General features: G+C 52.9%; 62 protein-coding genes, 1 pseudogene and 1 riboswitch (2 of these 64 only partly in view). Of the genes and pseudogenes, 55 read left to right on the top strand and 8 right to left on the bottom strand.

Annotated elements, in window-relative coordinates:
• From M516_RS0117915 to M516_RS23880, 4 genes are all read left to right on the top strand, one after another.
• Positions 1 to 65: the end of a hypothetical protein gene (locus M516_RS0117915; RefSeq protein ID WP_029100330.1), read on the top strand. The gene continues 202 nt to the left of window position 1, outside the view; only the last 65 of its 267 coding nucleotides appear in the window; its start codon lies beyond the left edge, outside the window; the stop codon is at positions 63 to 65.
• A 270-nt stretch (positions 66 to 335) separates the two neighbouring features.
• Complete coding sequence (gene istA, locus M516_RS24955; protein WP_081656422.1) at positions 336 to 1,559, top strand: IS21 family transposase; 1,224 nt, start codon at positions 336 to 338, stop codon at positions 1,557 to 1,559.
• Positions 1,556 to 2,323 carry an IS21-like element helper ATPase IstB gene (gene istB / locus M516_RS0117895; RefSeq protein ID WP_029097781.1) on the top strand — a complete coding sequence of 256 codons (768 nt, stop codon included), beginning with the start codon at positions 1,556 to 1,558 and terminating at the stop codon, positions 2,321 to 2,323. The genes istA and istB overlap by 4 nt, the downstream gene beginning before the upstream one ends.
• 229 nt (positions 2,324 to 2,552) lie before the next feature.
• Positions 2,553 to 2,882: a BC1872 family protein gene (locus M516_RS23880; protein ID WP_035290176.1), complete on the top strand. Its 330-nt coding sequence runs from the start codon at positions 2,553 to 2,555 to the stop codon at positions 2,880 to 2,882.
• Positions 2,883 to 2,898: 16 nt separating this feature from the next.
• Here the strand turns inward: M516_RS23880 and M516_RS0117885 are convergent, their stop codons facing one another.
• Together M516_RS0117885 and M516_RS0117880 are read right to left on the bottom strand one after the other, a co-directional pair.
• Positions 2,899 to 3,348, bottom strand: coding sequence for a DUF2243 domain-containing protein (locus M516_RS0117885; RefSeq protein ID WP_051188289.1), 450 nt, complete (start codon positions 3,346 to 3,348; stop codon positions 2,899 to 2,901).
• 344 nt (positions 3,349 to 3,692) lie between these two features.
• Complete coding sequence (locus M516_RS0117880; RefSeq protein ID WP_029100328.1) at positions 3,693 to 4,049, bottom strand: group I truncated hemoglobin; 357 nt, start codon at positions 4,047 to 4,049, stop codon at positions 3,693 to 3,695.
• Between the two features lie 114 nt (positions 4,050 to 4,163).
• Here M516_RS0117880 and M516_RS25725 point away from each other — a divergent pair, with 114 nt between their 5' ends.
• From M516_RS25725 to M516_RS0117845, 8 genes are all read left to right on the top strand, one after another.
• Positions 4,164 to 4,640, top strand: coding sequence for a hypothetical protein (locus M516_RS25725; protein ID WP_193746993.1), 477 nt, complete (start codon positions 4,164 to 4,166; stop codon positions 4,638 to 4,640).
• Positions 4,641 to 4,679: 39 nt separating this feature from the next.
• The gene (locus M516_RS0117870) at positions 4,680 to 4,880 is read left to right on the top strand and encodes a hypothetical protein (protein WP_029100327.1); all 201 of its coding nucleotides are present in this window, start codon (positions 4,680 to 4,682) and stop codon (positions 4,878 to 4,880) included.
• A 308-nt stretch (positions 4,881 to 5,188) separates the two neighbouring features.
• Positions 5,189 to 5,395 carry an XtrA/YqaO family protein gene (locus M516_RS0117865; protein WP_029100326.1) on the top strand — a complete coding sequence of 69 codons (207 nt, stop codon included), beginning with the start codon at positions 5,189 to 5,191 and terminating at the stop codon, positions 5,393 to 5,395.
• Positions 5,396 to 5,412: 17 nt separating this feature from the next.
• Positions 5,413 to 5,616: a DUF6199 family natural product biosynthesis protein gene (locus M516_RS25270; RefSeq protein WP_152523432.1), complete on the top strand. Its 204-nt coding sequence runs from the start codon at positions 5,413 to 5,415 to the stop codon at positions 5,614 to 5,616.
• A 103-nt stretch (positions 5,617 to 5,719) separates the two neighbouring features.
• On the top strand, positions 5,720 to 5,887 hold the full coding sequence (locus M516_RS25720) for a hypothetical protein (RefSeq protein ID WP_193746992.1): 168 nt from the start codon (positions 5,720 to 5,722) through the stop codon (positions 5,885 to 5,887).
• A gap of 129 nt (positions 5,888 to 6,016) precedes the next feature.
• Positions 6,017 to 6,916 (top strand): DUF6973 domain-containing protein, encoded by a 900-nt coding sequence (locus M516_RS23870; protein ID WP_051188288.1) that lies wholly within the window; start codon positions 6,017 to 6,019, stop codon positions 6,914 to 6,916.
• A 26-nt stretch (positions 6,917 to 6,942) separates the two neighbouring features.
• A complete protein-coding gene (locus M516_RS0117850) occupies positions 6,943 to 7,170 on the top strand; it encodes a hypothetical protein (RefSeq protein ID WP_029100325.1) in 228 nt (75 codons plus the stop codon).
• Between the two features lie 504 nt (positions 7,171 to 7,674).
• On the top strand, positions 7,675 to 7,953 hold the full coding sequence (locus M516_RS0117845) for a hypothetical protein (RefSeq protein WP_029100324.1): 279 nt from the start codon (positions 7,675 to 7,677) through the stop codon (positions 7,951 to 7,953).
• A gap of 111 nt (positions 7,954 to 8,064) precedes the next feature.
• Here the strand turns inward: M516_RS0117845 and M516_RS0117840 are convergent, their stop codons facing one another.
• Complete coding sequence (locus M516_RS0117840; RefSeq protein WP_029100323.1) at positions 8,065 to 8,940, bottom strand: SDR family oxidoreductase; 876 nt, start codon at positions 8,938 to 8,940, stop codon at positions 8,065 to 8,067.
• Between the two features lie 95 nt (positions 8,941 to 9,035).
• Positions 9,036 to 9,476, bottom strand: a complete 441-nt coding sequence (locus tag M516_RS0117835) for an Rrf2 family transcriptional regulator (RefSeq protein WP_370512136.1) — start codon at positions 9,474 to 9,476, stop codon at positions 9,036 to 9,038.
• 805 nt (positions 9,477 to 10,281) lie between these two features.
• Here M516_RS0117835 and M516_RS0117825 point away from each other — a divergent pair.
• The 5 genes and pseudogenes from M516_RS0117825 (at position 10,282) to M516_RS0117805 (ending at position 14,951) form a co-directional block, all read left to right on the top strand.
• Entirely contained in the window at positions 10,282 to 10,539 is a 258-nt protein-coding gene (locus tag M516_RS0117825) for a DUF6366 family protein (protein ID WP_193746991.1), read from the top strand.
• Between the two features lie 146 nt (positions 10,540 to 10,685).
• Positions 10,686 to 12,127: pseudogene (locus tag M516_RS23865) on the top strand (aldehyde dehydrogenase family protein).
• 102 nt (positions 12,128 to 12,229) lie between these two features.
• A complete protein-coding gene (locus tag M516_RS0117815) occupies positions 12,230 to 12,550 on the top strand; it encodes a hypothetical protein (protein WP_029100320.1) in 321 nt (106 codons plus the stop codon).
• 346 nt (positions 12,551 to 12,896) lie between these two features.
• A complete protein-coding gene (locus tag M516_RS0117810) occupies positions 12,897 to 13,733 on the top strand; it encodes a hypothetical protein (RefSeq protein ID WP_029100319.1) in 837 nt (278 codons plus the stop codon).
• Positions 13,734 to 13,736: 3 nt separating this feature from the next.
• A complete protein-coding gene (locus tag M516_RS0117805) occupies positions 13,737 to 14,951 on the top strand; it encodes a glycosyltransferase family 2 protein (RefSeq protein WP_029100318.1) in 1,215 nt (404 codons plus the stop codon).
• 56 nt (positions 14,952 to 15,007) lie between these two features.
• Here the strand turns inward: M516_RS0117805 and M516_RS0117800 are convergent, their stop codons facing one another.
• Together M516_RS0117800 and M516_RS23860 are read right to left on the bottom strand one after the other, a co-directional pair.
• On the bottom strand, positions 15,008 to 15,478 hold the full coding sequence (locus M516_RS0117800) for a hypothetical protein (protein WP_029100317.1): 471 nt from the start codon (positions 15,476 to 15,478) through the stop codon (positions 15,008 to 15,010).
• Positions 15,468 to 15,923: a hypothetical protein gene (locus M516_RS23860; protein WP_051188287.1), complete on the bottom strand. Its 456-nt coding sequence runs from the start codon at positions 15,921 to 15,923 to the stop codon at positions 15,468 to 15,470. The genes M516_RS0117800 and M516_RS23860 overlap by 11 nt, the downstream gene beginning before the upstream one ends.
• A gap of 757 nt (positions 15,924 to 16,680) precedes the next feature.
• On the opposite strand from M516_RS23860, the gene M516_RS0117785 reads away from it, so the two are divergent.
• The 30 genes from M516_RS0117785 to fliT all read left to right on the top strand — a co-directional run bounded on the left by M516_RS0117785 (position 16,681) and on the right by fliT (position 48,698).
• A complete protein-coding gene (locus tag M516_RS0117785; RefSeq protein ID WP_238551007.1) occupies positions 16,681 to 18,474 on the top strand; it encodes a methyl-accepting chemotaxis protein in 1,794 nt (597 codons plus the stop codon).
• Between the two features lie 158 nt (positions 18,475 to 18,632).
• The gene (locus tag M516_RS0117775) at positions 18,633 to 19,586 is read left to right on the top strand and encodes an aldo/keto reductase family protein (RefSeq protein WP_029100315.1); all 954 of its coding nucleotides are present in this window, start codon (positions 18,633 to 18,635) and stop codon (positions 19,584 to 19,586) included.
• 249 nt (positions 19,587 to 19,835) lie between these two features.
• Complete coding sequence (locus M516_RS0117770) at positions 19,836 to 20,981, top strand: copper amine oxidase N-terminal domain-containing protein (RefSeq protein WP_029100314.1); 1,146 nt, start codon at positions 19,836 to 19,838, stop codon at positions 20,979 to 20,981.
• A gap of 344 nt (positions 20,982 to 21,325) precedes the next feature.
• Complete coding sequence (locus M516_RS0117765) at positions 21,326 to 22,276, top strand: accessory Sec system S-layer assembly protein (protein WP_029100313.1); 951 nt, start codon at positions 21,326 to 21,328, stop codon at positions 22,274 to 22,276.
• A 101-nt stretch (positions 22,277 to 22,377) separates the two neighbouring features.
• Entirely contained in the window at positions 22,378 to 23,343 is a 966-nt protein-coding gene (locus tag M516_RS0117760) for an SLAP domain-containing protein (protein WP_029100312.1), read from the top strand.
• A gap of 56 nt (positions 23,344 to 23,399) precedes the next feature.
• Complete coding sequence (locus M516_RS0117755) at positions 23,400 to 24,383, top strand: SLAP domain-containing protein (RefSeq protein ID WP_029100311.1); 984 nt, start codon at positions 23,400 to 23,402, stop codon at positions 24,381 to 24,383.
• 229 nt (positions 24,384 to 24,612) lie between these two features.
• Entirely contained in the window at positions 24,613 to 27,168 is a 2,556-nt protein-coding gene (locus M516_RS0117750) for a S8 family peptidase (protein ID WP_029100310.1), read from the top strand.
• Positions 27,169 to 27,194: 26 nt separating this feature from the next.
• Entirely contained in the window at positions 27,195 to 27,659 is a 465-nt protein-coding gene (locus tag M516_RS0117745) for a hypothetical protein (protein ID WP_029100309.1), read from the top strand.
• A gap of 53 nt (positions 27,660 to 27,712) precedes the next feature.
• Positions 27,713 to 27,813: riboswitch (SAM riboswitch) on the top strand.
• Between the two features lie 129 nt (positions 27,814 to 27,942).
• Positions 27,943 to 29,154: a methionine adenosyltransferase gene (gene metK / locus M516_RS0117740; protein ID WP_029100308.1), complete on the top strand. Its 1,212-nt coding sequence runs from the start codon at positions 27,943 to 27,945 to the stop codon at positions 29,152 to 29,154.
• 126 nt (positions 29,155 to 29,280) lie between these two features.
• Entirely contained in the window at positions 29,281 to 30,300 is a 1,020-nt protein-coding gene (locus M516_RS0117735) for a polysaccharide deacetylase family protein (protein ID WP_035290172.1), read from the top strand.
• A complete protein-coding gene (locus tag M516_RS0117730) occupies positions 30,297 to 31,439 on the top strand; it encodes a sensor histidine kinase (protein ID WP_029100306.1) in 1,143 nt (380 codons plus the stop codon). Before M516_RS0117735 ends, M516_RS0117730 begins: the two co-directional genes overlap by 4 nt.
• Positions 31,440 to 31,468: 29 nt before the next feature.
• Positions 31,469 to 32,176: a response regulator gene (locus M516_RS0117725; RefSeq protein ID WP_029100305.1), complete on the top strand. Its 708-nt coding sequence runs from the start codon at positions 31,469 to 31,471 to the stop codon at positions 32,174 to 32,176.
• A gap of 70 nt (positions 32,177 to 32,246) precedes the next feature.
• Positions 32,247 to 32,618 carry a hypothetical protein gene (locus M516_RS0117720; protein WP_029100304.1) on the top strand — a complete coding sequence of 124 codons (372 nt, stop codon included), beginning with the start codon at positions 32,247 to 32,249 and terminating at the stop codon, positions 32,616 to 32,618.
• Positions 32,619 to 32,741: 123 nt separating this feature from the next.
• The gene (locus M516_RS0117715) at positions 32,742 to 34,694 is read left to right on the top strand and encodes an ATP-dependent helicase ComFA (protein WP_029100303.1); all 1,953 of its coding nucleotides are present in this window, start codon (positions 32,742 to 32,744) and stop codon (positions 34,692 to 34,694) included.
• A complete protein-coding gene (locus M516_RS25715; RefSeq protein WP_029100302.1) occupies positions 34,673 to 35,572 on the top strand; it encodes a ComF family protein in 900 nt (299 codons plus the stop codon). Before M516_RS0117715 ends, M516_RS25715 begins: the two co-directional genes overlap by 22 nt.
• A gap of 127 nt (positions 35,573 to 35,699) precedes the next feature.
• The gene (locus M516_RS0117705) at positions 35,700 to 36,128 is read left to right on the top strand and encodes a TIGR03826 family flagellar region protein (protein ID WP_029100301.1); all 429 of its coding nucleotides are present in this window, start codon (positions 35,700 to 35,702) and stop codon (positions 36,126 to 36,128) included.
• A gap of 148 nt (positions 36,129 to 36,276) precedes the next feature.
• Positions 36,277 to 36,552, top strand: a complete 276-nt coding sequence (gene flgM / locus M516_RS0117700) for a flagellar biosynthesis anti-sigma factor FlgM (protein ID WP_029100300.1) — start codon at positions 36,277 to 36,279, stop codon at positions 36,550 to 36,552.
• Positions 36,553 to 36,596: 44 nt separating this feature from the next.
• Positions 36,597 to 37,097, top strand: a complete 501-nt coding sequence (locus M516_RS0117695; protein ID WP_029100299.1) for a flagellar protein FlgN — start codon at positions 36,597 to 36,599, stop codon at positions 37,095 to 37,097.
• A 12-nt stretch (positions 37,098 to 37,109) separates the two neighbouring features.
• Complete coding sequence (flgK, locus tag M516_RS0117690) at positions 37,110 to 38,588, top strand: flagellar hook-associated protein FlgK (RefSeq protein ID WP_029100298.1); 1,479 nt, start codon at positions 37,110 to 37,112, stop codon at positions 38,586 to 38,588.
• Between the two features lie 34 nt (positions 38,589 to 38,622).
• Complete coding sequence (gene flgL / locus M516_RS0117685) at positions 38,623 to 39,513, top strand: flagellar hook-associated protein FlgL (RefSeq protein ID WP_029100297.1); 891 nt, start codon at positions 38,623 to 38,625, stop codon at positions 39,511 to 39,513.
• A gap of 26 nt (positions 39,514 to 39,539) precedes the next feature.
• Positions 39,540 to 40,118 carry a DUF6470 family protein gene (locus tag M516_RS0117680; RefSeq protein WP_029100296.1) on the top strand — a complete coding sequence of 193 codons (579 nt, stop codon included), beginning with the start codon at positions 39,540 to 39,542 and terminating at the stop codon, positions 40,116 to 40,118.
• A gap of 40 nt (positions 40,119 to 40,158) precedes the next feature.
• Complete coding sequence (gene fliW, locus M516_RS0117675; protein WP_029100295.1) at positions 40,159 to 40,578, top strand: flagellar assembly protein FliW; 420 nt, start codon at positions 40,159 to 40,161, stop codon at positions 40,576 to 40,578.
• 8 nt (positions 40,579 to 40,586) lie between these two features.
• Entirely contained in the window at positions 40,587 to 40,835 is a 249-nt protein-coding gene (gene csrA, locus M516_RS0117670; protein WP_029100294.1) for a carbon storage regulator CsrA, read from the top strand.
• Positions 40,836 to 41,008: 173 nt separating this feature from the next.
• Positions 41,009 to 41,821, top strand: coding sequence for a flagellin N-terminal helical domain-containing protein (locus M516_RS0117665; RefSeq protein WP_029100293.1), 813 nt, complete (start codon positions 41,009 to 41,011; stop codon positions 41,819 to 41,821).
• Between the two features lie 121 nt (positions 41,822 to 41,942).
• A complete protein-coding gene (locus M516_RS0117660) occupies positions 41,943 to 44,831 on the top strand; it encodes an IPT/TIG domain-containing protein (protein WP_029100292.1) in 2,889 nt (962 codons plus the stop codon).
• A gap of 276 nt (positions 44,832 to 45,107) precedes the next feature.
• Positions 45,108 to 45,788: an IS3 family transposase gene (locus M516_RS23855; protein ID WP_051188286.1), complete on the top strand. Its 681-nt coding sequence runs from the start codon at positions 45,108 to 45,110 to the stop codon at positions 45,786 to 45,788.
• A gap of 239 nt (positions 45,789 to 46,027) precedes the next feature.
• Positions 46,028 to 46,393, top strand: coding sequence for a flagellar protein FlaG (gene flaG / locus M516_RS0117645; RefSeq protein WP_029100291.1), 366 nt, complete (start codon positions 46,028 to 46,030; stop codon positions 46,391 to 46,393).
• Positions 46,394 to 46,405: 12 nt separating this feature from the next.
• Positions 46,406 to 47,923: a flagellar hook-associated protein 2 gene (locus tag M516_RS0117640; protein WP_029100290.1), complete on the top strand. Its 1,518-nt coding sequence runs from the start codon at positions 46,406 to 46,408 to the stop codon at positions 47,921 to 47,923.
• Between the two features lie 20 nt (positions 47,924 to 47,943).
• Complete coding sequence (fliS, locus tag M516_RS0117635) at positions 47,944 to 48,324, top strand: flagellar export chaperone FliS (protein ID WP_029100289.1); 381 nt, start codon at positions 47,944 to 47,946, stop codon at positions 48,322 to 48,324.
• Positions 48,325 to 48,335: 11 nt separating this feature from the next.
• Entirely contained in the window at positions 48,336 to 48,698 is a 363-nt protein-coding gene (gene fliT / locus M516_RS0117630) for a flagellar protein FliT (protein ID WP_029100288.1), read from the top strand.
• Between the two features lie 465 nt (positions 48,699 to 49,163).
• Here the strand turns inward: fliT and M516_RS0117625 are convergent, their stop codons facing one another.
• On the bottom strand, positions 49,164 to 49,337 hold the full coding sequence (locus M516_RS0117625; RefSeq protein ID WP_445437256.1) for a putative motility protein: 174 nt from the start codon (positions 49,335 to 49,337) through the stop codon (positions 49,164 to 49,166).
• A gap of 186 nt (positions 49,338 to 49,523) precedes the next feature.
• On the opposite strand from M516_RS0117625, the gene M516_RS24440 reads away from it, so the two are divergent.
• The 6 genes from M516_RS24440 (at position 49,524) to M516_RS0117595 (ending at position 53,847) form a co-directional block, all read left to right on the top strand.
• Positions 49,524 to 49,919 carry a hypothetical protein gene (locus M516_RS24440; RefSeq protein ID WP_051188285.1) on the top strand — a complete coding sequence of 132 codons (396 nt, stop codon included), beginning with the start codon at positions 49,524 to 49,526 and terminating at the stop codon, positions 49,917 to 49,919.
• A gap of 175 nt (positions 49,920 to 50,094) precedes the next feature.
• On the top strand, positions 50,095 to 50,904 hold the full coding sequence (locus tag M516_RS0117615) for a motility protein A (RefSeq protein ID WP_029100286.1): 810 nt from the start codon (positions 50,095 to 50,097) through the stop codon (positions 50,902 to 50,904).
• Positions 50,897 to 51,682, top strand: a complete 786-nt coding sequence (locus M516_RS0117610) for an OmpA/MotB family protein (RefSeq protein WP_029100285.1) — start codon at positions 50,897 to 50,899, stop codon at positions 51,680 to 51,682. The genes M516_RS0117615 and M516_RS0117610 overlap by 8 nt, the downstream gene beginning before the upstream one ends.
• A gap of 299 nt (positions 51,683 to 51,981) precedes the next feature.
• The gene (locus tag M516_RS0117605; protein WP_029100284.1) at positions 51,982 to 52,791 is read left to right on the top strand and encodes a basic amino acid ABC transporter substrate-binding protein; all 810 of its coding nucleotides are present in this window, start codon (positions 51,982 to 51,984) and stop codon (positions 52,789 to 52,791) included.
• Between the two features lie 89 nt (positions 52,792 to 52,880).
• Positions 52,881 to 53,555, top strand: a complete 675-nt coding sequence (locus M516_RS0117600; RefSeq protein WP_029100283.1) for an amino acid ABC transporter permease — start codon at positions 52,881 to 52,883, stop codon at positions 53,553 to 53,555.
• A 94-nt stretch (positions 53,556 to 53,649) separates the two neighbouring features.
• Positions 53,650 to 53,847: a cold shock domain-containing protein gene (locus M516_RS0117595; RefSeq protein WP_029100282.1), complete on the top strand. Its 198-nt coding sequence runs from the start codon at positions 53,650 to 53,652 to the stop codon at positions 53,845 to 53,847.
• Positions 53,848 to 53,924: 77 nt separating this feature from the next.
• Here the strand turns inward: M516_RS0117595 and M516_RS0117590 are convergent, their stop codons facing one another.
• Positions 53,925 to 54,977, bottom strand: a complete 1,053-nt coding sequence (locus M516_RS0117590; RefSeq protein ID WP_029100281.1) for an HD-GYP domain-containing protein — start codon at positions 54,975 to 54,977, stop codon at positions 53,925 to 53,927.
• Positions 54,978 to 55,181: 204 nt separating this feature from the next.
• Between M516_RS0117590 and hpf the strand changes: the two genes are divergently transcribed.
• Both hpf and secA2 read left to right on the top strand, forming a co-directional pair.
• Complete coding sequence (hpf, locus tag M516_RS0117585; RefSeq protein WP_029100280.1) at positions 55,182 to 55,742, top strand: ribosome hibernation-promoting factor, HPF/YfiA family; 561 nt, start codon at positions 55,182 to 55,184, stop codon at positions 55,740 to 55,742.
• 423 nt (positions 55,743 to 56,165) lie between these two features.
• Positions 56,166 to 56,830: the beginning of an accessory Sec system translocase SecA2 gene (secA2, locus tag M516_RS0117580; RefSeq protein ID WP_029100279.1), read on the top strand. It continues 1,858 nt past the right edge of the window; 665 of the gene's 2,523 nt are visible here — the first part of the coding sequence; the start codon lies at positions 56,166 to 56,168; the stop codon falls past the right edge of the window.

Below are 56,830 nucleotides of genomic sequence, written 5' to 3'. Positions count from 1 at the left end.
AGACTTTGGACAAGTTCCACAGAGAGAAGAGCGAAGTGCTTCTGATTGACTCTGGGCTGTTGTAAGGGCGATATAGGGAGCGGCCGTCTGCGGCTGCTCCTGGATCACAAAAGTTCAGGGAGGCAAGACCGATATGAGACTGACCGAAAAACAAAAGGCCGTACTGCTGGCACTGACCAATGGGTGGCAGACGCCGGCGCAGATCGCAAGCAAGATAGGATACTGTCACCGCCGGGATATAATTGACCCAGGTTCGCCGGAATGAAAATGACCCACCCTTAGCGAATATATCCCCTTCGAAAATAGTCCGCCAAGACAACTTCGGAGGGAGACACATGCTAAGGAGTGGGATAGTGATATCGTTACATACCATGAGGGCAGAAGGCAAGAGTATTCGTGAAATTGCCCGTCTAACGGGGAATTCTCGAAATACAGTTCGCCGATATCTCCGGGGTGAATTTATCCCCGAAAAGGGAACCCGTAGATCTCGTGGTTCCAAGCTTGATCCATTCAAACCGTTCCTGCAGGAACGGCTCCAAGAGGGTATCTATAACTGTGAGGTTTTATTCGAGCTTCTACAAGAAAAGGGATACACCGGAGGGCGCACCATCCTGAAAGACTATGTGAAGGACTTCCGTCCTCCCAAACAAGTTCCCGCTGTTCTTCGTTACGAGACGAAACCTGGTGAATACGCCCAGGTTGATTGGGGACTGTGTGATTATGTAGATCTGGACGGTACGGTCCGAAAAGTGCCGGTATTTGTCATGGTATTGGGGTACTCTCGTGCCACCTATATTGAATTTACCAAGCGTTGTGACATCTACAGCTTTCTGCGCTGTTTGATTCATGCATTTGAATACTTTGGGGGTATCCCTAAAGTGATGCTGACCGATCAGATGAAAACAGTCGTACTTGGTATGGGAGACGATCGAAAACCCCGCTGGCATCCGCTTTTTGCCGACTTTGCTGCGGCGATTGGGCTTGTTCCAAAAGTATGTAAAGTCCGCCGCCCTGAAACAAAGGGAAAAGTGGAACGAGGCGTTCATTACGTAAAAAACAACTTTCTTCCTGGCAAGCGCTTCGTTGATTTACAGGATCTCAATCAACAAGCCCTTCACTGGTGCGAACGAATTAACCGCCGTATTCATGGAACAACCGGTGAACGTCCCACCGACAGACTCCGTGAGGAAAATCTGTCGCCCATCCCTTCCGTTGATCGGTGGGAAAAATATCTGCATGAACCCAGACAGGTCAGCCGAGACGGATTTGTTAGCTACGATGGTGTGCGATATGGGGTTCCATGGAGGTACAGTGGACGTGAGGTAACCGTGCGAGAAGTGAATGGGTGGGTGGAAATCTGGGCCGACGGCACATGTATTTCCCGACACCAAAAGGTCTATCGATCCCGTGCAACTGTTTTTTGCGAAAACCAGTATGCAGGTCTTACGATCGCTCAAGGATATGCTTATCCACGTCCGCAAGCCCGACAGATTTCATCGCAGCAAGTGGAAGTGCGTTCGCTGGATGTCTATGAGCAGCTGACAGGGGTGGGAACATGATCGAACTGGAACAGGCACGGCTACGTCTCGAGGAACTTGGACTTCAGCAAGCGGCTCTACTCTTAGATGCCCATTTGGAAGCGGCAAGCCATGGACAGCCCACCTATCTGTCCTTTCTCAACATGCTTCTAGATGCAGAGATAGCGGAACGTCAGAAACGGAATATGGAGGTACGCACCAAACTCGCACACTTGCCTTACCGAAAAACACTGGAGGAGTTCGATTTTACTTTCCAACCCAACATTGACGAACGGATGATTCGAGAGTTGGCCACGATGACTTTCGTAACCCGACACGAGAATGTCTTGTTCTTAGGGCCTCCCGGAGTAGGAAAAAGTCATCTGGCGGTGGCGTTGGCTGTAGAAGCCATCTCGCAAGGGATATCCGTTTACTTTGTCAGTCTCTCGCATCTCATCGAGGATCTGCGAAAAGCTTATGCGGAAAACAGGCTGGATAAACGCCTCCGCATCTATATTCGACCAAAGCTCCTCGTTATTGACGAGATTGGCTACTTACCGTTTGACAGTTTGGCAGCTAACCTCTTTTTCCAGGTAGTAAGTGCAAGATACGAGAGAGGGAGTATTCTGTTGACCAGTAACAAGAGTTTTGGTGAATGGGGGGAACTGATGGGTGATCCGATACTTGCTACAGCTATTCTGGATCGTCTCTTACACCATTCCCACATCGTCAATATTAGAGGTAACAGTTACCGACTACGTGAAAAAATGAGGACTGGAGCCTACGGCTCCCCCTCTTCTACCTAACCAACAAAAATCGCCGGGTGGGTCAATTCAAAACCGGCGATGGTGGGTCAAAGTAAAGTCGGCGTTGACAGATACCACACGGCGTCATACGTCAATCTGCCACTAAAGGTATTGATTCGCGAGGGATTGGCTGAGAAGAAACCCGATACGCGGGGGCAGTACCGGCTGACTCTGAGAGGAGCGTTTATCAAAGACAAGCTTGTAAAAGAAAACAAGGAGGGTCAAGGGTATGACCGAACAGCAGATCATTGAAACGCTGGCAACGAAGGTGATGGGGTGGAAGCAAGTCAATCTTGGGCTATCAATCATTTGGGTGGATGCTGATGGACGGGACGTTTCTGCCCAAGTAGATAGTTGGAACCCACTCCAAAACATTGCCGATGCGTGGATGATTGTGGAACGATTAAACACGGAATTCTACTTCGAGATTTTCCGTATTGCTTTATCTGTTTCTGAAAGTGGGAAGGAGCCGTTTGTCGCATATTTCGGGGCCGAATGCGCCGTCGCTGAAACCGCGCCAAAAGCAATAAGCATGGCGGCGTACCAATTGGTCGCTTAACACATCGGTAATTATGTTAAACAGAGGTTGTTCGGTGCCGTAATAACCATCCTGTGATAAGTAGTAGTAGTGCGAGAACATCATATGAAATGTCGAAAAGGAATTGGTAGGCCCCTGGCTTGACATGGTGAATCTGCAATATGTGGTGATTAACTATACCCTCAAGTAAATTAAATGTGCCGGCACCTATTAAGAAGCTGCCCCAGAAAGTACTTGGTTTGTCTTGAGGGTTACCTTTCCATAACATAATTCCTGAAACAAATATTACTAAGGTCACGAATAAATGAAAAACGCCATCGCTCATAATTTGGTGTACTCGATCGGTGTGCATATTAACACTGTGCCACTGTAGAATTTGATGAAATACGATTCCATCAAGCATCCCAATAATACCTATACCAAACAAAAATGATCCAATAGCTGTTGTTTTCACTTTTTTGCCGACCTCCTTTACCTTCAATAGCATTATTGCCAGTTTAGGATTTTTTTAATGGTTGATAAAAGGTCGGTTACAACGATGATTTAACACAACACACGAAGAGTGAAATGGGGGAGATTCAATGCCAAAACTAATTGGCCTTGTCAAAAGTGGTTCGGGAACAGTCCATGGACAAGAAATCACTAAAAGCGCTGTGCGGCTACAGACATGAAATGCGACACAACTTGTCCTGGTCAGGTAGGTCACATGTAAAATGCGAAAAATGCAAGAAAAAGATTCCGGAAGATGTCATTTAACACAGTTGTTAATGTAATAAAAAAAGCCCCTTCTACAGGGACGAGTAAAATGTCTTTACATGTTCGGACAATCAATTATTTGTACAAGATGTCGTCTCTTAATGACTCCACTTTGCTCAAGGCTTCGTCAATATCACCTTCACTTACACCAAAGTGCGCAAGAGCATCGCGTAGATGCTTAACAATCGCATCAAAATGAACAGGTTGTATATTCATACCTTCGTGAACCTTAGACATAGACCGACCTGTATATTGATTAGGGCCACCTAGCGCATAGCTAATAAACTTAGTTTGATGGCGACGTTGTTTCTCCATGTCAGTGTTCTTAAAAAAGTGGTTAACAGTATCATCAGCTAAAACCAAATCATAAAAGTAATCGACCACTTTAGAAATCGTTTCTTCGCCACCATATTTTTCGTAAATCGATTCCATAAAAACCTCCTTATGATTTTGCTTCACCTTAGATATTCCACAAAGGTTTGTAAATTATGATCGGTATTTCGAAGTTTTTGCACAACATTACGTTTGTATCCAGGAGGGAACGAGATGGCAACTTTTAACCTTTTGCGCGTGGAAGATCGGATATACATCCATTTGGGAGCTGACGAGCAAGACCGGGTGTATCAACTTGCATACGATGGGCTGCCGAATCGCATTGAGATCGGAGAGGCTGAAATAGTCGGCACTGTGGAGTTGACACCTGAACAGTTGGAGAAGATTCGGACCGAGTATGAAAACGGTGGCGAGTGCGATTGGTGCGGCGAAATCGCTACAAAGCTTCGCGATCCTCACCTCTTCGACTTCGCTCCCGGCAAAAGAATGTGCAAGAACTGCTGGAACCATGATCGTGACGTATACCTTGGAAGCTATGGCGAAGACATCGGCCCGTTTGACGAAAACGACGACAGCAAGCAATGCACGGTCTGCAAAAGGTTTTTTGAAGATAAGAAACTGCTACCACTCGACAACGGAGACCATGAATGTGAAGACTGCGCACAGGCCATGAACGACATGGCGCCGTAACTTAACACAATATTTCGGGAGTAAAGGGGAGGATAAAGCATGCACTACAAAACAGAATTCACGCACGGCAAAACGACTTACCACTTGGACTACGCCGTCGGCGACACTGTGGAGTGGCAGAACGGTGCATCCGGTATCACGAAAAGCAAGCAGGGAAAAGTGGTGGCCATCGTCATGCCGGGAGAAGATGCGGTTTTGAAAATGCCGCTTGGAACGGTTCCTAGCCAACTGAAAGGGTAGCGGTTTTCCGGAATTCCGCGCGCGCTTGTAGAAGTGCCGCGGGGAGGTCAATCGGCCAAATGCGACTATTACACGCCGCATGTGAACTGGCCGCGGCTGGCGAGGGATGAACCTTAAAATTATGTAGAACAAGAGAATCGCAAAAACCACACCAAAAAAGAGAACGACGGAAAGTGACTTGTTATCCGCGTCAAGGAGACTATATTCAGGCATATGTTACCTCCATAGAAAAATAGCCCCCTGCCGGGAGCCATGGAAAAGGTGTCCAAAAAATTATACCACGGGTAATCCGCGAGGGGGAATGGAAGATGAGCACACGAGCAAAGGAACTGAAAATCGATATACAGACAATGACGATTACGGTCCCAGTGGGAAAAGAGCCGGCCATGATCCTGGTGGATCCGAAACAAGGGAAAGCCAAGATCGTACCACTGGTGCCACACGGCGAAACCGTGGTAAAATCAAGTCAGGGAAAGATTGCCAAGGTGGATTACCGGGAAAGTGAGTTGTTCTAGACATAGGGGGAAGGCCGGTGGAAATAGTAGCGGTAATTTTTTATGTAATCTGGCTTGCGTTAACCGCTTTTATTGCATTAAAACCACGAGCCTTCTGGAAAACATTTGGTGGTTGGAAGGCAACTAGGAATCCTTCGCCAGTATACTTTTTGTTCATCAGAGTTTTTGGAATCCTGGCCTTTTCAAGTACACTGTTGTATTTTCTCGCTCAAATTAACTGAATCGTTGCCTGATACCGAGATACGGGAGGGCGTCAGAACAATCCCCCAATATATGGGTGTGTTCTGGCGTCCTCTTTTATTTTGCCGGAAAGGAGGACAAGTCGTGGCAAAGGTCAGGGACATTTTGGAGTACAAGCGGAGGAAAGAGAAAGAGTCGATCAGTTTTGCTGAGCACCTGGAGCGTGCAAGGCTGCAGCAACAGCTGCCGCGGGCACGCGGGAAGCCGGCAGATGATCCGGTCACATTGAGATCAAAACGGTGGATGATCTGAAGAAGCTAATAGAACTAGATATCCCACTACAAGATCTAATGGAAAAAACTGTTGAAAGTATATACAAAAAATTATATATATAGGTTATGTGTGGAAAAATTTATTTTAAATAGTATTAGGAGGTATTTTATGTTAAAAAGAAAGGCTTTGTTTTTTTCTTTAGCAATGGTTTTCGCAAGTATGAGCATACTAGCTGGAAATGTTGTTGCAGAAAAAAAGGCAAAAAGTGATTTGAAAACGGAAGTAATTAAAACTTTAAGAAAAGAGAAGAAAGAGGACTCTCCTCTTTATAAAGCCTTGAAAAAAGATCATCAAAAGTATGAGGGAATACACAAAAAGTTTAAAACTGAAAGTTTTAAAAAGAATTTCAAAAAAATTGGTGATGATCTAAATAAGTACCGAAAAGAGCATCCTGATGCCAGTAGTGAAGATTTAAATAACTACCTTATTGAAACTCTTGATAAATATGAAAAAGATTATCATACTAATAAACAACGAGTTGCGAATTCTGATGACGATCTATATGGATATGATGTTGACAGATTGAATGATTTGGAAGAAGCATTGTTGGACGAGGAGCCTGCTAAGGGATATTATGCCATTGCAGCAGGTGTTGAAGCTTGGGATTATACAGTTTACCTCTTTGGAAAAACCAAGTACCCTGGAGGGAAAAATGATGCATTTCGACATGCATATTGGAATATTACAATTGTAATGTTAACTGATGATGATTGGGCTGAAGCATGGACAGATGCACATGAATACGGTCACCCCGCCTACAATAAAAACGATCCAAATGTTAAAATGGATCTCCATAATAATAAGGAAGGGCGATACCGTGCTGCTCAAGACAGATTAGATTTTGAGGACAGTTATTTGGATGCGAGAGAATCAGCTCATACGCTTTATAAAAGTGGAAAACTAAAGTATTTAAAAAATTGGGACAAGTATCCAAGTGATTGGGGGAAACTTATTTTGACATCCTTCACTGGAAGTAATTCTGATTTTATTAATGACCCCGCTTATTAATAGCAAAAGCCAACTGGAGTGAGATAATGAAAAAAGTCACGTATCTTGTTACTACGATATTATTGATATCAGTAGTAATTGTTGGATATCTTTCATTTAATCAAGAAAAGAAATACTACAAGATATCTGATTCTGCCCCTACTGAATTTGTTGATTTGCTGAAAAGGAACAAGCTAGATTTTAAGGTGGAAAAGGATGGTTCTCTTTGGTTAAATGAAAGAGATGAGGCTAAGTATGTGGCTTGTTGTACGTAAGTTGGCTGACTTTCGAACAATAGTAATTAACAATGAATATTAAACTAAAACGAGCCTTAGAGATAATTCTATGGCTCGTTTTACTATTTGCACACTAAAACAAACTCAACTCTAATAGCCGCTGGAGATAGGATGTAATGAGGCATAATCGCCGAAAACGGACGAATTTGGCGGAAATCTAGTTAACATAATGCGTGTTTTCGGCTCCCATTTTTTCTCTTAGTACCAAAAAAGCGAAAAACGTAACGAGGTACGAATTTCGCTTTTGGTTGTCGTGATCGGTTAGTGCTTACGACGACGACGGCAACGAACTAAAACACTCTGACCTTCTCTTAACGTAACGACGATGGGACGGCGTTTTTTGGACATAATTCCACCTCCTCTTTGTTTGATAGTGTATTTTATGAAATACAGCGAAAGGTGCTTGGACGAACCATCACTGTAAACGACCTATTTGCGTATTGATCGGGACACAAAAAAGGGGGGTGAAACAGAATACAGACCATGCTGTTGGAGGAGTTTTACCGGGAAAGGGACTCGAAGCTGCAGGCGGTCTTGGTTGACAACAACGAGGAGCGCCTGACCTTAGACATTGTGGAGGACGGACCGATTGATGGCGAAGTGTTCGAGTATTCCTGCTTTGACGATGACGGCCCGATTTGCATGGACCTCATGGACGCCATCAACAAGGCCGTCACCGGAAAAGGGGACGGCCAGGAGTATTTCAAAAGCCCAAACGTCATGTTTGAAGACTTGGACCTGGACGAGCTTTTTGCTCCATGACCAGGAAGGCAACCTGATCACGGATGCCGCTTTTATTGAGCGAACGAACCCAATAGCGGAATAAATGAAAACCGACCTTTCCATTCTGAAAGATCGGTTTTCCATGTGAGATCAGTTCTGTGTTTGGGAGATTTCATGAACAATGTGACGCAGGGCCTTGTCGATTGGCGTTGTTGGCCGGCCGAGCAGCTTTTCAAAATCGTTGCTCTCGATGTCCAAATGCCCTTCCCGAATGCCGCCCTGGATGGCTACGAGAAGAGGAATGAGGAAGTCTGGCACGCCCGCCCCTTTCATGATGTCGGCATACGTGGCGTCATCGACCTGCTGCACAGGGACTTCCTTGCCTAATACCGTGCCGAGAATCGCGGCCAGTTCTTCTTGTGTCATCGGCTTGCCGGAAAGCTCGTAGATGGTATTCTCGTGTCCGTTCCCTGCCAGCACCGCGGCCGCCGCTTCTGCATAGTCCTGTTGCAGGGCCCATCCCACCTTGCCGGTTCCCGCAGACGTTACCCAAGGCGCTCCCGCCATCACAGCTTGAATGGAAGCAGTCTCATTTTCCAAGTACCAGTTGTTTCGCAAAAAGGAGTAAGGGATTCCGGTTTTCAGGATGGCTTCTTCCGTGGCACGGTGTACGGGAGCAAGGAACAATCGGCTTTCCCGTGCATTTGCCAAGCTGGTATACGCAATGAACTTGACGTTCGCGCGTGCGGCTGCTTCTACCGCATTCGTATGTTGACGAATTCTCGTTTCATTGTCCCCGTCCGTCGAAATGATCAACAGCCGGTCAATCCCTGAAAAGGCCGCATCCAAGGTCTCCGGACGGTCAAAGTCTCCATGACGGACATCGACTCCCCGAACGCGAAGGCCTTCCGCTTTCTCCGGATTGCGGACACTTACAGCGATTTGACTCGCCGGTACCGATTTCAACAGCGTCTCTACCACTTTCGTCCCCAGTTTTCCTGTGGCGCCAGTAACCAACAATTTCATTGCCGATACCTCCATGTGTTTGTTGTAATATATCATGTTATAACACAAATAGTTACAACAAGCGTATAAACAAAAGCTCGACAAGGAGCTTTCATTTATGTGAACCTGCCAATCAGGTCGGCCAACGTCGTTTGTGCCAGCCGTTGTTCCATGGCGGATTGAGCGTCTCTCAATTCGGCCTGGAGGACTTGCTCGATATTCCGCCCAACCGGGCAGCGAATGTTGGGGTTTTCGTGTATGCGAAAGAGTTGGTTCTCCTCTGTCACGTTCACAGCCCGATAAATATCGAGGAGTGTAATCTGGCTGGGATCCTTGAGCAGTGAAGCACCTCCTACCCCCGGACGTACGTCGACCAATCCTGCCTTCTTTAACATACCCATGATTCTCCGGATGACCACGGGATTGGTATTTACGCTTCCCGCGATGAAGTCCCCGGTGCAATCATTCGGACTGACAGCAATCAGAGACAGGGTATGCACAGCAATGGAAAATCGTGTGCTGATTTGTTTCAAGTGAACCACCACCGTTGTAACCATTTTAGTTACTTCTAAGCGTTATGTCAAGATCCGTACCAGAAGGGCTCACTTATCCGTATACGTACAATTGCTTGACGAGGCGGTAAGGTTCCAAGGCCGCAAAGAGAGGATGTTCATCTAAAAGGGGCTTCTGCGTGGACGGAAGCATCGAATAGGCGATGGGATCAGATAACGCGGATTGCATGAAACATGGACTAGCAACCTATAGTATGATCTGGTAAATTATCCCTAACCCTGTTGGTATGTATGTGTGGCAATACACAAAGAGGCCGAGCCCGGGACGAGGTGGCAGACCTTCCTGATGCATATGGGGATCGGGTTGCTGGCCGCTGTCATCTTTTTTGTTATGGGTTCGTTTTTCCTTACGGTATATGATCCGTTCTGATGACCATTCCTTTTCCCGGAATGCAAACGTTCATGTCGTGAAACGTGTTCCTCATGCATGTACAACATGTGTGTGATCGGAACGCCGATTTTTTCTTCTGCCGGACAGCACCAAAAAAGCGAAAAACGTACCAGGTAGCTGAATAGAAATACTTCCGGTACAAATTTCGCTTTTTGGTTGCCGTGATCGGTTAGTGTTTACGACGGCGACGGCAGCGGACTAAGACGCGCTGACCTTCCCGTAACGTAATGACGATAGTGCGGCGTTTTTTGGACATGATTCCACCTCCTCATGGTTTGCTAGTTTATTTTATGAACGACAGCGAAAGATGCTTGGACGAACCATCACTGCCAACTACCTATTTGCGTATGGATCGGGACACAAGAAGGAAATAGAAGGCGACCATGCTGTTGGGGGGTGTTGGCAGCGGAACAAGGAACTGAACGGCTTGAACTGGGTGCCGGGGCCACCCCGATTCGCTGTGCGGAGGAGATGAAAATGGTAGACCGCGATCAGCAGGAAAAAGACGAATACCGGAAACATCCGTTCACAAATCTCAAGGACTCCATTGATCGAACGCAGATGGGAGACTTACACTCTCTCAGCAAACTGGGCTGTTGGCCAACAGTGGTGATCATCGTCGTTGGGATCATCCTTTTCCTGTTATCCAAATACTAGATACGAGGGTTGAAGGACAGATCAGCTTAGGTGAAAAACCAATGTCGGGGTCAGTCAAGATTTTTGCGTGATGCTGCGAACGTCCGGAATACTTCTGTACCCGCCTGCCAAATACTAACATTACCAGTGGTACAGGAGGATCGAGGATGGCAACTTTCAGCGTCTGGAACAAACAGTTTATCGCAGGAGAATGGCGGGAAGGCAGAAGCAAAGATTCCTACGAAGACAAAAACCCTTACAATGACAAAACGCTGGTACACATTCGCTTGGCAAACCTCGACGACATCAACGACGCCTACGAGTCAGCCAAACGGGTCCAAAAAGAGTGGGCACAGGTAAACCCTTACGAGCGGTCCCGCATCATGGAAAGAGCGGCGGAACTGCTCTCCCAACGGCGTCAGGAATTGATTGACATCATCACGACGGAAACAGGAAGCTCCGTGGTGAAAGCCAATGTGGAAATTGATTTTGCCATGGCCATCATCAAAGAGGCAGCCACATTCCCCATACGGATGAGAGGACATATCCTGCCGTCCCTGATTCCGGGAAAAGAGAATCGAATCTATCGAAACCCGGCGGGTGTCGTAGGGGTGATCAGCCCGTTCAACTTTCCGTTTTACCTGTCCATGCGTTCCGTCGCCCCTGCCTTGGCGACAGGGAACGGCGTGGTGCTCAAACCGGATTCCCAAACGATGATTGCCGGCGGTCTCTATATCGGCAAACTGTTTGAAGATGCGGGCATTCCCAAGGGACTGTTAAACGTCGTGGTCTTCAACACCGGTGAAATCGGGGATGCGTTTGTGGAACATCCGATTCCGCGCATTATCTCATTTACCGGTTCTACGCAGGTGGGAAGACATATCGGAGAGCTGTGCGGACGGAATTTAAAACGGGTCGCGCTTGAACTGGGCGGCAACAACGCCATGATTGTCCTGGCGGATGCCGATGTGGAAAAGGCGGCGGGAGCGGCGGCATTTGGCAAGTTTATGCATGCGGGACAGATTTGCATGGCCATCAATCGGGTGATTGTTGATCAAACGATATACGAGCCGTTCCAAAAGCGAAAGCGATCCCGTGCGGCGATCAGTCAAATCCTGAGACGATTATCGGTCCGCTGATCAACGCGAAACAGGTGAGCCGAATCCTCGCCCTGATCGAAAAGAGCAAGAGCGAGGGAGCCAAGGTGGCGCTGGAAGGGAGCGTCAACGGAAACGTCATGAGCCCGTTCGTTCTTCGGGACGTTACCAACGAGATGACGATCGCCCAGGAGGAAATTTTCGGGCCGGTGGCGTCCGTGATCGCCGCGAAAGATGAAGAAGATGCGATCCGCATTGCCAACGACAGCCCTTATGGGTTAAGCGGCGCGGTATACGGGGGACGTCTTGAACATGCCGTTGAAGTGGCCAAACGTATTGAGACAGGCATGATTCACGTCAATGACCAAAGCGTCAACGATGAACCCATTATTGCCTTCGGTGGCGAAAAATCTTCCGGGTTGGGCAGGTACGGAGGCGAGTGGGCGCTTGACGAATTCACCACGGTCAAATGGGTTTCCGTCCAAATCCAGGACCGGACCTATCCCTTCTAGTTCGCTTCCGGGCGTGAAGAGGAGAGCCGCCTGCAGGTGAACGGACACTCGTCAGGTTTATCCTCCGGGAGATAAGGGTATGTGCAGGAGAGAGGTGAGATCATGGAACTGCACATACCCAATCCCAAAACGCTGCAGAAGGAACGCGCCAAGGATTTGATCGAGGAAGTCCTGGCGATGAAAAATTCAGCCGATAGATTGACCGTGAAACAGTTCATTTCCATTCTGAACGAACTGCTGCGAATAAAGGTGGTCGTTTCGCCGGTGTCGGAAGTGATGATTTTCGTTTCACAGAAGAAGCCCGAGCTGTATCACGCGGCAAGACTGGCCATCTCGCATGCAAGCCATCTGAAGCTGCTTTTTGAAATCAGAGGGGATGCCGCATTGGCCGAAAAACGGTTGCTGGCATTTGTTCGGGAATAGGAATCGGACGAGACAGCAGTCACTCGGGGAACCAGTGGCTTTTTCTTTTTCGTCATCGCAACATCCTCGTGTTCCTGATCACTTATCCACATTTTGTGCATAACTCTGTTGGTAAATGTGTGAATACTTTTATTTTATGCGCAATCATTTAGTTGACAAAGAGGTAGAAAGGAACGCCTAACGGGACATGCCTGTTTAAGCGTCCCTGTATGTTTTTTGTGGTGTTCCTGACCGGAAACATATCCGGAATCTTGGTGGCATAAATTGTTGATAGCCCATATAATTGACGTGGTGCCATAATACGAACAGTATGGTTTCGAAGTCATAATATCGGGAAGATCACATCATGAAACGAAGTGTCAGTGTTGCCGTATTAACGCTGATTCAACTCATGCTGGCGGTTTGGCTTGCCATGTTGGTGCCTGTGGGCGTCGCATGGCTTGTTTTGGCCGCCGCTGCCCTGCTGTACGGGCTTTTCCTGTTCTTGTCCCCACTCCGCTCCTTCACCTTGCTGGTCGCCGTCATCCTGCTCCACGCATTTTCAGCCGTGGCACAGGGATGGAAATTCGGGTGGGACGTCGGTACGCAATTTCAGTCCATCGTTCTTCAGCTTGTGGTGTTGGGGCTTGCGGCTGCGTCATGGGCGCAGGCGGCCGAGCTGCGCAGGTGGGCGCGTCAATACGAGGAAGCGCAGCGGCAGATTGCCGCTCTCCGCAAAATGGACGAGGCGGTGTCTGTGCTGAGTGCAAATGAATTCAAAGACCGCTTGAAAGCGATCGTGGTCTCTCTGCGCCGGCGAAACGAACCGGGCGTGATCATTTTTGTGTCCATTCCTTCATACGTTGTCGGGTTTGGAGGCCGGCGCTACACGCCGGAAGCTGTGCTGCAGGTGGTCGGAGAGACGGCGGTGGCGTCCGTGCGCGACCAGTTTGACATCGTGGGACGCATTTCGCCCTCGACCATCGCAATCGTGCTGCAGCGCTGCGACCGGGAAGGGGCCCATCGGGCGCTGCGGCGGTTTCACTGGCTGCTTCACCGGCAGCGAAGGCTTCGCGCAGACGCGGTCATGTCGTGGGTGTGCGTCGAAGACTTGTCCGTGTTCCAGGGCTGGCCTGCGGTGGAGGCCCTGCTGGAAGAATTCGGTGCGGATGACGCCGTATCCGTGCGGCGGAGAGGAGGCTGACCCGTGTCGGTTGTCCTGCTCGTCATTGCGGCCATGTTTTGGCTGCTGCTTCTCTATTATTCGGTGCTGTGTGTCGCCGGTCTCGCGTTCCGATCGAAAGCGGCTCCGTCCCCTTCGCTTGACGAATACCCCAGCGTCGCCATCCTGATCGCGGCCTACAACGAGGAAAAGGTCTTGGCCCAGACGCTGGATGCCATGGCGAGACTGAAGTATGACGGTCCGCTGACGGTGTATGTGCTGAACGACAATTCCTCCGACGCCACCGGGGACATCGCCGACTATTACGCGTCGATGTTTTCCCACATCCGGCATGTCAAAGTCCCCCCGGGAACGCCGAAGGGAAAGGGGCGGGTGCTGAGCTACGGTCTGACGCTGGCGCGGGAGAACTACATCGCCGTGTATGACGCCGACAACCAGCCGGAACCGGACGCCCTGCGCCTGCTGATCGAGGCGGCCGTGCAGACGCCGGGGGCGGTAGGGGCCGTCGGCTACGTGAAGACCCTGAACGCGGAGAAAAACTGGCTGACGCGAATGATCGCCCTGGAGTTTGCCGTCTTCCAACTGCTGATGCAATGTGGGCGCTGGCATTTGTTCGGATTGGGAACGCTGACCGGAACCAATCTGGTGGTGGAGCGCGAGGCGCTTGTCGCCGCTGGCGGCTGGGATTCGTCCGCCCTGGCTGAGGATGCCGACCTGTCGATCTCGCTCGCGGCCCTGGGAGGGAGGCTGCCGATTGTGCCGCAGTCGCGCTCATGGGAGCAGGAGCCCCAAACATTCGCGGTGTGGCTGAGGCAGCGAACGAGATGGATGCAGGGAAATCTGCAGTTGATCGGAAAAATGTTCGAAAAGCCGGCGTGGCGCGAGCGGCACGTTGTTTTGCACGCGGCTCACATTTTGTCCATCTACATCGTGTTTGCGGCGGTCCTGTTCATTTCCGATGTGTGGTTCCTGTTGGGCGTGCTGGGGATTGTCCACACGTCGTACACGGTCCCCCTGCTCCTGCTGTGGTTCGAGACGTGGCTGATCTACGTGATCCAACTGTTGAGCGCGGAAGTGGCGGACGGCATGGCAAGTCCCGTCAATCTGGCCGTCTCCTTTGTCATGTACTTTACCTATTCGCAGTTGTGGATGTTCCTGCTGGTGCGCGCCGCTGTCCTGGAGTACAAGCGTCGGCGCATGAACGTGGAACCGGTGTGGGACAAGACCGTCCGGTTTTAGCGGCAGACCTCGCCGGTCGTCACAAGGAAATCGTGTCTTCGTACATTCGCCCTTTGTCAGTCACCGACGAAGGGCGTTTTTGTTTTCAACCGGGACAACTGTGATCCGGGCACGACAAATTCGAATTCCTGATGAACATGGGAGGAAGTAGAATGTTCTTCCACGTGAACCGCGCACACCCAATGACCCGGATGCAGCGTGGTTCTCGCCTCAAAACGACCGCTGCCGCGGTTTGTCACCTCTACCTGTTGGGGTGTGGCATCTCCTTTTTTCCAGAGTTCGAACCGCACGTTCGTGCTGCTTCCGGCTGCAGGAATGTGAGCGGTCAAGATGACGTCCCCGTCCGCGAGCGTCCGGGTGTCGAATGCCACCTCCATCTTGTGATCGCCGTGATGGTGTGCATGTGTGTCCGATTGCTGTCCGTCATGGGGCGAGGACCCGTTTGGATTCCACGGGAAGAAGAACACGGACAGTGAAACGACAACCAGCAGCGATACAAACATCCATGCCAATCCCTTATTGTTCATGGGAAGAATCCTCATTCTTCGTCTGTTCAAAATGCTCTTCTTCTTCCTGTATCAGAAAAAAGAACAGCAGGACCATGAGACCAAAGATGATGTCCACAAACCAGATCATCGGTGCGGGGACCGTGAGCATGTTGCCAAACATCGCTCCCATCATGCCCCCCATCAATCCGGCGAGCATTCCGTCCATGGCCGCCATCAGGCTTACCGGTTTGCCCGTCAAAAACCCTACCGCGATTCCAACGGCAGCGCCGATAAAAGTCGGCAGGTTCATATCCGGATAAAGCCAAATCCCCAACAGCAACCCAATGGAAAGACTGGATACCATGGCCAACGTCATCGCCATCATCATTCCGGTCATGCAGCGAATCTTGTTCCGACGTCGGTACGCATGGAAGACGCAATACAGTGTCGTAAGCAAAACGAACAACAAATGAACCGTTATCATATGTTCCCTCCCTGCGGCTGGCAACATGGGGCCTGTATTACTGTATGTCCAAAAAATCACCCCCGACTGGACTGATACGGATCGACCAACAAATTGGACGTTCTCCTCGCATGGAAACACGCCCCATCCCGTTGTGCACGATTGTCCACACGATTTCGGAAGAAGCTGAATACCTTGTATCAGAGATTGCGGATAGAGGTGATCACCATGAAGAGAAAACGCCGCTGCGGCTGCTGCAGATGTCGCAAGTGCACGTGCAAGGTTTGCCGATGCTGTCGTTGTCAATGACGTTACACGCTACACGAAGCCGGGATGTCTGAAAAAGCGCGATGGGCTCCTTGCCCTCGCGCTTTACAAATGGAGGGAACTGATTGAGACAAAGATAAAGCCCCCCCAGGGGGAGCCATGTGACGGTTAACGCCGATGCATCATCTTCCGATGGTGATGTGCCCGCATACGGTGAAAATGTTCTCGTTCCGCGAACCGGTGATGCAGGATGCGATTGTGCTGATGAGTCATTTTTAACGCCCGAAAGTGTTCCGCCATCCGCAAGTGATGCCGCCATCTGCTTCGATGGTACGCAGTGTGATCCATAACCCTTCCTCCTTTCCTTGTGCTACTTCATGCTATGGAGACCGTTTCCAACGTTCTTATACATTCGTACATGGGAACCAAAAATGTGCAGCAGAAACAGCCCTTTGCCTGGGAACCCGGATGGAGGAGGAAACGGCTCGCATGCCGGAGGGCATTGACCATCATGCGTTCTCGTGGTAGTTTGATACTATCTAATCCTTGGCATTTTTTCCTATCGAACAAGGTCGTGAACGAACAGTCTGAGACGCAAGTCCCTATCAATCGGAGGAGTACAGACATGAAATGGACGATTGGCAGAAAAGTAACCGCCGGATTTTTATCAGTCGCGCTTCTTTTGGTAATGGTGAGCGGCCTGTCTTTTTACTTTCTCAAGAAAGTGGACAGCTCGTATTCTGATCTCATGAACCGAAGAGCCATCATCCTCTTGAACGCGAAGAACATTCAAGTGCACGCGACCCAATTGAACAGCAGTTTGCGAGACTATTTGTTGACCCAAAATGCAGAAGCGATGGAAAAAGTGGAGGATGCAAGCAAGCAGTTGTCGGCATTGGTCTCCACCTCCATGGGACTGGCCGATACGCAGGAAACCAAGGTTTCCCTGAGCAAGATCGAACAACTGAACAAGCAGTTTCTAAAATCGAAAGATCTGATTGTTTCGGCAGCGAAAGAGCAGGCCCTGGACTTTGCCACGACCTCTTTGTTTCCGATTTCACGGGATATTCGAACGATCGCGGACCAGATCAGTGAACGACAGCAGCAGCTCATGACCCAGGCCACCCAGGAAAACGCCGCGATGGTAAACGGAGTGGTGACAACCGTGTCGATGATCAGCGTGATGGCAGTCATCCTGGCGATTTGCATTGGCTATGTGGTTTCCAGACTGATTGCGCGACCCGTTGTGCAGCTCGCGTCCTCGGCCGAAAAAATTGCGTCAGGCGACCTGACAGAGGACGATCTTCATGTAACAAACAGAGATGAGATCGGGGAACTGGCTCATTCCTTTACGGTCATGAAAAACAATTTGCGCGGCTTGATTCAGCAAGTGCGCATCAACGCTGAACAGGTGGCAGCCTCCGCTGAAGAGCTGACAGCCAGTGCTGAGCAAACAAGTAAAGCCACGGAGCAAATCGCTGCCACCGTGCAGGCAGTCGCCTCAGGCTCCGAGCAGCAGGCCTCCAGCGTAGGCCAAAGTGCCCAGATTGTTCAGGAGATGGCGCAGGGAATCCAACAAATTGCGGCCAACGCCCAGAAGGTATCCGCCTCTTCCGTACAGGCAGCCCAGGTGGCGGAGGAAGGAAATCGGGCGATCCAAACCGCCAGCGATCAGATGGGGTCGATTCACGACAAGGTGAACGACCTGGCAGCGGTCATCAAGGAATTGGGCGAACGTTCCATGGAAATTGGTCACATTGTGCAAGTGATTACCGACATTGCCTCCCAAACGAATCTGTTGGCGCTGAACGCAGCCATTGAAGCGGCAAGAGCGGGTGAGCACGGCCGGGGATTCGCAGTCGTTGCCGATGAAGTGCGGAAACTTGCGGAGCAGTCGGCGGCGTCTGCGAATCAAATCAACGACGTCATTTCGATGATCCGCGGGCAGATGGAGAAAGCGGTCGCTTCCATGGATCAGGTAAAGGACGAAGTGAGCGAAGGAATGGACGTCGTGACCCAGGCGGGAACGTCATTCGCGCACATTCAGCGTTCCGTGGATGACGTTGCCGTTCAGATTCAGGAGGTATCCGCCAGCACGCAGCAGATGTCGGCGTCTGTGGAAGAAATCGTGCAATCTATCACCTTGATCCGGGAAGTGGCAAATGAAACAGCCGCAGGAACGCAGAATGTGTCTGCCGCTGCGGAAGAACAGTTGGCCTCCATGGAAGAAATCTCGTCTTCGGCCCTGGCTCTCTCTCAAATGTCTGAAGACCTGCAGAAACTCATTTCGCGTTTTCGGGTGTAGGGAAACAGGGTGGAAAAGGACCTCATCGCTATGGGTGAGGTCTTTCTGTTGAGTTTGCCTCTTGACATCTTGAAGCGCTCGGACAGCTTCGTGATAAAATAGAGAAGGAGTCGCGGCAGCTACCCGCTTTTCGAATACTTTCTCGGGAGGGAACGAAGATGAATTACCGTCGTCTCGGAAACTCGGGATTGAAAGTGAGCGAAATCAGCCTGGGAAGCTGGCTGACGTACGGAGGCTATGTCGGCAGGGAGGAGGCGATCTCCACCATCGACAAGGCCTATGAACTGGGAATCAACTTCTTCGACACAGCCAACATTTACATGAACGGGGAAGCGGAGAAGGTGGTCGGTGAGGCCCTGCGGAAGTATCCCCGCGAGTCGTACGTGTTGGCGACCAAAGTCTGGGGACCGATGGGCGATCGACCCAACGACCGGGGATTGTCCCGCAAGCACATCATGGAACAGTGCGAAGCGAGCCTGAAGCGGCTCGGTCTCGATTACATCGACGTGTACTACTGCCACGCCTTCGACAACGACACCCCCATGGAAGAGACGCTGCGGGCGATGGACGATCTCGTCCGGCAGGGCAAGGTGCTGTATGTCGGTATCAGCAACTGGACAGCGGCGCAAATCGCCGAAGCGGTATCGATCATGGACAAATACCTGCTGCACCGGATCGTGGCGAATCAACCGCTGTACAACATGTTTGCAAGAGAGATTGAGAAGGAAATCATTCCGCTGTGCGAGAGAAACGGCATCGGACAGGTCGTCTATTCGCCGCTGGCGCAGGGCGTGCTTGCCGGCAAGTACCGAACGGTGAATGATGCGCCTGCGGGCAGCCGGGCGTCCGACAAACACGGCAATCAGACGGTGAAGTCGTGGCTGAAAGAGGAGAACCTGCGCAAAGTGGAGCGATTGCGTCCCATCGCCGAAGAACTGGGGCTTTCCTTGGCTCAGCTTGCGTTGGCCTGGACGCTGCGCCAACCGAACGTCTCCAGCGCGATCATCGGAGCGAGCGTGCCCGAGCAGGTGGAACACAACGTGAAAGCCTCCGGGGTGACGATTCCGGACGAGACGCTGGCCACAATCGACGAGATTCTGGAACAGGCATGATGCCATTACCCGGCGCCGCTGCGGAACGGGTGAAACGGGCGTTTCCGCCCAGAAGAAGCCGGTCGGCACTTGGACAAAAAAGGGACATGTCACACCTGCATAGCGGCAGCCTCACTCAGCAAGCTCCATTTCCGTGGGGCTTGCTGTTTTTATAGCCGGATCCTCTTTTCCCCTATCAAGTTCCCACCGATTTGCCGATATGGTAAACAGAGCACGTATTACTTCTGGTGCAAGCGGGAGGGACATACGATGAAAAAATGGCTGTCTGCAAGTTTGGTGCTCACCCTGCTGGCCTGTACGCCTCTGGCCGCCGTCCATGCGGAAAAACCGGTAAAAGAAGCCCAAAAAGGGAACGGTGGCGGTCAAGGGGACAAAGACGACAAGGGAAAGGGCAAAGACAAGGGAAAACCGGATAAGGACAAAAAGAACGGGAAAGAAAAGGAGAAACCGGACAAGGACAAGCCTACCGGTTCGACCGCGGAAGGCGGTTCCCCACAAGCAAAACCGGGGCGGGAAGCCCCTTCTCAAACGGAATCACCTGCTTCCCAAACGCCTTCCACGGAGTCACGCGCGGATGGAACGGCCCCGTCTTCCAAAAATGAAGCCATCCAGCAAGCTGTCAAGACCAAGAAGGAACTGATCGAACTGCGTCAGCAGTTGAAGCACGTCAAAGAGGCAACGGAAGAACTGAAAGCGAAATACGAAGAGCTGACCAGGATGCTGGAGCAGCAGTCCGAACTGAAGCAGGCGCTGGACGTTCAAAAAGAACTGCTCAACCGCTTCTATAAACCGGGCGATCAGAAACTGTTCGACAAGTTGGGCGAACTGTACGAGAAAACGGGCGACACGTCGCTGAAGACGTTTGTCAATGGAAAAGAAGTCGTGATGGACACCGCCCCGTTCGTGGAAAAGGGACGCGCTCTGGTGCCTGTGCGTGCCATCGGCGCTGCGCTGAAGGCCGAGGTGAAGTGGAACGGGGAGACCCGCACCGTCGAAGTGGTGCGCGGCGACAACAAGATCACGCTGTATCTCGATTCCGGTGAAGCGGAAGTGAACGGGGAGAAGATCAAGCTGGAGACCCCGCCGGTGATCAAAAAGGGCCGCCTCTTTTTGCCGCTCCGTTTTATTGGGGAAACGCTGAAGACAAAAGTCGGTTATCAGCAGAAAGGGGATCTGATCATCATCGAGGATGGCAGCCTGACGGGAACCGACGATATCGACACCACACCGGAGACACCGGCAACAAGCGGAGAAGGGGAAGAAGCAGCGCCCACACCGGCAGCAGACGCGAGCGAAGCGTCAAACACATCGGAATCCGCTGCCTCGGAAACGGCACCAACCGGCGAGGCTTCCGAATCGGCCGGCTCCGACACACAGACGGTGACGACGCCGTAAAGACAACAACCTGAGTCGAAACGAGAGGGCGAACCATACGCAGGTTTTGCCCTCTCTATTTGTTTTAGAAGGCACCATGCCCGAATCCAACGCGCTCCATTTCTTGACGGGACGAAACCGCACAGGTATTCTAACAGGGATTGCCGATCCGCGATGAAGATCGGCACGCGATCTCCGTGACCGCCAGGACGGCGCCTGAAGCCATTCGGCGAAACCGTCAAAAGCCTTGAACGGATACCAAGTTTTCGATGTTGCATTAAGGGCTCACTGTGCTATAGTGGAGTACGAACAGCATCTCTATATTCCTTTACATATAGATGTAGAGAAAAGTTGGGAGAGACGTTATGTTATCCTTTTTGAAAAACATGTTGGGGAAGACGCCGACGCCGGAAGATGTGAAACAGCAGGTGCAGGAGGAGTCGGTATTGCCGGCAGCCGATACCGGCGTGTCCGAGAAGGCACCGGAGCGGAAAGAGACGGAGTCCAAGGCGGCTGGCGTGACCACATCCCTGTCGCTGCATGAGTCGTGGGAAAAGCGGCTGAACATGCAGGAGAAATACGCGTTGTCGTTTATGGCACAGGAACTGCCGCCGCTGGAGGAGGGGAACATTTCCCTGGCCGGCATTTCGCTTGTCCCGCACGACGACGGCGTTCAGGTGACGGCTTTCCTGCGCAACGGCACCAACCGGCCCCTGCGCCTGGGAGAGATGCCGCTGGTCGTTTTGTTTGGGGATCAGCAGTTGTTTACCCGACAGACGTTTGACCTGGGAGAGCTGGGCGAAATTCCGCCGTACGCGGCTAGGCCGTGGACGTTTGTGTTTAAGCGGGAGCACTTCCTGCAGGTAAATGTCCTGCTCACCAACTGGAAGATCGCGTTTGAGCTGGCGCAGAAAAAGATGGTGCTGCCTCAGCAGTTGGAACTGGAAGAGTCGTGGATCAAGGCACTGACGGACGAGCAGAAACAGTCCCTGATCGAACTGGCCAAACGGCTGCCGCCGCTAAAGGAAGGGGAAGTCAACATCCAGAGCGTTCAGCTTCGCCGGGCGGAGGACGGTGCGCTGCACGCGATGCTCTTGATCCGCAATGGGTCGACGCAGTCGCTGTCCATCGAGAAGCTGCCGCTCGCCCTTTACGACGCGGCGGGAGACAAGGTGGCGGAAGGGCTGTTTGAACTGGGCGGATTGACCGTCAACGCCAATACCAGCAAGCCGTGGATGTTTATCTACCCCAAAGAAAGCGTGTTGAAGGATGACGCGGACTTCTCTCGGTGGAAGGTGGGCGTGCCGCAGGGATAAGGCGGCGTTCAATCGTCCGCGGCCATTTGACCCCGCCTGCAGAAAAGTCTTATCATAGAGAGAAGCTTCATTTGTGCTGCGGTCAGGAGAGGAGGATGCAGATGTTTTCCTTTTTTAAGAATTGGCTGAACAAGGAGCAGGGAAAAACACGCTCCGTGGAAGAGTTGAAAAAAGACATTCAGGAAGATGCGGCTGTCGATTTTGCCGAGCTGAGCGAACAGGAGGTGGAGGTTGAAGCTGGAGAGGCCGTACCGGCTGCGGAGGCCCGGAACCAGAAAGTGCGGACGGACCTGTCCCTTCACCCGGCCTGGGAGCAGCAGTTGGACAACGAGAAAAAGTACACCCTCCGTTTTCTGCAGGCACAACTGCCGGATGTGCCCGCCGGAAGCATCAGCGTGACCGGATTCAGCCTGATTCCGAATCCGGAGGGCCTTACTGTGGCGATGTTTGTCCGCAATGGTCTGGACCGCCCCGTGCGGTTTAAAGACATTACCCTGGCGATCTATCTGGACGACAAGCCGTTTGCTCGTCAGCGGGTTGATCTGAGCGGAATGGGATCGATTCCGCCGCGCAGCAGCCGTCCGTGGGAGGTCTTCTTTCCGGAGGGCACGTACCTGCATGAGAATTTCAGCTTCACACGCTGGAAAGTGATGATGAAGGCGCAGGCCAACCCTTACGTCTGGCCCAATCATCTCGACCTCGACCCGCAGATGGAAGCACGCATGACTGAACGGCAAAAAGACCGCCTGGAGCTCTTGATCCATTCGCTGCCGCCGATTGAGGCCGAATCCGTAGAGGCTACCGGATTTGACATCGGCTGGACGAAAAAGGGAGAACTGGTGGTGGCCGTGCTGTTCCGTAATGGCTTGCCGGTAGACTATCGCCCGGATCAATTGAAGATTACCGTTTCCGACACGGAGGGCGACGTGGTCGCAACCGGGGTGATAGACGGCAGCAGCATTCGGGTCCGTCCGGGGACCAGCCGTCCGTGGCTGTTTGTCTTCCCGGCAAATGCGGTGAAAAAGCCGAACGCCAGCCTGAAACGATGGGTGTTGGAGGTTACCTGACCGCCCCTGCATCTGCTACCTGTGATCCGCCGGTCGGGAAATGAGGAGGTTTTGTCATGAGTTGGTTGCTGGAAAACTGGTTTGGCTCCAAAGAGAGCCTGGAGCAAGTGCGTGAAGAGGTGCACAAGCACCTGCAAAAGGAGTTTTACCTGGGCGTGTCCGGGATCGACAATCCGGAGCAGTCGTCCAATCGCATCCCTTCCAAGGAAATGATCCTGAGCCTGCACGGCCCCTGGGGCGATAAGCTGGAGGAGCAGGAAACCGAGCTGCTGCAGTACATCCACGACGAGCTGCCGCCTGTGGTGCGGGATGAAGTGGGGATCTTCCCGTTTTTTACCCAGGTGACGCAGGAAGGGTACCTCGTGCTTACCTTTATCCGCAATGCCACCAGCCGCAGCATGCTGTTTCAGCGGCTGCCGCTGAGACTGGTGACGCCGGACGGAAAAGTCGTCGCGCGCAAAACGTTTCATCTGCTGGAGTTTGGGCCGATCGGCGACAAGTCGAGCCGCCCGTGCGAGTTCCTGTTCCCGTGGAGCGAGTTTGACGACCTGCCGGATAAGGAAGTGCCGCTCACACTGGAGTACAAGAAACCTGAGAAAACAGCCGAGCATCCGGAAATGCTGGGCGGAGAGCTGACCGAAGAGGAGCAGCAGCAGTACCGGGAAAAGGCGGCTGCTCTGCCGGTTGAAGAAGGTCTGGTGGACCTGCAGGTGCTGGACATTACGGAAGGAACCAACAACGGCCTGAAGGTGGTCGTGCTGTTCCGCAACGGGCTGAACAAGCGCCTGGAGTTTACGGAAGTGCCGATTATCGTGCACGACAAGGCAGGAGATGCGGTAGCCCGCGTCCACTACACGCTGGAAAACTTGAAAGTGGAAGCCAAGGGCAGTCGGATCTGGGCGTTTGAAATCCCGGCGACGTCGATCAAGAAAGAAGGCGTGAAAGCCGCCGATTGTACCGCTTTCATCCCCAAGGCCAAACAGCAGAAAAAAGAGCAGGCTGCATCCGAAACCTCGCAGCCGAAGGGCTTTTTGCAATAACGGAACGTTTCAGGGAGACCCCCTTTTGCCGCGGCGGAAGGGGGTTCTGCCGTTTGCCGGGTATGTCGTCAGCGTTCCAAGAATTGGATTGACAGGGTTGCGTTTCGTCCATTTATTCCGCTATGCTAGATAGATAGAATGAAGAGAGAAGGGCATGTGACCCGCCACTACCTGCATTCCTTGTGTTTCGCCGGCATGCGGAAACAGGGGAGGAAGGACTGTCATTTTCATGAGGAGAGTTATCATATTGGGGCTTGTGGTCGCCATCGGACTGACAGCCGCTTTCGCGAACGTCAGAGCCGCTGCAGCGGCCGGAATTACATCGGACCGGTACATAAACAACCAGACCCACCTGAAGCAGATCAAGGCGGACCAGGCGTGGAAAACGGTGAACAGCAACAATTCCATCATCATCGCCGTCTTGGATACAGGGGTGGATGCCAACCATCCCGATTTGAAAGGGAATGTGCTGCCGGGGTTCAACCTGGTGAATCCGGGCAAGTCTCCCTATGACGACAGCGCAAACGGACACGGCACGGCGGTGGCAGGCATCATCGCGGCCAGGGGAAACAACGGCATCGGGGTGTCCGGGGTGCTGTGGAACGCCCGCATCCTGCCGATCAAGGTGCTGGACAAATACGGCCAGCAGGACAGTATTGACGTGGTGGCCAAGGGAATACACATGGCGCTGGATCGGGGGGCCAAGGTGATCCTCATGTCGGTCAGCAGCATGTCGTACTCCAAAGCCTTGACGGAGGCGGTCCAACGGGCGGAAGCGAGCGGAGCGGTGCTGGTGGCGGCCAGCGGCAACGAGAGCGACCGGGTCGCCTATCCGGCCGCTTATCCGACCGTCATCGCCGTCGGGGCGGTCAAAAGCAACAACGAACCGCTGTACGAGTCCAATTCGGGGCCGGAGTTGAATCTGGTGGCACCCGGCATGAACGTGTACACCACCAAGCCCGGAGGCAAATACGGCACGTTGAGCGGCACATCGGCCGCCGCTCCCCAGGTGGCCGGGGCCGCTGCGCTTGTGCTGGCACGCCATCCCGGCATGTCGCCGTTCGATGTGCGGCAGCTCCTGTACCAGACCGCCACCGATCTCGGCGAGCGCGGCTGGGACCGGCGAACGGGCTACGGCCTGCTCAATGTCTATCGGGCCGTCCGAACCAATCCCTCGACGGATTTTCACGAGCCGAACAACAGTATGGGACAAGCCAGTCCGTTTCCCATCGAGTCGCAGATTCGCGGCCGGCTCAACCCGTCCGACACGATCGACTGGTACAAGATGGATATTCCCTACGACGGAAAAGTGACGTTGAGAGGTTCTGTCACCACATCGATATCGTCCCCCATGGCCGCCACGTTTTATTCGGAGAATCGCACGCCGGTCACGTATTACATCGGCAACGGCGATACCCTGACGGTTCCGGCCAAGGCCGGACGGATGCTGATCAAACTGCAGCGAAGCGGCGGGGTTAACGCGTTTACCTACGTGCTGACCAGCTCGTTTGCGATCAACCCGGACCGCTACGAACGAAACAACAACATGGATACGGCGCGTCCGCTGGTCGGGAATCAGATCAGCGTGACCGGCAATTTTCACGAAGAAGGCGACCAGGACTGGTTTTCCTACTACGTGCGCGAGTATGGCCGGCTGAACATTACCGTTACCCCTGACACCAAGCGGATGGATCTGAACATGCGCATCGGCAAACAGGGGCAGGGATGGGAAGAGTACGACACCGGGGACCGGGACGACCCGACCGAGCGGGCACAAAAAGAGGTGTCGCCGGGCAAGTACTACATCCGGATCAGCGAGTACTGGCGCAATCAGGTAAACGGGGAATACCGGCTGGATTTGACCTACACGCCGGTTCGCAAGGACGTCAACGAACCCAACGATACGTATCGCCAGGCGTCTCATCTGGCCAACGGCACGCTGATGACGGGCACCTTGCCGACCCATACCGACTCGGACTGGTTCCAATTTACCGTCGATTCGGAATCCTACGTCAGCGTTCGCGCGCCGTTTGTCCCCGTGTCCAGGGGGATGCGCATCGAGATCTACGGGTCCCAAACGTTCAATTATGCGCTGGCCGCTACCGACCAGGTGGCCCAGTTGTCCGATCAGGGCAAGGAAGTCATCGGATTGAAGCTCAAGCCCGGCAGGTACTACATCCGATTGAGCAGCGCGGTTTCGTTCAAATACGACGCCTACCGCCTCACGCTGCACAAGGAAAAGCTGGTGGACGGCTACCGCGACATCGCCACTCACTGGGCCCGCTCCGACATCGCCCGGCTGACTCGAAAAGGGGTCGTCAAGGGCTTTGAAAACGCCACGTTCCAGCCCAACCAGCAGGTGACGCGGGCACAGTTTGCCACCATGCTGATCCAGGCCATGCGGGCCAAAGGGCTGCCGGTGGGGTCGTACACGGGCCGCAATCCGTTCGGCGACCTGTCCAGCTCCCATTGGGCGTACCAGTCGCTCTTGAAGGCTTATCAACTGGGTATTTTGCAGGGGTACCCCAACCGGACGATCAAGCCGAACCAGCCCATCTCCCGGGCGGAGATGGCCCAGATGGCAGCCCGCGCCCAGAACCTGCTCTTGTACAAGCACAGCAGGTCTTCGTACCGTGACGTACCGACCAGCCACTGGGCGTCTCCGGCCATTGAGGCGCTCACCTCCAGAGGCTGGCTGAAGGGATACGGGAATCTCTTCAAGCCGCAGGGACGCGCGACCCGGGCCGAGGTGGTCGTCCTGTTGGCCAGGGTCTATCAATTGTGATCTTCAGAAAAGGAGAGGACATCGAGATGAACAAAGCGACAAAAGGATTGCTTGCAGCCGCGGTAGTCGGCACGGCCATTTTTGCTTCCCAGGCGATGGCTGACGGCGGAAGCGCCGGCGTGCCGGGTTCCGCAGACGACCCGGTCGTGACGAAGAGCTACGTCGATCAGCAGATCCAACGAGCGCTGGGCAGTGGAGGCGGCAGCGGGACCAGCGGATTGACCGTGGTGGAGCTGTATCCGGGCCAGACGCTGTACGGCTTTGAAGGGACGGAATTCATCGTCCGCACCGGACAGGTGCAGGCTGTCGCCGGCGACAAGGGAGACGGTCTGACCGACATTACGGAGGGGGCGGATCTCCGTGCCGGTGCACCGGTTTCCCACAACCACCTGCTCCTGATCGCCCGCTCCGACAACCGCGGATTGCGGCTGGACCCGAACTACGGCGGCGTGGCCTACATCATGGTGCGCGGCAAATACGAAATCCGCTAAGTGCATATTGACACCGAAGAGAAAAACCAGTATCCTATTATCCGTAATGGATACTCTTATCCAGAGCAGGCGGAGGGACTGGCCCTATGAAGCCCGGCAACCGACTTGAGCGGTGCTAACCAGCAGAACGGATATCTGTTCTGGCCGATAAGAGGTAAGGAACGCATCAAAACAAGCACCTTTTCCTCAAACGGAAAAGGTTTTTTTTTGCATGTGCCTTCGTCTGATAAGAACCTGTTTCGGCTACCACACTATTTGTATGAGTCCAAAGGAGGTCGTACACATGGCATTGCAAAAAGGTCGTCGTCTGTTCACTTCTGAATCTGTCACCGAAGGTCATCCGGATAAGATTTGTGACCAAATTTCCGACGCCATTCTGGATGCGATCCTGGCAAAGGATCCGAACGCCCGCGTGGCTTGCGAAACGTCCGTAACCACCGGTCTCGTGCTCGTGGCGGGTGAAATCACCACCAACACCTATGTGGACATTCAAAAGCTGGTGCGCGACACGATCCGCGAAATCGGCTATGACCGCGCCAAATTCGGCTTTGACGCAGACACGTGCGGCGTCATCACCGCGATCGGCGAGCAGTCTGCCGACATCGCCCTGGGTGTGGACCAGGCCCTGGAAGCGCGCGAAGGCAAGATGACCGACGAGGAAATCGAAGCGATCGGCGCCGGCGACCAAGGGTTGATGTTCGGGTTTGCCTGCAACGAAACGCCTGAACTGATGCCGCTGCCGATCAGCATGGCGCACAAGCTGGCCCGCCGCCTGACCGAAGTGCGCAAAAACGGCACGCTCAGCTATCTGCGTCCGGACGGCAAAACGCAGGTGACCGTGGAATACGAAGGCGACAAGCCGGTGCGCATCGACACCATTGTCATCTCCACCCAACACGCGCCGGAAGCGACGCTGGAACAAATCAAGAAAGACCTGATGGAACACGTCATCAAGCCGGTCGTTCCCGCTGAACTGCTGGATGACGAGACCAAGTACTTCATCAACCCGACCGGCCGTTTCGTGATCGGCGGTCCGCAGGGCGACGCCGGTTTGACCGGACGCAAAATCATCGTGGACACTTACGGCGGCTACGCTCGTCACGGCGGCGGCGCGTTCTCCGGCAAAGACCCGACAAAGGTGGACCGCTCCGGCGCATACGCAGCGCGCTACGTGGCGAAGAACATCGTCGCGGCCGGCCTGGCGGACAAGTGCGAAGTGCAGGTAGCGTACGCCATCGGTGTGGCACAGCCTGTGTCCATCAGCGTGGATACGTTCGGCACCGGCAAGATCGCCGAGGAGGAGCTGGTGAAGCTCGTCCGCAAGCACTTCGACCTGCGCCCGGCAGGGATCATCAAGCAGCTTGACCTGCGTCGTCCGATCTACAAGCAAACCGCGGCATACGGTCACTTTGGGCGTAACGACCTGAATGTGCCGTGGGAGAAGACAGACAAGGCGGAAGCGCTGAAACAGGACGCTGCCAATCTGTTGAAATAACAACCGAGTAGGGAGAGCCTAGTGCACGCACTAGGCTTTTTTTCTTGGATAGGAATGGTAATCCAGTCATAAAGGAATCCGTTCACCGGTGTCGAATCACTATGTAGGCTGTAAGGAGGGATTTTGTTGCCGAAAAGGTGGCCCTTCTTCCTTGTCATTCTGGTGTCGTTCGGTCTGGTCGTGACTGCCGGACTGCTCGGGGGTGTGTATCTTCCAAATAAGAACATGCCAAAAGTGCAACATTTTCCCCCGGTTCCTACGTCTATAAGCACAAGCGGGGAGGAAGCCGCTGCAGCGCGGGAACGAACGGCCGAAAAGGACGAAGCCGTCGTACCCAGGCAGTGGTATCGAAATCGGGTGGTGGTGCTGACCTACCACCATGTGTCGAACCAATTGAACCAACGCTATGTGATTGACCCGGACCAATTTGCCCGGCATATGGCGTTTTTGCGCGAGAATGACCTGCATCCGATTTCGCTGTCGGAGTTTTTGCGTTTTGTCGACACCGGCGTGCTGTCCACCGACAACGCCGTGCTGATTACGTTTGACGATGGATACGAGAGTTACTACACGCATGCGTTTCCCGTGCTGCGCCGGTACCAGTTTCCATCCGTCAATTTTGCCATAGCAGGTCGGCTGCGGGACACCGTGGAGCGCAAGCGAGAAAATATGACGACACCGTTGACTCGCCAACAGATAAAAGAAATGCTCGTTTCCGGGCTGGTGGATATCGGCTCACACACTTACAGTCTGCATGAACAGGCCGCCAGCAGCGAATGGGGAGAATGGGGGCCAAAGACCGCTCCCGTATACATGGAGGATGTGCAGCGCCTGGAAAACGAGCAGGAATACCGGAACCGATTGTACGTTGACTTTACCATGTCCCGCGTCGGCCTGAGCGATCTGGTGGGCCGACCGGTGGATACCATATCCTTGCCGTTCGGCTTTTTCAATGACATCGTTCTGCAGACAGCCCAACAAGCCGGCTACCGTTACGTGTTCAACTCCAATCCGGGAGTGGTGACACCCGGCGTCAATCCGCTGGCCATCCCGCGCTTTGACGTCGGTTTGCGCGAGATGGATACTGCCCAACTCCACCAGCTATTTACGAAAGCGAAAAACGGATTTGAAGGAGAGCAGGAATGAATCAGGCAATCAGCATCAGCATGTTGGATGGAGTGATTAAACGAACGATTGAAACGGTGGAGGCAAGCAAGGCGCAAATCTTTGAGATTTCGGAACATGCACGCCAGCAGGGCAATGCGTTAAAGCTGGAATTGCATGAATTGCGACAGGAAATTTCCAAAGTGATACAAAAGGTGGACGCGCTGGAGCTCGCCTACCGCAAGTCGCGCAACCGGCTGGTGCTGGTGAGCCGCAACTTCCACACCTATACGGAAGAAGACATCCGCATCGCGTACGAGGAAGCGAGCCGCATCCAGGTGGAGCTGTCCATTTTCCGGGAACGGGAAAACAACCTGAAGCGCAGGCGCAATGATCTGGAGCGGCAGCTTCGCAATCTGGAGGAGACGATCGAGCGGGCGGAAAAGCTGGTCACGCAGATGGGGGTTGTGCTCGGGTACCTGACCGGCGACTTGAGCAAGGTCGACGAAGCGCTGGAGACGGCCAAGCAGCATCAGATGATGGGGTTGAAGATCATTCAGGCCCAGGAGGAAGAACGGAAGCGCGTCGCGCGCGAAATTCACGACGGTCCGGCCCAATCGATGGCCAACGTGGTGCTGCGCTCGGAAATCGTGGAGAAGATGCTGAAAAACGACCGCATCCTGGAAGCGCAGATGGAACTGCACGAATTGAAAGAGATGGTCCGCATGAGCTTGGCCGATGTTAGGCGGATCATTTTTGACCTGCGGCCGATGGCGCTGGACGATTTGGGGCTGGTGCCCACGCTGCAGAAATACATTCAAACCTACGAGGAGCGAACGCACGTCTCCGTCGACCTGGTCGTGTTTGGCGTGGAGCAGCCGCTCAAGAGCTCCGTCAAAGCCGCCATCTTCCGTCTGGTACAGGAGTGCCTGAACAACGTGGAAAAGCATGCGGGGGCCAGCACGGTCCAGGTGAAACTCGAGTTTTTGGAGGATTCGCTGGTTCTCGTTGTCAAAGATGACGGGGTCGGCTTTGACGTAGACAAGCGCACAGCCAAAGGAGGGTCCTTTGGGCTGTTGGGCATGAAGGAGCGGGCGCAGCTGCTCGAAGGTACGATGGAGCTGCAGTCGTCGCCTGGAGAAGGAACGAAAGTGATGTTTCAAATACCGGTTAAATTTTGAGTGCGAAATCGTGCATAGGGAGGATGAACATGGAGAAAAGGCAGCAAGAAATCCGGATTGTCATAGTGGACGATCATCAACTGTTCCGTGAGGGCGTAAAGCGGATTTTGGAAATGGAAAGCGATTTTCGGGTAATCGGCGAAGGTTCCGACGGGGAAGAGGCGTATCGCCTCGCCGAGGAGCACAAGCCGGATGTGGTCCTGATGGACATTAACATGCCCAATGTCAACGGTGTCTCCGCCGCGGAACACGTCATTTCCGTAAGCCCGGATACCCGTGTGATCATCCTGTCCATTCATGACGACGAAGGCTACGTGTACCGCACGCTGCGTTCCGGAGCGTCCGGCTATCTGCTGAAAGAGATGGGGACGAACGATCTGGTGGAAGCCGTTCGCGTGGTGGCCGGAGGCGGCGCGTATATCCATCCGAAAGTAACAGGCAAGCTGATTGAAGAGTTTCGCCGCCTGAGCGAACAGGAAGGAGCGGCGGAACGGACATTTGCGGTAGAGGATTCGGAGCCGGTCGATCCCAAGGTGATCGAGTCGCTGACCCGCCGCGAGCGCGAGGTGCTGCAGTTGATGGCGGAAGGGAAGAGCAACCGGGCCATCGGCGAGTTTTTGTTTATCAGTGAGAAGACGGTCAAAAACCACGTCAGCAGCATTTTGCAAAAACTGAGCGTTCAGGACCGGACGCAGGCCGTGGTCATTTCCATCAAAAACGGCTGGGTAAAACTGTAAAACAAGAAGGCGGCTGCACCATGAACAAGCCATTCCGCATACCTTGATTGCAGGAGGAGGTATGACCGTGATGGAAGAGTTGGTGGTGTGGCTGTTGGCGGCATATGGCTGCTCCTCTCTGATGGTGACGCTTGCAAACCGCTGGATCAGCCGGATGGCGGAACGCGCGGACCAATCATGCGTGCATTACCGGCTGCTGCTCGGCAACTCGGAGCAGGTGGTGGAATACGCGGTCCGGCGGCTGCAGGTCCGTTCGTATTGGAGCGGCACGCCCATACGCATCTCGTATGTCGATTACGGATCGACTGATGATACATGTGGCATCATGGCTGTGTTGAAACGGGCCGGCCACCTCTGCGCCGACGACGGGGAAGAGGCGGCCGCCGTCCCGGCCGTGACCATAGACCTTCGCCGTACGGGCGAGTGGGAGCGCGCGATGTAGCGCGCTTTTTTCTTTTGCCGTGGTCCTGCTTCACGGGACGATGGTTGTCCCGAAATATTTGCGGGCAGCCGCTGTCTTTGTGCACACTGGTCGTGTGGAGACAAGGAGGACGGAGGCGGTAGTGTGCGAGAGTACCTGCTCTATGTAAAAGTGGGGGACGAGGCGGCGCACGTGTATGTGACGCCGTGTTTTGCGGTGGATCAGACGTATTGGCGGGAGCGGGACGGCTGCAGGCTCCACGTCATCGGCAAAAGCCCGTCGCTGGCGCTGGCCTTTTACCTGAGAGGAGTGCTGAACGCGCGGCTGCAGGGACGGGACGTCGGGGAAGAGGATATTGCCGCCATGCGGGAATGGGCGCTGGAGCACGTCAGGGAAGCCAACGCCTTGTACGGCCGGGAAGCGCGGGACATGCAGCCGCTCAGGGGAGAGTGGTTTTTGTTCGAGAGGGCCGGGGAAGACGCGGGGGATGCGGATGGCCGACAGGCTGATGAGGGGGAAGATGCCGATGCCGGGAGGGAGGCACCGTTCGGTCCGGGAGCCCCTTTCCCCGCTGGTGCCCTTCCCGATCTTCGCGCAGACAGCGAGCGGCTGCATCTGCTGCTGCAGGGACGCGCTTTGCTGCTGGAAGAGCTGGACGGCTTTCTGCACAGGCGCGGCTGGACGGGAAGTCTGCGCAGGGAATGTCTGCAGTGGCTGGTTCTCGACGGGAAAGCGGAGTGGCGGCCGGGCATTGAGCTGTTTGTGAGATGGGACTGGTGGCGCCGCCGTTTGGCGATGCGGTGCGGCCGCTGCGGCAGCGAGCGGGGGATCGCGCTCACGCTCTGCCACACCTGCGGGCAGGGCTGCGCATACTGCACGACATGTTTGGACATGGGCAGAAGCAAATGCTGCACGCCGTATCTCTGCGTTCCCGGCAAACGCACCCGCTTTCGCAAGGACAGCGCGGCGGCCGTTCTCCAGTGGGAGGGGCGGTATTCACCGATGCAGGCGGCAGCGGCGGAACGGGCCAGGCGCTTCGTGGCGGCCAGCAAACCGGGGCCTTCGGCGTTTTTGATGTGGGCGGTCTGCGGAGCGGGGAAAACCGAGCTCTTGTTCCCAGCCATCCGGGAGACGCTGGCGGACGGCGGACCGGTGTTGATCGCCACGCCGCGCAAGGACGTGGTGCTGGAGTTGGCGCCCCGTTTGCAGCGCGTTTTCCCGGCGGCACGCGTGATCGCCGTTCACGGGTCCAGCCGGGAGAAATGGGAGGACGCCGACATTACCGTCGCCACCACCCACCAGGTGATGCGGTACTATCAGCGCTTTCCCCTGGTCGTGCTGGATGAGGCTGACGCGTTTCCGTACCACAACAATCCTGTCTTGTACCGGGCGGTTTCCCGCGCCGTTCAGCCCGGTGGGAAAACCCTGTATCTGAGCGCCACGCCGCCCCGCTATTTGCGGAAGCGGCTGGTCCCATCCGCATTCCGGTTCCCCGCCCACTCCGCTACCCACGTGCTGCTGCCGGGGCGGTATCACGGGTTTCCTCTGCCGGTGCCCAGGGTGTGCACGGTGGCTGCCCTGGACAAGCGGATGCGGCAGGGGCGTCCCGTGCCGCCGCTTCTCGATGGCGTCAAGGCTTCCCTCGCGGCCGGGCGTCAGGTGTTCGTCTTTGTCCCGCGGGTGGAGGACGTTCCCCGGGTCCTGCAGTATTTGCAGGCCCGCCTGCCGGATCACGCAAACGCGATGGCGGGCGTCCATGCCGCCGATCCGGAGCGGGAGCAGAAGGTGCGCCTCTTTCGGGACAAGCGTCATGCGGTGATGGTGACCACTACCATTCTGGAGCGGGGCGTTACCATTCCGCGCAGCGACGTAATTGTGGTCGGGGCGGATGCCCCCGTTTTTGACGAGGCCTCCCTCGTCCAGATTGCCGGACGCGTGGGCCGCTCCGCCGACGCACCGGAGGGAACGGTACTGTTTATCCAGTCTCATCGTTCCACCGCACCCTACGCTGCCATCAGGCAGATTCGCAGGATGAACCGGCTGGCGGAGCGGCTGCGGAAAAAGGAGGCGCCATCATGCTGCGGGAGCCGTGTGTAAGCTGTGGCGGCCGGGTGGCCTCGCGGGAGCGGGAGGCGGCGGTCCGGCGCTTGTCTCTGACCATAGCGCGTTCCGCCCGCTACCCGGCGGTCTACCGACTGCTGGACGGACTGGGGCTCTGTGCCGATTGTCTTCGGCTCCTGCCGATCTTGGGAGAGCGGATTTGCATCCAGTGCGGACGGGATATGGGCGGACGGACGCCTTCCCTGCTGTCGGATCGGCAGAAGTGCGGGGACTGCGCGTCTGTCAGGGATGAACCGTTGGCCGGCAACCGGGGGCTGCTTGTCTACAACGAGTGGGGAAAAGACATGCTCAGCCGTTTCAAATACAGAGGAGACGAACGCATGGCCGGCTTGTTTGCCGCTTTGCTGGCGCTGGCCTTTTACCGCTACTACGGATCAATCCGGTTCCGGTGTGCAGCGGCTGTTCCGCTCCATGACAACCGTTTGCGGGAGCGCGGCTTCAACCAGGTGGAGCTGATGGTGAGCGGCCTGGGCAAACGCATCGGCGTGGAGGTTGTCCCCCTGCTGGCGCGGACGAGACATACCCCGAAACTGAGCAGGCAGGGAGGGCGTACGGCGCGGCAGGAGAGCATGCGGGGAGCGTTTGAGTGGGTGGGCCCTGTATCCTGTCGTAAACGCGAGCCGGATATCGTTGGGGATGGCGGCGGATCAGATGTCCGTGAACGTGGGGGCACGCTGCTCTGGTGGCGGAGAATCGGCTCGGCATTTCTTGGGCGTCGGCTCATGGCTCCCGACGCCATCCTGCTCGTGGACGATATCTACACCACCGGTTCCACGCTGCGTGCGTGCGCGGAGACAATCAGGGGGCAGGTGGGGCATGGCTGCCGCGTCTATTCGCTGACGGTCTTTCGGTAGAACGGCCGGCCGTCTCACAACTCTGTCAGATTCTCTTGATAGCCATCTTGGAAAAAATACGCTATGATGGAAGTACAGCGGGAAGAACATCAAGAGCAAGAACGGGGAGATAAAAGGAGTTGTGCTTATGTCGCTGGGCAAACTGTCTAACTGCTCGCGCTGCGGTGCCCTGTTTGTGCAGGTCGTTCGCGATATTTGCCCCACATGTCATCAGACGATCGAAAAAGAGTATGAACGGTGCGCCTCCTATCTGCGGAAGCGGGAAAACCGGGGGGCGACGATCTATCAGCTCAGTGAAGCAACCGGGGTTTCCGTTAAACAGATTACCCGATTCATCAGAGAGAGACGAATCTCCATCGCCAACAACCCCAACATGGGATATCCGTGCGAGAGATGCGGGTCCTTGATTCGCAGCGGACAGTATTGTGACGACTGCACCAAGCATCTGCAGCGGGATATCGTGCAGGATCTTGACGTTGAGCGGCGCCTGGAAGAAGAAAAGAGGATCCGCTTGGCGGAGGCTACCTATCGAAGAAAGCCGAATCGTGACGAATAGTTTTCGCGGAAAAAACTAATCGATCGCCGACATTTTGCCGATGATACTACTAAGAAGTATCATCGGTTTTGTTGTTCAGATGAGGATATGGAGCGATCCTGCTCCCCAGTCTTTTATGTCTGTTTGGATTGAGAGGATGGTTTTTCAGATGCGCATACAGGAACCGAACCGCACGGGAATGATAAACGCCTACAGCAAAACGGGTCAGACGCCGGTCGGCAAAGAGCGAAAGGTGTCCATGGGCAAGGACGAAGTGAACATTTCGGCGGAAGCCCTGGAGATGCTGAAGCAGGTGGAGGACCCCGACTCTCCCGCGCGCCGGGAAAAGATACAGCGCTTAAAAAAGCAGGTGGAGGAAGGGACGTACCTCGTTCCCAGCGACAAGATCGCCGACAAGATCCTGTCCTTCTGGCGGAAGCTGTAAGGGATGCAGCGCGACAACCTCGAGAGGAAAGCTGAGGTGGCCTCATGACGAAGTGGCATGAACTCTACGAGCTGCTCGACAACTTGATCCAACTGCACAAGGCGCTGTATACGCTCGCCGTACAAAAAAAGGACGTGCTGATCAAGGGGAACGTGGACGAACTGGTGGCCATCACCAAGCAGGAACAGAAACTGATCAAGGCCGTCGGCAGCGCCGAGGAGGCCCGCCAGGCCGTGGTGGCCCACTTGTTCGCTTCCCTGGGTTTCACCCGGGACAACGGCACGATTTCCGACCTGATCAAGCTGACGACCAGCGCGGAAGAGAAGATGCGTCTGACCACGTACCGCGACGAACTGATGCGGATTGTCTCTGAACTGCGGGATGCCAACGAGCTCAATCAGCAGTTGTTGGAACAGTCCCTTTCTTTTGTCAACATGACGCTCAACCTGATCACGGATGCGCCGGAGGATGACTATATCTACGGAAATCCGGCGGCGGATACATATCGTCACACAAGCCGGACGCTATTCAATAAAAAAGCGTAAAGAGGTGTCTATATGCGTTCTACATTTCACGGGCTGGAAGTGAGCAAACGCGGGCTTTTTGCCCAACAGGCGGCATTGAATACCACCGGCCACAACATCGCCAACGCCAATACGGAAGGGTACACTCGTCAACGGGTAAACATGGTGGCCACACCCGGCATCCCCTATGTAGGCATGCACATGAACAGAGAGGCAGGACTGCTGGGGACTGGGGTTATGGCAAGCGACATTCAACGTCTGCGCGAAGATTTTTTGGATCTCCAGTATCGGAAAGAGAACAAGACGCTTGGGTACTGGGAAGTGAAGTTGGACGCCCTGAACAAGATCGAATCGATTTTGCAAGAACCGTCGGATACCGGCCTGCAGAAGGTCATGGACCAGATGTGGCAGGCGTGGCAGGATCTGTCCAAAGATGCGGCCGATCCATCCGCACGGGCGGTCGTACGTGAACGTTCAATAGCGGTAGCAGAAACGTTTGCCAATACCTATAATCATTTGCTGGATATTCAACGTGACTTTGACAACGTGATAAGCGTCAAAGTACAGGAAATCAACTCTCTCGCCAGTCAAATCGCCCACTTGAACACAATGATCAGTGACGTAGTTCCGCATGGATATGCGCCCAACGATTTGTACGACCAGCGCGATGTATTGATCGACAAATTGTCCAAGCTGACCGACGTAAAAGTGATCCAAGCTGAAAACGGCATGGTAAACATACAGATTGAAGGCAAGGACTTGGTAACCGGCAGGACGGCTGTACCGATGGCGGCGACCAAAAACGCGGTGACTGGCTTCTACGATATTGCGCTGGGCGGGGCGGCGTTCGTTCCGACGCAGGGAAGCTTGGCGGGGCTGGTGGAAGCGCGTGACAAAATCATACCTGACACCCTGAAGCAGCTCGATCTTTTGGCCATTAACCTGACGAAAGAGATCAATAATGTCCACAAAACGGGGCTTACGTTAACCGACATCCGCAACGGAAGCGCATCTTCGGCCATTCCGCTGTTTGTCGATGCAGTTACTGGGGGGAGCGCTGATCCTGCTGGAGCCAATCGAATCGCGATCAACCCGGCGATTCTTGCGAGTCTGGATAACATAGCCGCTGCCAAGCCGGATGCAAGTGGCAAAGGCTCGATGGGCAACAATGAAAATGCTCTGGCGATTGCGGCAATCAAGTTCAAAGTGATTCCGCCAGGTACCGGGCCCAATGATTTTAAAGAAGCAACGACGCTGGATGACTTCTATCGATACACCATCGGTCAACTGGGTGTCAACGGGCAGGAAGCGGCCCGCAATCAGAAAAACTCCGAGACGCTGGTCGGCATGGTGGATTCCCAAAGACAGTCCGTGTCCGGTGTTTCCATCGACGAAGAGCTGTCGAATTTGGTGAAATACCAGCAAGCGTACAATGCTTCCGCACGTGCAATGACCAGTGTGGATGAAGTTTTGGACAGGATTATTAACGGAATGGGACGCGTAGGACTGTAGTCGTTTGTGAATAGCTGTCGTAGGGGGATCAAGTATGGCAATGCGCGTGACGCAGAACATGTTAAACAATAATATGCTTCGTAACTTGCACAATTCCATGGGAAACATGAACAAGCTGCAGGAGCAGCTCTCGTCGGGAAAAAAAATTTCCAAACCTTCGGATGATCCCGTAATCGCCGCGAGAGCGGTGTATTACCGGTCGGCTGTGATCGAAAATGAGCAGTACGTCAGCAACCTGAACCAGGCGCGTTCCTGGTTGGAAATGTCGGACAAGGCGCTGGAGGAGGGCAATAATGTTCTCCAACGGGTACGTGAGCTGTTGATCTACTCCGGTGACCCTGCTTTGGGTCCTGACTCGTTAAAAGCAATGGCCACGGAGATCGCCCAACTAAAAGACCATCTGGGTACCGTGGCCAATCAGACGATCAACGGACGGTATATTTTTGCCGGAACGGATACATTAACACCTCCATATGACAAAGCAACAGGGGATTTTACCAATACGAACGCCGAACAGATTACGTTGGAAGTATCGCAGCAAATCTTTCTCCCGATCAATCCAAACGGTCAGGCGGTCTTTAATTATCCCGATCCGGCCAACAACGTATTTAAACTTTTGGACAAAATCATTACCGATCTAAGCAATGGTCAGCCAGTCACTCAATATTTGGACGATATGACGAGTCAAATTGACAACATGGTGCGGGAGAGGGCCGCATTGGGCGCGCGTCAAAACCGTGTCGATCTGATTGAAGATCGCCTCCTCACCGAGGGTGTTACCATAACCGAACTGATGTCCGAGAATGAAGACGCCGATATTGCCAAGGTCATTACCGATTTGAAAACCCAAGAGAATGTACACCGTGCAGCTTTGGGAGCAGGCGCCCGCATCATTCAGCCGTCGCTGTTGGACTTTCTCCGCTAAAGGGTAAGAGGTAGGAGGAAGCGACCGTGCAGGTACCACAGATTCGGTTACAGCAGACTTTCGCCAAGTTGGGCTTGCAGATAACCAAGCCGGTGCAGGAAATCCGGCAGCCACGTGCCGAGCTAAACTTGCATCAAGAGCCCGCTGTTCTGGAGATTCGCCAGCCTAAAGGAGTTCTTACCATTGACACCTCGGAGGCCCAGGCCAACATCGACCTGCGCGGTCCCCTCCGCAGATCACGGGACAACGCGGAATACGGCTACCAGAAAGCGATGGAGGCAATCGCCCAAATAAGCGAGGAGGGGGACCGCCTCCGGGCGATTGAGAATAGGGGAAATCCGATTGCCGATATCGCCTTTGAAGAAAGCGTCATCTACCACAATACGGAGATTATTGCTGAGGGATCGCTGGTAGGGGATGGCGTGGACATTCATTATGAGGCTCGGCGACCTGAGATTAATGTGCAGATAGGCGGCGTGCAGATGAATCCCGAAATCAAAAAGCCTATTCACAATTATACACCAGGTAAAGTTGAAGGATACATTCGCCAGTGGAACAGCTTGAAAATTGATTTTGTCGGGTTGAATGTGGACAGGAAGCTGTGAATAGCAAAGCAGTATCGCAGCAGGGAAGGAGCTGTCAACAATGGCTGATAGCAAAAGGGAGCTGGCAAAGCTCTTCTTTGAAGAAGGATTACCAGGGTTTTACGATCTCCGGTTCTTCCAATTAACCCAGGAAGAACCGGGGAGTTGTTTTTTTTCGCTTCAATCGTTGGAAGATGAGCGGATTGGCTTTTGGTTGGTCGACCCGTTCGCCTATTTTAAAGACTATGAATTCGAACTGGACAGCCACAGTAAAAAGATGTTGGACATTACGGAAGACACCCGTATCTTTGTCGCGAATATCATCACGCTGCGGGAAGGCGGTCATGTGACCGTAAACCTGAAAGCTCCGATTGTCGTCAATCAAGACAATGGCAAGGCAAAACAACTGGTCCTTGAGCACGAACCCTACAGTTTGCGGCAGCCCCTGTTTCAACTGCAGCAAACTGCGGTGAGGGAGTAGGTGAGCGCATGTTAGTCTTATCCCGAAAGAAAAACGAATCGATCATGATCGGGGACGCCATCGAGATTAAGATTATCGGGATTGAGGGAGATGTTGTCAGGATCGGCATTGAAGCTCCCAAAGAGACGGGAATCTATCGGAAAGAGATTTACATGGCGATTCAGGAGGAAAACAAATTGGCCGCCCAGACAAAGCTGGATTGGACGACACTGAAGAAGTGGTCAGGCGAAACAGAAGGGGAATCAGGCGAGAAGTGACGCGTCCGATTTTTTGTAAAAAAATAAGAAAAAAGCACTAAAAAAATCTCTCTGCTCTACCGATAACAGAAATGTAAGGGGCGATGACGCAAGCGCGCGATTGCGTGATTGCCCAAAGAATTAAACTAAAGGTCACAGGGACGTGGCTTTTCACACTCAAGGAGGAATTGTACATGCGTATCAATCACAACATTTCTGCGTACAACACTCATCGTCAACTGTCTTTTAACAACAGCAATGCTGCGAAAAACATTGAAAAGCTGTCTTCTGGCTACCGGATCAACCGCGCCGGTGACGATGCTGCTGGTCTGGCGATCTCCGAGAAAATGCGCGGTCAAATCCGCGGTCTGGAGCAAGCCAGCCGCAACGCGCAGGATGGTATCTCTCTGATTCAAACAGCTGAGGGTGCATTGACTGAAGTTCACGCCATTGTGCAACGCATGCGTGAACTGTCGGTCCAAGCTGCCAACGATACCAATACTGCCGACGATCGCGCAAACCTGCAGGCAGAGGTAGCAGAATTGATCGACGAAATTGATCGTATTGCTACCGACACCGAGTTTAACACTGCACAGTTGTTAAACGGTGGCTTCACGGGTAAAGTATTCCACATCGGTGCTAACGCTGGTCAAGCAATTACATTGGATATTAATGATATGTCTGCAGCGGCTCTGAGCATTGATACAATTGACATTAGTACTCAATCAGGCGCTGATAGTGCAATCACTGCCCTGGATAACGCACTCAAACTCGTTTCCGATGAACGTGCAAAATTGGGTGCATACCAAAACCGTCTGGAGCATACCATCAACAACCTGGGAGCTTCCGCAGAGAACCTGACTGCTGCAGAGTCCCGCATCCGCGACGTAGACATGGCGAAAGAAATGATGGAGTTCACGAAGAACAACATCTTGACGCAAGCCGCTCAAGCGATGCTGGCTCAAGCAAACCAACAGCCGCAAGGAGTACTCCAACTCCTCCGCTAATCACTCTTTTACAGTGTGAAAAAGAGGCCTTAGGACAATTCCTAGGGTCTCTTTCTTAAGTGCAAAAGATTTTCAACTTAATTGAATATTATGCTTAATTTTAGTAAGAGGGGGTACGTGCATGCAGGTCATAAAGAAGATAGCACTCGTATTTTTTTCGCTGATCGTTATATTTAGCGGCTTGCCTACGGCCGGTGCAGCCACTAACTATGTGACAGCATCCAAGAGTGTTAACCCTACATCAATCACAACTAAGGAAGAAGCAGAAGTAACCCTGAACATAAAGGGTACTCCACCAGTAAACGTTGTAAAACCAAATGACGTGATCCTGATCATCGACCGATCAGGGAGTATGCTGCAGGAAAACAAGATGAATGCGGCGAAAGAGGCAGCCAAGCAATTCATTGATTTGATTGATTTTACCAAGCATCGCGTCGGAATTGTCGATTTCAGTTCGGATGCAAAACAGTTTGATCTGACAACAGATGCAGGTGCTGCAAAGGCATACATTGATACGCTCAGTGCCAATGGCGCAACCGCTACAGGTGATGCAATTGACAAAGCCAGGGAATTGTTGGCCAACCATCGATCTGAAGCACAGCCTGTCATCGTATTGATGACCGATGGTGACGCTACTGTTCCTCAAGGCAGCGCATATGAATATGCATTACAAAAGGCAAATGAGGCCAAGAATGAGGGAATTGTATTTTACACAATTGCTTTGTTGTTATCCACAGACAATCCTGATACAAGTGGTCCAAATCTTTTGTTGAAAGAAATGGCCACCACCGCTCACCATCACCATTTTGTTTTGGGATCAACCGGTTTGGCTGAGATCTATAAAGCAATTGTGGACGAAATTGGATTGGCAAGTGCGTATGACGTTACTGTGACCGATATCGTAGCACCCCAGTTTGAGATTGTACCAGGTTCCTACAGTGACAATATTCCTCAACCTACCGTTGTAGGAAACACATTAACGTGGAATTTCCTTGAGCTAAAGAATGACGTATTAACATTCAAGTACAAAATCAGACATAAACAAGGGGCGCCGATAGGGTCTTTCGATGTTTCCACTACTTCAAATATTACGTACAAGGATTATACAGGAGCTAAACGATATTATACGATTTCGCCTGTCAGCATTTTGGTGAAGTACCCGGCACCCGTTATTAACTCCATTGTCAGTGATAGCGGTCACGTAAACGGGGGAGAGACTGTCATCATCTCTGGCGATAATTTCCGTCCGGGAGTCACAGTAAAGTTCGGAGTAAATAGCGCAACGAATGTACAATTCATTAACGAACAACAAATCGCTGTGATAGCGCCATCCGGGACGCAGGGAGAAGTTAAAGTAGAGGTGCGCAACGACGATGGTCAAGCTGCAATTGGAAAATATCGTTACTATGCGCAACCTGAGGTGACCAATATTTCTCCAGCAAACGGTCCGCTATCCGGAGGGAACACAGTCCTTATCTCTGGTAAGAATTTTTTGAGTGGGGTCACTGTGAAATTTGGTGGCGTTCCTGCTAGTGTCACTTTCGTTAACTCCGGGTATCTTAAAGCAGTTGTTCCTGCTGGAACTGCTTCCGGTACCGTAGATGTAGCGTTAGAAAATCCCGACGGAACCAATGTTACCGTTCCGGATGGTTATACGTACGACCAGCTTGTAGTTCAAAAACCTGAAATTACAAATATCTCTCCCAATTCCGGGTCTACTATCGGTGGAGATCTCGTCTATATTGACGGGAAGAATTTTGCGCAAGGGCTGAAAGTCTATTTTGGTAATACAGAAGCACCTGTCCTTTACTATTACTCGGATGTAAGGATCAAAGTAAAATCGCCTGCAGCCGTAACTGCGGGATCGGTTGACGTTATCGTGGTAAATCCAGATGGAGATACTGCCGCCTATTCGAATGGTTATACCTATGTTGAGCCTCCAAAAGCTGCGGCACCGGAGGTTACTAATCTTACGCCGAATAGTGGACTGCCTCAGGGAGGAGAGCTTGTCTACATTGATGGGAAAAACTTTGTCAACGGGGTAAAGGTCTATTTCGGTCAGGTTGAAGCGCCGGTACTGTATTTCTATTCCGATGCAAAGTTAAAAGTAAGAGCTCCACAAGCATCAGTACCGGGAGCAGTTGATGTAACGGTTATAAATCCTGATGGTCAATCTGGCACATTAGCTGGGGGATATACCTATGTCACCCCTCCTCCTGCAGCGGCACCCAAGATTACCTCAATCTCTCCCAATTCCGGTTTAACTAGTGGGGGGAATCTGGTTTACATCGACGGTGAAAACTTTCAAGATGGAGCAACAGTTAATTTTGGCAGTAAAACGGTAAAACTTGAGTATTATTACGGTTCGACAAGAGTCAAGGTAAGAGCACCATCCTCGGATGGAGTTGTTGGTTCAGTAGATGTTACCATTACCAATCCTGACGGGCAAAGCTATACAATTTCGCAAGGGTATACTTATCAGGTAGTTACCCCGGTAATTACAAAAATTTCGCCTGGAAATGGTGCACTATCAGGTGGATACCTTGTTTATGTAGATGGAGAAAATTTCGATCCAAATATGATTCTTACGGTAGACGGAAAAGTCGTACCGATTGATTACTATTACAGCAGTACCAGATTCAAATTCAAGATGCCGGTGGGGAGTGCTCCTGGACCGGTACAAGTTGTGGTGACGACGCCGTCCGGCCAGTCCGGTTCGACGACTTTCACCTACGACAACCCACCGACTGCTCCCGCTCCAACGATTACACAATTAAGCTCCACGAGTGGGCCGGTAAGTGGAGGAACATTGCTGTATGTTGATGGTACAGGATTTGACCCTAACATGAAAATTTCCTTTGGCGGGACTTTGGTATCACCTGTCTACGTGTATGGCCCTACCAGATTTAAAGTTAAAATCCCTGCTGCAAGTGCACCAGGTATTGTAGATGTAAAAGTGATTAACCCGGATGGCCAGGAAAGTAACGCGTTGCCTTACGAATACAAATAAAAAACGTTAAGGGGCTGCCTTAAAATATTAACAGGCAAGCCCCAATTTTCATTAAATCAATAACAGGTAAACTATGGTATTTTTTATAATGATCGCAAATAGGGGAGGCCATAGGATGACTGAAAAAAAAGAATTGTACTTACACCACAATACTATCATGAATTTACATGTATTGGTGGCCAGTGTGAAGATACTTGTTGTGTTGGATGGCAAGTAAATGTAGACAAGCAAACGTATAAGAAGTATAAAAAAGTAACAAACACTGAACTGAAACCATTGCTAGAGAAGTATGTAAAACGGATCAAGAAAAATCCTACAGTTAACGGTTTGCATCTCAATCGTAAGCGTGTGTATCGGCTGATGAAGCAAATGAACATGCAGGCGATCATACGGCGTAGACGTTATCCACGGATTCAATACAAAAGACATACCCTGGCGCCCAATCTTCTGGATCGGCATTTTCAAGCAGCTCATCCCAATCAAAAGTGGGTTACTGACATCACGTATTTGCAAGCTGGAAAAAAACGATATTTTCTTTCCGTCATCTTGGACCTTTTCAACAATGAAGTGGTCTCATACCGCTTAAGTGACAGTCTTGACGTCCAGTTTGTGCTAGAGACGGTACAAGAGGCCGTCCAAAACCGTTCGACGCATCAACTGCTGATTCACAGTGATCAAGGAATGCATTACACAACAAAAGCATATTACCGCTTGCTGCGAAAGCATGGGATTATTCAGAGTATGTCTCGAAAAGGGAATTGTCTGGATAATGCCTGCATCGAATCCTTTTTCGGCCACTTGAAAGCAGAACTGCGCCCGCATTTGTTTGATGAAGCCGTCGATGTGGGAACAGCAATCAAGAAGTATATTGAATTTTATAACCACGAAAGGCCACAAATGCGATTGAACGGCATGTCGCCAAGCGAATTCCGAAACCTTTTCCTCCAAAGTGCCTGATGGGTCAAAATCAATCAGTCCACAAAATGGGGGTCAGATCAGCGAACCTGGGTCAATTATATCCCGGCGGTGACAATGGCCTATATGGCCGTCTTTATAAAAAACTAAAAAAGGTTTCATCTTCAGTCAAAGAGGGTATTTTCATTAGAAAACCCTCTTTCTTCATTAAGAGCTATTGTAAATTTTTCTATTGCTCTTTCCGATATAAATGGTAGAAGCCATTGTGAGGAGGGGCAGGAATGGACATTGGTTCCATAAGCAAAGTTGGGAATTTTATAAATTCGTACGTGGAACCCAGTACAAACACCCCAGAAACTCCAGATTATCACGCACGAATTGAACCGTATAACGCGGAGAATATTGAAACAGAACTATCCTACAACAAAGCTGAACTAAAAAAATCCGTAGATGACTTGAACAAACTGCTTCAGACGGAAAAAACGCACCTAAAGTTTACCATGCACGAAAAGTTGGGAGAGTATTATGTGCAACTCGTTAATGACGAGACAAATGAAGTAGTTCGTGAAATTCCACCTCGGAAAATTTTGGACATGGTGGCTGATATTCAGGAAAAATTGGGCTTGCTGATCGATGAAAAAAGATAGGAGGGAACCAGAATGGTTAGTCCGATTCGATTTAGCGGGATGGCTTCCGGCTTGGACACGGAGCAAATGGTAAAAGATCTCATGAAGGCTCGGCGTGCTCCGTTGAATAAGTTATTGCAAAAAAAGCAACTGGAAGAGTGGAAGCGGGATAGCTATCGTGAGATGAATTCGCTCTTGCTTGACCTGAAAAATACCGTGTTTGACATGAAATTGCAGCGTACATATCTGCAAAAAACTGCTTCTTCCGAAAATGAAGCGGCAGTCTCGGTGAAAACAGTGGGTACGCCCAGTCTCTCCACCTATACGGTTGAGGTTCTATCACTTGCGCAGCCGGCCAAACCGGCAACGGCTGTGTATAGCTCGAGCTTGGCCGATGCCAATACCGCAGTTGGCAGCGGCAACGAATTCAGTTTTGACCTGAACGGTACCAAGATCGATGTTACTGCGGCCGACACCATCAACAGTGTCGTAAAAAAGATTAATGACGTGTCTTCAACGACTGGTGTAACCGCAACGTATTTTAACAACAAGCTCATTCTTACCTCCAAGACGGCAGGCTCGACTGCTACGATTTCCATCACGAACACCACTGTTCCGGGGAATGTGCTGGGAATATCCGATGGTTCCTTTAGCAACGGTGCAGACGGAACGCCTGGCCAGGTCATCATAAACGGTGTCACGCAATCCATTTCCAGCAATACGTTTACCTACGATAACATGGAATTCACCATCAAACAAACGTCAGCGCCTATTACTGTAAACGTAAAAACCAACGAGGACGCCATTTTTAACGCAATCAAAGGGTTTGTTGATAAATACAACGAAGTGATCGACAAGATCAATACAAAAATTACCGAAAAACAATACCGTGATTACCAGCCTCTGCTTGACGAGCAAAAACAGGAAATGTCGGAAAAACAGATTGAGCTATGGGAAGAAAAGGCGAAAAGTGGTCTGTTACGTCAAGATTCCATTTTGTCCAGTGCCTTGTACGACATGCGCCAAGCATTGAGCAATGCAGTAAAGGGTGTAACTGATTCAAATTTTGATATGCTGTATGAGATCGGTATTTCCACCTCCAAATACAGCGACAACAAATACGCTTACATGGAGAACGGTAAGCTGTACATTGATGAAACGAAGCTGCGCGAGGCAATCCGCAACAACGGTGACAAGGTTATGGAGCTGTTTACCAAAACCAGTAGCATTACCAATCCGACCACTGAAGCGGAAGCGAAACAGAAATTCGACGAAAGCGGATTGGCTCAGCGCCTGTACGACAAGCTGGACGTGGCCATTAAAAACCTCACCAAGAAGGCGGGAATGAGCGGTATTTTGGTAGACAACAGTACGATTGGAAAAGAGATTGACCAGATTAACGATGATATTAGAAATTGGGAAGATCGTCTGGCAAAAATCGAAGATCGTTATTGGAAACAATTTACCGCGATGGAAAGCGCTCTGCAGCGGTTGAACTCCCAAAGCTCGTGGCTTGCACAGCAACTCGGTGGGATCGGCGGAGGACAGTAAGAATAGAGGAGCGATGAGCAATGGCAATGTATAATCCTGTCCAGGCCTACCAGACTAACTCGATCAATACGGCATCACCCGGTGAATTGACTCTTATGCTGTATAACGGAGCGATTAAGTTTATCAAACAGGCAAAGGCTGCCATTTCAGAGAAAAACATTGGTCAAGCCCATGAATACAACCTGCGCGTACAAGATATACTCAATGAGCTTATTGTTACACTGGACAGGTCCTATCCCATTTCCGATCAACTGTATCAGATGTACGACTACATGCTTCGCCGTATGATTGATGCGAATGTCCGAAAAGACATCTCCATCTTGGATGAAGTTGAGGATTTCTTCGTTCAATTCCGGGACGTTTGGAAACAAGCAATGGTTCTGGCCAAAAATCAAGGGTAAGGAACAGTTCGATGGAAAAACCAATGGAATTGCTCTTGCAAGAGTTGCTTCAACGAACAATTTCCCTCGAGAAGTCGGTTACCGAGAGTGAAACAGAATTGGATGAATGGAACATTTTCTTGGATGACAGGGCAAGACTGATCAGTGAGGTCGAAGTTCGCTTGTCAGCAGGAGAGAAGATCTCCGATAACCTGAAGCAACGATACCTGGCCAAAGTGTACGAGATTGACAAGAACATCAAACCAAAGATTGAGGCTAGGCAGCAAAAGATAAAAGAACGGCTGTCCAACATCCGGAAGACAAAACTTGCCCGCCAGACTTATTACGATGACGGTCCAAGCGGCTACGGGGCATTCTTTGATCGCAAAAAATGAAAAAACGGCCGGTTTTGCTGGCCGTTTTTTGCTGCTTGCTGGAGTTACACTTGGATGTCGTTTGCTGTCCCCAGTGCCGGATGAGGAGCAGAAATGGATTGCTGCATACTGGCTTGGGGTTTGGAGAAGTCCTCCAGCCATGGTCGCCCCTGCTGCCTGTGTAGCTTGTGCCATATCCAGCAGACTGAGGCTAAGTGCGTGGGATGTAATGGCCACGGACGCGCTGAAAAAGAATAGGGGGCGAAGCAATCTACATTGACGAAAAAGACTTCGCCAAAGGTTTACAGGTGTATATGGGCGGCAAAAAGCCTAGCTCATCACTTATTACGGCACGACCCAAGGTGCAAGCGCCCGGGAGACACCCTGGGAACGGTTGATGTAAAGGTGGTGAATCTGGGAAATCTACCCCGCCACAAACAACCAAGCAGGCTGTCAACGTCGACAGCCTGCCCGTTCTGTCCCGGGTTACACCCGCACGTCAAGCACTTTCCCCAGCGACGGATGCGGAGCCTGTGCGGCCTGCTGGATGGTTTGCTGGGTTTTGGCGAAGTCCTCCAGCATCGTGGAAGCCAGCGCCTGGGCGGTGGACTGCACCTGTTTGGTCAGGCTGATGGAGATGGCTTGCTTCAGTTGGACCATGTTCACGTTCGTTCACCTTCTTCCGTACAGGTTCATGGGACAAACATGGGGATCTATTTTGGTATCGGCATTTTGCTTGCGGCGGATTAGAGAAAACATCTTGCAAATATCCGGCGGTTCCCGATATTTTTGTCTCGACGCTCTTGCTATAATAGGGGAAAGAGCGAGCAAAAGGGGGGCTGGCCGATGCAGGAGGAGATCCTGGGGATGCTCAGGGCCATCAGGGAAAGCCAGGAGGTAACCAATTCCAAACTGGAGGCACTGACCATGGATGTGCGCCGTTTGGAAGGGGAAGTGGTTCAACTTAAGGGAGACGTGGCGCTACTCAAGACCGAAGTGGCCGAATTGAAAGCCGAAATGGGTGGAATGAAGGCTGAAATAGCCGAATTGAAAGCTGAAATGGGTGAAATGAAATCCGAAATAACCAAAATGAAAACGGAAATGACCAGCTTCAGCCAGCGGTTTGACCGTTTCGAACAGCGCTTCGACAACATGGAGGCCGATTTCAAGGTTCTGTATCAAGACTACCGCTTTCAAAAGCGGGACATCCAAAAGCTGAAAGACGCGACCGGTTTGCTATAAGAAAACCAAATCAGCAAAAAACGGCTGGGGCGGCCGTTTTTTTGTGTGGGCAAAAACGCGTTGGGTCGATGGGCCCCCTCACCCAACAATCCATCCGCTTCACTACGCATTCATCAACCACGAGCGATTAACCGATACACGTAACAGAACAAACTCAACGGGATGGTGACACCTCTTGTCGACAAAACGTCGCTCGCTCCTGCTGGTGGGAGCGGTCTTGCTCATGTTTGTGCACGCGGTCTACCTCAACGGCAGCGCAGCCGATCTGCTGAACGTGACGGCGATCGAGCTGGTGGCGCTGGCCGTGCTGATCGCCTACGCGATCAAGCGCAGGCACCTGGAACTGCGCCCCTTGATCCGGCTCCTGGTGCACGGCCGGGAGGGAAACGTGGAAGAGACGATCAAACGATTCTACTACTACGCCCTGGTGCAGAAGGAACAGGGGTATCTGGCGTTGGAAAAAGAACTGCAGAACGAGAAAGATTCGTTCGTCCGCCGCGGCAGCTTGCTGGCGATTGAAGGCGTGCCGGAGGAAGAACTGCGCATGATTCTGGAAAACGAGCTGAAAGGGGAGCAGTACCGCTACCAGCAGGCGGCCGGCTTCTTCCGACTGATCAGCCTGCTGGCACCGGGCATGGGACTGGTAGGGACGCTGCTGGGGATGACGGGGGTGCTGAAGACGCTCTCCGACTTTACCCAGACCGGGTACAGCCTTAGTTCGGCGGTGGTGGCGACGCTGTACGGGGCGCTCTTGGCCAACCTGGTTGCCCTGCCGTGCTACTACCGGCTGATGGACATCCACGACCAGGAAATGTTCGAAAAGCGGCTCTACATCGAAGGGTGCGTCGGGCTGCAGCGGATGGAGACGCCGCGTCTGCTGTTTGAAAAACTGAATTCGTTCCTGCCCGGGGACCGTAAGCTGGTGCTGATCAAGCCGCCGGGCAGCGTCAGAGGAACGATCGAAAGGCAGGATCGCCATGCATGACGACCGGCTGTACGACGAAAAGGAACTGGAAAAGAGCTGGCTGATCAGCTACAGCGACCTGTTTACCCTGCTGTTTGTGATTGTCGTCATTATCGCCGCGGCCCATGCGACCAAGATCAAGGCGCAGATGGACGAAGCGGCCCGGCAGCAGGCCAGCTTGAAACAGGTGCACGAGAGCCTCGACCTGCTGAACCTGCAAAAGCTGGAGCTGGAGCGGGAGATTCACCAACTGGAAGCGAGGCGCGAAGCGTTGGCGGCCGCCGTGGAGGGGAAGAGCGCGGGAGAGAGCCGTCCCCGCCCGGAGGCGCCGCCGGCTGCCAGCGATGCGGCAAAGCGCGACATGGAGACCATCCGGACGCAGCTCGCCTCCGTGCTGCAGGCGAAGCATGTCGACTTCGAAGAGACCGGGGACGGGCTGCGGGTGCGCCTGCCGGAAACGATCCTGTTCGGCAGCGGCTCCGCCGATCTGAAGGATGAGGGAAAACAGGTCGTGGACGTCGTGGCGCGGGTCTTGAAGCGCTTCTCGTACCGCGTCCGGATCGAAGGCTGCACGGACGATACCCCTGCTGCCCAAAGCCCGTACCGCTCCAACTGGGAGCTGTCGTCGGCGCGGGCTATCGCGGTGATGCGCGAACTGGTGAACATCCACGGTCTGCCGGCCTCCCGCTTTACCGTGGCGGGTTGGGGTGAACACGCCCCGTTGGAGGACAAGGCCAGCGCGGGGAACGGCCCCCGCAACAACCGCGTGGACTTGCTCATCCTGGTGGAAAAGGAATAACAGTTCAAATTTTTCTGTCAATAAAAATACTTTTTCTGGAAGGATTCCCGTGTATCAGAGAGAACTATTTCTGACAGGAATCCTTCTTTCTTTTTTTGAAACGAACCTCGTTTCCTGCCCATCTCTGACGCCGAGGGCAGCAGGGACGCAGGGCGGGGTGAGTTATTCCCAGCTTGTGCACAACCGTCTGTGGATAATGTGGACAACTTTGTGGAGAACGCGAAGCGACCGTTATCTCGATGTGGACAGCGCTGGGGAAAAGCAAAGCAGAGAGATACAGACAAGGGGGTTATTCAAACATGAGGCGCGGAAACAAATGGTTGATGTCGCTGGTGCTGACGGTTGGGGTCGGTCTGCTGGTATCCGCCTGTGGTACGGGTGACAAGCCGGCGGCAAGCGGCAGCGGTTCCTCGGGAGGCGGCGGTGCGGCGGAAAAAGTGTACGTGGTCGGTACCGACGCGGCGTATCCGCCGTTTCAGATGATGGAGGCGGACAAGATCAGCGGTCACGACATCGACGTGATGAATGCCATCGCGGAAGCCGCCGGGTTCAAGATCGAATGGAAAAACACCGGTTGGGACCCGCTCTTTGACGGACTGGACAGGGGGACCGTGGATATCGGGATTTCGTCGATCACGATTCGCGAGGACCGCAAGCAAAAGTACGACTTTTCTGAACCCTATTTTGAAGCCAACCAGTTGATCCTCATTCCGGAGAACTCTCCGGTCACCAAGCTGGCCGACCTGAAAGGCAAGAAGATCGGCGTGCAGGCGGCGACGACCGGCGAATTGGTCGTGCAAAAGGCGTTCGGCAACACCTATGAGGGGCTGAAAGGCTACGACGACATGCCGTCCGCGATCGACGACTTTTACAACGGACGCGTCGACGCCGTGGTGGGCGACGACGGCATGATCAAGTACTACGTCAAGAAATTCAAGGACAAGAAGTTCAAGATGATCAAAGACGATTCCTTTGAAAAAGAGTATTACGGCATCATTGTGAAAAAGGGCAATACGGAGCTGTTGAACAAGATCAACGCGGGTCTGAAAACGATCAAGGAAAACGGAAAACTGCAGGAAATCTACAACCGGTACTTCGGTAACGAGTAAACAGCGCGACCGGCCGGGTACGTCGTCCACTGGCGTACCCGTTGCTGTTTCCATCCGGCGGAACGCATCATGTGAAAGGAGGAATCCCTCTGGATTGGAGTGTCATCTACGAGTACCGGGAGTTGTTTCTGCGCGGGATCGTGAACACGATCCTGCTGACCACCGTCGCGACGGTGCTCGGGACCTTGCTGGGACTGTTTCTCTGTCTGGGGAAGCTGTCGAAAAACGGGCTGCTGCGCATTCCCTGTGCGATTTACGTGGAGCTGTTTCGCGGCACGCCGATGCTGGTGCAGATCCTGCTGATCCACTTTGCCGTCATCCCTTCAATCTGGGAAATCTTTTTTCCGGGAGAAAACAGCCCGGAAGCGATCTACTCCGGCTTGATCGCCCTGTCCCTGAACGCCGCCGCCTACATCGCGGAGATTTTTCGCGCGGGCATTCAGTCCATCGACCCGGGGCAGATGGAAGCGGCCCGTTCGCTCGGCATGACCAAGGGCATGGCGATGCGGCTGATCGTCATCCCGCAGGCGTTTACCCGCATGCTGCCGGCGCTGGGCAACGAGTTTATCGCCCTGTTGAAGGATTCCTCGCTGACGGCGGTCATCGCCACCCCGGAGCTGAACTACGCGGCCATGAACGTGGCGAAAAACACCTTTGAGCGGTACCCTCCGTACCTGACGGAGGCGGCCGTGTACCTGGTGCTCACCCTGTTCCTGTCGCGGGTCGTCGTGAGGGGCTTGGAGAAGAAATATTCCCCCAAATAAGGGGAGATTTGACTCTTGTTTCTCTGGGTGATATAGTCATTCACAAGGGATGGACAATCCCAAGTTTTTACAAAAGAAAGGGTTGTTTTTTTCGATGCATGGCAAGGTAAAATGGTTCAACGCAGAAAAAGGGTACGGATTTATTGAGCGGGAGGACGGCGGCGACGTATTCGTGCATTACACGGCGATCCAGGCTGACGGATTCCGGACGCTGGAAGAAGGGCAGTCCGTCGAGTTTGACATCGTCGACGGCGACCGCGGCCCGCAGGCGGCTAACGTGGTGAAGCGCTAATCGCCAATTGCAAACGCTTACCTGACGGGAAAGCGAATCCCCCTGGTCCATGGAACAGACCGGGGGGATTTTTTCTATTACGCGATGATGGACTGGATGTGCAGGGAGCGGTGCTGCCGCAGATCGAGATAGTCGTCGCCGCGGCGGACCAGAGGGCGCATCGGTTCGTCCGTGTGGATCATCACCACTTCCACCTGCTCGCCGTTGTTCAGGCAGGCGCGGGAACCGACGTAGAGCATGACGACGTAGTGGATGAACCGGGTGACGATCTCCGGGTTCAGCTTGCCCTCGCAGGCCGACTGCCAGAGGACGTTGGACGCTTCAAACGGCGATGTCCCTTTGCGGTAGACGCGGTCGGAGCAGATCGCGTCAAACACGTCCGCGACGCTGACGATTTGGCATTCGAGCGGGATGTCCGCTTGCGTGAGACCATTGGGGTAGCCGCTGCCGTCCAGCCGCTCGTGATGCATGAGCGCACATAGCGGGATGATCTCGTCTGCCCCTTCCATGGAACGGAGAAGCTGCTCACCCAGCTTGGCATGCTGTTTCATGATGGCGAACTCTTCGTCCGTAAGTCGGGTGGGTTTCATCAGGATGTCTGGAGGCATCAGCATTTTGCCTACGTCATGCAGCAGGCCGGCCTGTCCCAGACGAACGATCTCTTCCCGGGAGCGGCCCATCAGTTTGCCGATCAGGGCGGACAGGATGCCCACGTGCAGGGAATGGCGGTAGGTGTATTGTTCCGTTCCTTCTTTTATGTATACGAAGCGGAGAAAGCCGTGCCGCTTCAATACGTCGTCCAGCAGCGGATAAAAGACCTCGTTAAACTGGTGCAGCGGAGGGATGGAGCCGTTGGCGATCTGCAGAAACAAGTGCTCCGTCTGTTTGACGGCTTCCATGTATTGGCGGGCTGCCTCTGCCTCCTGCCAGTGGATGAGAGGAGACGGCATGGCAGTAGCTTCTTCGGATTCCGCCAGGTGGACTGTTTCCACCTGGTGGGCAGACAGCAGGCGAATGTCGCTTTCGTGCAGGACCGCGCCGGCGGGCAGAAGCAGGAGACCGTATTGGTTGTACACATCCTGCGCCAGCGTTTTTCCGAGAATGGAGCGTGAAGGCTTTGCTTCTGCCATGATGGTTCCTCCCGTGCGAAGAAAGTCGGCGGCATATAATAGTTAGAATCATTATAGCACAGGGTATATTAGAAATTGTTGGCAGAAATATGTCGAATTTTGTCGGATTGTAAAGGTTTTGTAAAGGTTTTTTGAAGCGGGCGGGGAGGATTTTATCCATAGGTACGGAATAGACATAGGTAAAGACGGAAGGAGGTTTGAACCATGAAATTCAATATTCGTGGAGAAAACATGGAAGTCACCGCAGCACTTCGAGAGTATGTGGTAAAGAAAGTCGGCCGTCTTGCAAAATACTTTGAAACTCCGCAGCCTGCTGAAGCCCAAGTCACCATGAGGGTACTGCGGAACGAAGCCACCATCGAGGTAACCATTCCGCTCGGCGGAGTGATTATCCGGGCGGAAGAAACCCATGACGACATGTACGCCGCCATCGACCTGGTGGCCGAAAAACTGGAACGACAAATTCGTAAGCATAAAACCAAACTGATGCGCAAACTGCGCGTTGAGACCAACAATAAAGCCCTCCTTCGCGATAACGAATCCATTGCCGTCCTGACGACGGACGAGAACGAGGAAGATGACGTGGAGATCGACATCGTTCGTACCAAACGGTTTGACCTGAAACCGATGGACGCGTATGAAGCGGTCATGCAGATGGATATGCTGGGTCACAACTTCTTCGTCTTCCAAAACAGCGAGACCAATGACGTCAACGTGGTGTACCGCCGCAACGACGGACGCTACGGGCTGATCGAACCGAAATGACCGGGACGAGGATGAGCACCAAGGGGAGTTGCTTTCTTCTGGCAACTCCCCTTTACTTGTATCCGCTTGTTGCAATTTGATAAAATAGCTTTTTAGAGAACATAAATAGTAGAGATGCTTTTTTTCGCTAGGAACATGTGGAAGAAGTCTCCCCTGCGGGGACTCGGATGTGGCTGCGCAAGGAAGGAAATCGAGGCAGCTTTGCCACTAGGAAGCCCCCTGCGGGGACCCGGATGTGGCTGCGCAAGGAAGGAAATCGAGGTAGCTTTGCCACTAGGAAGCCCCCTGCGGGGACTCGGATGTGGCTGCGCAAGGAAGGAATTCGAGGTAGCTTTGCCACTAGGAAGCCCCCTGCGGGGACTCGGATGTGGCTGCGCAAAGAAGGAATTCGAGGTAGCTTTGCCACTAGGAAGGGGTGTCCTTATGTTAGGACTCGTGAAAAAGATTTTTGGCGACAGCAACGAACGTGAAATCAAAAAGATGTTTAAGCGCGTGGAAAAGATCAACGCGCTGGAACCGAGCATTTCGGCGTTGACCGACGAGCAGCTGCGCGAGAAGACGACGGAGTTCAAAAACCGCCTGGCTCAAGGAGAGACGCTGGACGATATTCTCAACGAAGCGTTTGCCGTGGTGCGCGAGGCCTCCAAGCGCGTGCTCGGCATGCGCCACTTTGACGTACAGTTGATCGGCGGTATGGTGCTGCAGGAAGGCCGCATCGCCGAGATGAAAACCGGTGAAGGGAAAACGCTCGTGGCGACGCTGGCGACGTACCTGAACGCACTCCTGGGCAAGGGCGTGCACGTGGTTACCGTCAACGAATACCTGGCCGAGCGCGACGCGACCATCATGGGCAAGCTGTACAACTTCCTCGGCCTGACCGTCGGTTTGAACAAGGCCGGGATGAGCGCCGAAGAAAAGCGGGCCGCCTACAACTGCGACATCACGTACGGAACCAACAACGAATTCGGCTTTGACTACCTGCGCGACAACATGGTGCTCTACAAGGAGCAGATGGTGCAGCGCCCCCTGTTCTTTGCCATCATCGACGAGGTGGACAGCATCCTCATCGACGAAGCCCGGACGCCGCT

Origin of the sequence: Brevibacillus thermoruber 423, from assembly GCF_000454065.1 — a bacterium.
Lineage (GTDB): Bacteria > Bacillota > Bacilli > Brevibacillales > Brevibacillaceae > Brevibacillus > Brevibacillus thermoruber.
Note: the sequence above shows the minus strand (reverse complement) of the source record. Positions and strands in the feature narration are given on the sequence as shown.

Bases quoted from the DNA above. Each gene is read 5' to 3' on its own strand.
- M516_RS0117885 (WP_051188289.1), bottom strand. From the start codon at position 3,348: ATGCTATTGAAGGTAAAGGAGGTCGGCAAAAAAGTGAAAACAACAGCT.
- M516_RS25715 (WP_029100302.1), top strand. From the start codon at position 34,673: ATGCTGCGGGAGCCGTGTGTAAGCTGTGGCGGCCGGGTGGCCTCGCGG.
- M516_RS0117590 (WP_029100281.1), bottom strand. From the start codon at position 54,977: ATGGCAGAAGCAAAGCCTTCACGCTCCATTCTCGGAAAAACGCTGGCG.
- M516_RS0117640 (WP_029100290.1), top strand. From the start codon at position 46,406: ATGGTTAGTCCGATTCGATTTAGCGGGATGGCTTCCGGCTTGGACACG.
- M516_RS23870 (WP_051188288.1), top strand. From the start codon at position 6,017: ATGTTAAAAAGAAAGGCTTTGTTTTTTTCTTTAGCAATGGTTTTCGCA.
- fliW (WP_029100295.1), top strand. From the start codon at position 40,159: ATGGCTGATAGCAAAAGGGAGCTGGCAAAGCTCTTCTTTGAAGAAGGA.
- hpf (WP_029100280.1), top strand. From the start codon at position 55,182: ATGAAATTCAATATTCGTGGAGAAAACATGGAAGTCACCGCAGCACTT.
- M516_RS0117845 (WP_029100324.1), top strand. From the start codon at position 7,675: ATGCTGTTGGAGGAGTTTTACCGGGAAAGGGACTCGAAGCTGCAGGCG.
- M516_RS0117775 (WP_029100315.1), top strand. From the start codon at position 18,633: ATGAATTACCGTCGTCTCGGAAACTCGGGATTGAAAGTGAGCGAAATC.
- flaG (WP_029100291.1), top strand. From the start codon at position 46,028: ATGGACATTGGTTCCATAAGCAAAGTTGGGAATTTTATAAATTCGTAC.
- M516_RS0117755 (WP_029100311.1), top strand. From the start codon at position 23,400: ATGAGTTGGTTGCTGGAAAACTGGTTTGGCTCCAAAGAGAGCCTGGAG.
- M516_RS0117815 (WP_029100320.1), top strand. From the start codon at position 12,230: ATGGAACTGCACATACCCAATCCCAAAACGCTGCAGAAGGAACGCGCC.
- M516_RS0117870 (WP_029100327.1), top strand. From the start codon at position 4,680: ATGCACTACAAAACAGAATTCACGCACGGCAAAACGACTTACCACTTG.
- M516_RS0117625 (WP_445437256.1), bottom strand. From the start codon at position 49,337: ATGGTCCAACTGAAGCAAGCCATCTCCATCAGCCTGACCAAACAGGTG.
- M516_RS0117660 (WP_029100292.1), top strand. From the start codon at position 41,943: ATGCAGGTCATAAAGAAGATAGCACTCGTATTTTTTTCGCTGATCGTT.
- M516_RS0117840 (WP_029100323.1), bottom strand. From the start codon at position 8,940: ATGAAATTGTTGGTTACTGGCGCCACAGGAAAACTGGGGACGAAAGTG.
- flgM (WP_029100300.1), top strand. From the start codon at position 36,277: ATGCGCATACAGGAACCGAACCGCACGGGAATGATAAACGCCTACAGC.
- M516_RS0117785 (WP_238551007.1), top strand. From the start codon at position 16,681: ATGCGTTCTCGTGGTAGTTTGATACTATCTAATCCTTGGCATTTTTTC.
- M516_RS0117835 (WP_370512136.1), bottom strand. From the start codon at position 9,476: ATGGTTACAACGGTGGTGGTTCACTTGAAACAAATCAGCACACGATTT.
- M516_RS23880 (WP_035290176.1), top strand. From the start codon at position 2,553: ATGACCGAACAGCAGATCATTGAAACGCTGGCAACGAAGGTGATGGGG.
- M516_RS0117765 (WP_029100313.1), top strand. From the start codon at position 21,326: ATGTTATCCTTTTTGAAAAACATGTTGGGGAAGACGCCGACGCCGGAA.
- M516_RS0117745 (WP_029100309.1), top strand. From the start codon at position 27,195: ATGAACAAAGCGACAAAAGGATTGCTTGCAGCCGCGGTAGTCGGCACG.
- M516_RS0117850 (WP_029100325.1), top strand. From the start codon at position 6,943: ATGAAAAAAGTCACGTATCTTGTTACTACGATATTATTGATATCAGTA.
- csrA (WP_029100294.1), top strand. From the start codon at position 40,587: ATGTTAGTCTTATCCCGAAAGAAAAACGAATCGATCATGATCGGGGAC.
- fliS (WP_029100289.1), top strand. From the start codon at position 47,944: ATGGCAATGTATAATCCTGTCCAGGCCTACCAGACTAACTCGATCAAT.
- M516_RS24440 (WP_051188285.1), top strand. From the start codon at position 49,524: ATGCAGGAGGAGATCCTGGGGATGCTCAGGGCCATCAGGGAAAGCCAG.
- metK (WP_029100308.1), top strand. From the start codon at position 27,943: ATGGCATTGCAAAAAGGTCGTCGTCTGTTCACTTCTGAATCTGTCACC.
- flgL (WP_029100297.1), top strand. From the start codon at position 38,623: ATGGCAATGCGCGTGACGCAGAACATGTTAAACAATAATATGCTTCGT.
- M516_RS0117730 (WP_029100306.1), top strand. From the start codon at position 30,297: ATGAATCAGGCAATCAGCATCAGCATGTTGGATGGAGTGATTAAACGA.
- istB (WP_029097781.1), top strand. From the start codon at position 1,556: ATGATCGAACTGGAACAGGCACGGCTACGTCTCGAGGAACTTGGACTT.
- M516_RS0117725 (WP_029100305.1), top strand. From the start codon at position 31,469: ATGGAGAAAAGGCAGCAAGAAATCCGGATTGTCATAGTGGACGATCAT.
- M516_RS0117705 (WP_029100301.1), top strand. From the start codon at position 35,700: ATGTCGCTGGGCAAACTGTCTAACTGCTCGCGCTGCGGTGCCCTGTTT.
- fliT (WP_029100288.1), top strand. From the start codon at position 48,336: ATGGAAAAACCAATGGAATTGCTCTTGCAAGAGTTGCTTCAACGAACA.
- M516_RS0117750 (WP_029100310.1), top strand. From the start codon at position 24,613: ATGAGGAGAGTTATCATATTGGGGCTTGTGGTCGCCATCGGACTGACA.
- M516_RS0117695 (WP_029100299.1), top strand. From the start codon at position 36,597: ATGACGAAGTGGCATGAACTCTACGAGCTGCTCGACAACTTGATCCAA.
- M516_RS0117610 (WP_029100285.1), top strand. From the start codon at position 50,897: ATGCATGACGACCGGCTGTACGACGAAAAGGAACTGGAAAAGAGCTGG.
- M516_RS0117665 (WP_029100293.1), top strand. From the start codon at position 41,009: ATGCGTATCAATCACAACATTTCTGCGTACAACACTCATCGTCAACTG.
- M516_RS23860 (WP_051188287.1), bottom strand. From the start codon at position 15,923: ATGATAACGGTTCATTTGTTGTTCGTTTTGCTTACGACACTGTATTGC.
- M516_RS0117605 (WP_029100284.1), top strand. From the start codon at position 51,982: ATGAGGCGCGGAAACAAATGGTTGATGTCGCTGGTGCTGACGGTTGGG.
- M516_RS0117595 (WP_029100282.1), top strand. From the start codon at position 53,650: ATGCATGGCAAGGTAAAATGGTTCAACGCAGAAAAAGGGTACGGATTT.
- M516_RS0117800 (WP_029100317.1), bottom strand. From the start codon at position 15,478: ATGAACAATAAGGGATTGGCATGGATGTTTGTATCGCTGCTGGTTGTC.
- istA (WP_081656422.1), top strand. From the start codon at position 336: ATGCTAAGGAGTGGGATAGTGATATCGTTACATACCATGAGGGCAGAA.
- M516_RS0117720 (WP_029100304.1), top strand. From the start codon at position 32,247: ATGGAAGAGTTGGTGGTGTGGCTGTTGGCGGCATATGGCTGCTCCTCT.
- flgK (WP_029100298.1), top strand. From the start codon at position 37,110: ATGCGTTCTACATTTCACGGGCTGGAAGTGAGCAAACGCGGGCTTTTT.
- M516_RS0117865 (WP_029100326.1), top strand. From the start codon at position 5,189: ATGAGCACACGAGCAAAGGAACTGAAAATCGATATACAGACAATGACG.
- M516_RS0117880 (WP_029100328.1), bottom strand. From the start codon at position 4,049: ATGGAATCGATTTACGAAAAATATGGTGGCGAAGAAACGATTTCTAAA.
- M516_RS0117770 (WP_029100314.1), top strand. From the start codon at position 19,836: ATGAAAAAATGGCTGTCTGCAAGTTTGGTGCTCACCCTGCTGGCCTGT.
- M516_RS0117810 (WP_029100319.1), top strand. From the start codon at position 12,897: ATGAAACGAAGTGTCAGTGTTGCCGTATTAACGCTGATTCAACTCATG.
- M516_RS25725 (WP_193746993.1), top strand. From the start codon at position 4,164: ATGGCAACTTTTAACCTTTTGCGCGTGGAAGATCGGATATACATCCAT.
- M516_RS0117760 (WP_029100312.1), top strand. From the start codon at position 22,378: ATGTTTTCCTTTTTTAAGAATTGGCTGAACAAGGAGCAGGGAAAAACA.